A 57671-nucleotide genomic window follows, 5' to 3' on the forward strand; every position below is an offset into this window, starting at 1 on the left:
CTGTAAATGAAGCCAATCAGGCAGCCAATGATTCCACAGAGCGGCATGCCGTTGAAGATGAAAAATCGGGTGTAACCTGCGGTGACTTTGCTGCGGAGAAAGTTGTAGTAGGGATCCTGTTGCGCCATCAGGGGCGCCAGTACCAGAGCTCCCAGGACGTAGCCGATCAATAGGCCGACAATCGCCCCGACGATGCTGTGCCTCAGGGCACCTTTCAATTTGACCTGTCCAAAATGAAGTGCAAACAGGTAGGCCAGAGCTCCACCCAGCAGTGGACCGACGATTGGCAAGCGAACCCCGCTCTGAAATCGGAGCATCGGCCCGGTCTCCATCCAGGAATAACTGCCGAGTATTGCTTCAAGCAGGATTCCCAGAATGAGCCCGCAAAAGGCGGCAACCCATTGATTTACATTCTGATTCTGTTCGTTTTGTCTGCGTTTTGCCACGTTGTCTCGTCCATCGATAGAATCCAGGTCTTCTATTAATGTCGTCAATCTCAATGACGGAAGACAAAGTTTTCGCTTTTGGCGGACAATCAGTTAAACTGATAGAAACGGACAACTGATAGATCCCACAGGAGCAACACCACATGACCGATGAAACGACTCCCGCCGAGACCAGCACACCACGGACTCACTGGGGCCGCCTGAGTATTTTAGTACTTGGATTGATCCTGGTCGCCCTCGGCATTGCCTGGCAACTCCGGCTGTTGCCGTTCAGGAATTCACTGCCCCGACAGAATGCGATCATGGTCATTGCGCCTTACAAACACCAGGGAACCTGGGTCTTCGACGACAGTTCTGCCGGCCTCGTTCAGGAACCCTTTGTGGCGGGAGTACCTGAAATGATCGATGTGATCGTGAAAGATATCCCCGATGCCGATCAGGGATTTCGCCTGATCTTCTCCTCAAATCCCTTCCCCGAGTATCAGAAAAAGCTGGTCTGGCTGCGGGGGGACCGGGGTGGCAACTATTACCGTTTTGCCGATTCTGATATGGAAGGCTGGATCTGTCCCGCCATGTTCCAATATTACGAGAAAGCCCCCCCGGAACTTTATGTTAAAGCGGAACCGATGAACTGAGCCGAAAACCGAGCCTGCCTCGTCTTTTTGGTGTCACTCTCAAAACGTGAGAAGCTGTCGTTTGACGAAAGCCCGGAGCCATAACTATATTAGGTTGACTTGGCCCCCGTAGCTCAGTTGGATAGAGCAATGCTTTCCTAAAGCATAGGTCGCAGGTTCGAACCCTGCCGGGGGTATTCTCAAACGCCTTTATTTATAGCCTCAATCCTGCTGGATCTCTTCGGCTACTTCCTCTGGCTGGTCACTGATCACTGAATTGATCACTGAATCCGCATTAGTGATTGGATGTGGGTGTGTCCTGCGTTGTGCGTAGCCGTAATGTCAGCGAACTGATCAAACAAGCCGCAGCCAGACTTACGGCGAAGAGCACAGGAAACCAATACGGTATCATCAGTCTGAACTGTCCGTTCGATATCCTGCCTGCTCCAAAGCCCAGCGTTGTCCTTATAGCTCGGTCCGTCCGCTGTTGTGTGGCATGCCATCGGTCCCCCTGATCCCAAGGACCAAGGTAATCAATGCCCACTCCCCCAACCGGCTGAGAGTGCAACGTGAGAACAATTCGTCCCACTCCAGACCAAATACTGAAGGGCTTGATGATGGGCGCCCTGCAGACGAACTCTTCGCTGCACGTAAAGCTGCGCATCCATAACCCCCCCAGCAGGACGCTTGTGAAACCACAAATGACGATTATATCGACTCTCATCTTTGTTATTGCTTTTGTGGTCGCCATCTAGATTTTCACCTGACTCAATGCAGACCGAATTATTTTGGTATTTACTACTAAGCTGAAATTTCACATATAGATTAGACTGGAACCCTATCCAGGCATGGATTGTAACCGTTGCGGTTTTCTGTGTCTAAAACAAAGTGATTGTTCCCACGTTATAATTTAAGTAGAGAAGCTAGGCTATCTTGTTTATTGTATTTTCAGGGGTCTGATTTGGACTCGACTCCGCATCTGCAGCCCAGATCGCCTCTGCTGCTTTCTGTGCATTTCTGCCCACGTAATACTTCATTGTGGTATCAATATCGGAATGTCGCATCAGCAGCATGAGAACGTCTGGCATCACCTTCAGGGACCAACGTTGACCAAAAGCCCGGCGCAAATCATGAGCAGACGCATAGCGGGGTTTACGCTTCCCGGTCTCCTTATCAATGTTCCCTTTGTCACCTACGGCAACATTGGCTTTCTCTCCGATCTTGGCAATCTGCTTTGAGACGGTTGAAGAAAGCATTCGTTCGGTTCGTTTCTTCCGGGCCAGTGGATTGAATACAGGGCCTGTTCTCTCGTCCTCTGGTACTTCATCAAGTAGAGCAGCGAATTCAGGGACCATCGGCAATAGTCGGTCCCGGTTCCCCTTTTCCGATTCTTTGCGGATTCTGAGCACTGGACGCTTACCAGAGAAGTCTACGGACAATTTATCCTCACGGTCCCAGTGCAGATCCAGGGCCTCAGCCAGACGCAATCCAGAGCACCACAAGCCCCGAAGCAGGAACTTCCATGATTCGGCCTGTTTCTCACCGCAGACACTAGGAACGGCTGTTAGCATCCGCTCAAACTCTTCTTTGCAGAGAGGACGCCCGCGCATTGCCTTCTCTTCTCGGATACGCTTGAATTTTGGGAATCTCGGAACGGTCTTCAGCAACCCGATAGACTGCGCCCAGTTCAGAGCAGACCTGATGTAGATCAGATAGCCTTTGATTGTGACGTCTTCAAGTCCATCCTCCCGCATGTCCTTCACCATTTTGCTGATCGCGTTTGCGTCGATCTGAATCAGCAGATTCGGCTTGATGTACTCATCAACCTGACGAAACACAACCTTTGCTTTCTCGGCTGAAGTGTCCGCGAATCCGGGCAATACTTCTGTTTCATATCGTTCCTTGAAGTCCTGCCACTTGGCTTTTTGTGGGTTGTAGTATCCTCCTTCGTTGATCTCCTTTTCCAACCTCAGAGCAAAACGCTCCGCATCTCTCTTGATTGCCGTTCCTGTGCTCTTGCGACACTCCCGCAGGTTTACCGGATCAGTCCACCGGGCATAATAGTTATTGCTGTTGCTACGCTTGACGATGATTACTTTTACTGCCTTCATTGCTATGTCGCTCCCTTTTTCTACCTGCATCAGAAAACGGCCTCACCAGTGCCGCTCTGACGCGATTAGATTTAATATTGGTGTCAATGTTCAATAAATGCCGATATCGCATTACAGGCGATTCTGTGGCCTCCTGCGATGTATGGCATGAAATCCCATCCGGCATCCCTGCCAGACTGGGAGAATCGACTACTGCAGATCACCGGGGCAGATCGACCGCGCGATATAAGCCCGCTTGCGTTTCTCGCCATTGGTCGGATTATCAAGACGGTTATTCAGCTCGCCTACAATCTGTTTACACTGCTCACGGCCTCCATCAATCGTGATGAATGCCGGGGGTAGATCGAATTCTGATCTTGGCTTAAAGGGAGTGTTTAACGCTACGCTGAGGTTTGCGTATCTGCCGCCCACTCGAACCCGGATTAACCAGTGAGACACATAGCCATCTTTACTATTGGCGATTCGCTCACGGTTCAGGATCGCTGCCACCTCTGCCGCAGTCTTGGCTTTCCTGTAGGTCTGCGTATGGGGAGGAACTGACCGCCAGCAATTAGGCTCCCAGTCATCTGGCACATTTACGAGATACACTGGCCAGTTGTGGCGTTTGGCATCCAGTCGCAATACATCATCAGGAGAGGGATTGCCAAAAGGGGGAGGTGTCACCGGCTCCAGTGCTTCCCAGTCTGTTGACCGCTGCAGTAGAGCTTCCAGGGGGGAGTGAGTGTCACAAACGCAAGAGGGGTTAAGAGTGTCCATAATTGACACCTTTCCACACGCTGAGAGAGTACAGCGCGTAAAAAAGAGCGCAGGCACTCAAAAAGAGCTTCTAAGGTGGATAAGAGGCCACCCGCGCGCCTCACGGCTAACGCACTCTTTCCAAGTGCCTGCACTCCAGTCTTCTTATTGGATTTTAGAATGTAACTCTTATGTGCCTTTCGGCTTTTAGAAGGATGCAGTATCCCTGCTGTCCTCGCATCCGTCAAGCCATATCTCCGGCCAGTGTTCAGGCATTGGTTATGCTGGTTTCTGACTTTCACACCACTGCAGACACGTCGACTGCCGATATCTCCCCTGAAATCAAAGTAGTTTACTGGAAGATGTCGACACCCCCCATAGAATCCAGCATTCCCACCAGATCCAGCCTCTGACCTGTTCACCATTGCGCGATTACAGATCATTCCTTGCCTTGGCTGGCACTGCTTCAGATTCCGCTTATCGCGCGATGGTGCCCAGTCCATTAGCCCCTTCTCCTGTCTCTGGTGGCAATGCCTTTTTTCTTTGGCTGTGGATTAACTACCTTCAGTCCCTTCCTGGTCGCTGGAGTGAGTCCGAACTCCTTTTCCAGCTTCACCAGTTCAGAACAGAGGTTACGCTCAATCGCAACCTGTGGCGCTGTCTTCGGACCATGTTGACCTTCGACCGTTACGCCGTTTTCCTCGATCCAGTTGCAGACCTCCTGCCACCGATTGACCATGTAACAGTATCTGACCAACGGCAGCTTGTAGACGGGGGAGATTATTCCCATTTCGTCCAGCTGTTGAACGATCTCATCCCAGATCAACCGCACCGCTTCCGGCATGTCTGCAGGCGCGTCTGGTCTTCCCTCTGGTGTCTTCGCTTCGTCGTCTGTTGAACCATGTCTATCTGCCCTGAAAGTCCCGGCCAGGATATGATCCTCCACTGAGTCTGGTCTACGTCCCCTTACCATGATTATCTACTCCTTTGTTCTTCGTGGATTGCTTTAATTTTGACTAAAAAGATACGTGAAACGGTTGGTGGTTCTGAGTCTAAAAAGCCCTAGCGATTATTTAGCCCCCGTACCCCCGTACCCCCGCACGCCGGTAGTTGTCTCTCCCTATCTTCATTCCGTTCGATTCGCTCGCTGTCTTGCTGCTATGGCATGACTTGCACAGCGATTGATGATTGGACGAATCCCAGAACAACGGATCATCCGGCCCAGTCACTGGAATGATATGGTCTGTCGCCTCTGCTTCACGTCCACAACTCACACATTCGGGATACTCCCTCAGTCTCTGCCTGCTGTACTTGCCCCATCGGTAGCCATACCCCCTCTTGCTGGCTGACTGACGGTTATCAACCCGTTTGCTCTTACGTCTGGCTCCTATCAGTTTTGGTGCTCTTGGCATTGCATACCCCCCTAAGTGAAAATAACGCACGCGAAAAAAGCAGATGCGATGTGTGGTTCAGGTCTTCGCAGCCTCTAGCGATGAAAAGCCCCCACCCCTGTGACTCAGCTTGTAGACTCTGTCGCGTTCTCGTCGTCTGGTAGTTCGTTTGCGATGTATTCCATAGCCTGGTCCCATGCATCCAGCAGGATCGCTAACGCCTCGTTCCCGAACTGCCTATCCAGTTTCTCACCGGCATTCTTGATATGCCCCAGAGCACCGATGAAAGCAGGCTTAATTGCATCCAGATTGACCATCTGCTGCCGCCGCTCCTGCAGATCCATTTCAGCAAGATCAGCCTTCAAGCCCCTGTATCGCTCCAGATTGTCGCTGTCGCCACCGGCAAGCATAGGATCGGATGATTTGAACCACTTGTTGGCCTTCGCCCATTCCACCATTTCAGGTAGCGGGTATCTGCCCCTCTCACCGGGGCAACCCTCTGCGAGCCAATATGAAATAGTTCTCTCTGAGACACTAAAGAAACGAGCACAACCGGCTATAGTCGATTCATTAAAATCACTGTCAAAACCTGAAGATGAAGAAGCCATTTTTTACCCCTTGTTGATGAAAATTCTTGAGATATCGAAGCACCTCAGCTAGTAAAAGGCTGGAAAGGACCCGCCCGCCAGCCATGCCTTTTATCAGTCCAGATATTCCAAAAAATCCCCCAGATCCTCCGGCGCTGTGGCTGATTCTGCTAACGGCTGGGAGTCGTCGTTTCCGTCACCAGTGTCGACAACTCCACTAATATCGCTTGTTTTCTGGTCAGATGTCGGCAGTCGACGTGTAGACTTAGTGAATAACTGAAATACTCGGGATGGCATCCCCTGTTTATTCGTGTCGATGCTTGCCCACTCTCCAACGCTATTCTTAACCAGCTCATTCAATGCCGTTTCTGCATCCTCAGCAGTTCTGAATCCCCGCAAAGATCGCTGAACGTCTCTAGGCTTCACACTGCCGCCCTTTCGACGTACAAAGCGAATCAACCGTTTCTGCTGCTTCTGCTGTGGTGTCTCTTCAATGCCATCCTCAGAGCCGAACAGACGGTATACGCGCTTCGATTCATTCTTAAACCACTCTGCCAGCTCGATAGCGTTAAGCATGGTCTCAGCGCTGACCTGATCAGGAATCCGGCTTTCAGTGATATTCTGGACATAGTGGAAGATCAGAGAGAGCCTAAGCGGTATCTCTTCCAGCTTTGACCATTCAGCCGCAAGATCGCCATTCATGGTGAGAGCTTCGGCATTGTGCCACCTGTGGAACTTCTTATATTCCGTCTTGGCTTCATTGCTGAGATATATCGGGAGTGGATTGTATACGCCCGGCTCCGGTTCCTCTGGTTGTAGTTGGTCGAGCAGCTCGACAACGTGCATGAGCGCGTCTTTGATCTCATCCGGTATGCCTTTGCCCGGATACTGCTTCGCTGATCTATCGGGATAGAGCTTCAGGAACCGAGACATAAAACCGCTTTCACGATAGCTGCCGCACATGGTCCGCTTGTAGATTTCCGGCTGAATGGTCCCGCCAATGCAGATTGAGGAATTAGGGACAAACAAATCGTTTGGATCATGCTTCCTGGCAACCTGAATCAATCCAAGGTTATACCCTTCCAGGAGCACAGCCTCATCAGATCCTTTTGAGCCGTTGTACTTGTTAAGATTGCTCATCAGCTTTGATAGCTCATCATTGATCAGGGGAACGCCTTTCCGGTTATGTTTGAGCATGTGAGCTAATCGCTCAAAAGTAACATCCCCCGCAATCTTATCCACAATGCGCGGCTCGTCCGGTTTCTCTGGCTCATCTGGTGGCTGGCCTTCACCTCTGGCAACTTCTTTGAGATATTCTTTCATCCTGATTTCATAGATCGCCTTTCGTTTGTCGTACTCCTCCAGCTTTTCAACATTCCTGATATGTGCTTTGGCCTGCAGCTTGTAGAGTGGAGCAGTTGCCAGCTTGAGAGCGGGGGATTTCATACTACCGCTGTTTGCGATTACAACGCTCCAGAGAGTCGCAGGAACACGCCAATCCCGAGTAGGCATCAGCACCCGCGCCGCACCGATCAGGGAAGCCATGACGATTAACAACGGGCCTGCGATAAAGGAAAGATCACATTTGAGAGACTCGCTCCCGGCCATGACATAATTTCTCATGACTGCAGGAAAGCAGTGAACTGGGAACGGCTGACACTCGACCTGCGTTTCATCGTCTCCGGTTTCGTCTTCTTCGCTGTCGTCGGTCTCATCCTGTGCTGGTTCATCATCGACCGGCTGGAATGGTGCAGCCTGGTCAATCAGTTGCTGTAGCGTCTCTTTCGGGCTGATTCCTTTCTGGCTGTTATCGTTCATTTGATCTCTGATGTCGCGTCCGTTGGATTCTGTCACCGGCCCATCAGGAAAAGACAGACTGACCTCAGAGGCATACGGGAAAACAGACCGCGCGAACGCCTCCGCTCCGTCTCTGCCGGATATATCATTATCACCGAACACAATTACTTTCTTACCTTCAATCAGTTCCTTCAACATTTGATCGCCGCTCCTTTCGCGCCGCAGACGTTTGTGATCACTGTGAATCCTTCAGGCAGTTGTGAGTAGATCGCCAGTGCATCTGGTAGCCCTTCGGCCTTTATGACTGTCTCAGCAGATAGGAAAGACGCCCGATCACCAAAGAAAATTAGACCGTCTTTAGATCCTGCCAGAAGGTGAGTTTTCCTCTCTCCTGCCGTCTTGGTCGCTGGGAAGTGCTGACCGTCAACCCGATACAGAATCCATGCTGACGGCTCACCAGTGCCGTTGTAAGCAGGGAACGCCACACACTCGAACCGCTCCGATTCTGGCCTCCATGCTGGCCAACTGCAGAGCTTAGCCCCTGCCGCCTCGACCGCTTCAGGTGTCGCTGGTGGCTTGTGTGCTGCCAGCTCGCTGAACTTGTCCCAGTCCTGATCCAGGATCTGTATCTGATCAATCAAAGGCTTCTTTTTGGCTGGTGGCTTCTGTTTCTTCACTGGCTGGGAGTGGGAAACATTCAGGTATTCCCCGATCCTGTTTACCGCTTCGGAAAATGAACACTCAAGCCACCATTGAACGGCTGAGATAACATCTCCATTCCCTTTATTGAAACACTGGTTACAGATCAGAAAGCCCTTTGCGGAATCGAACCGGCAACGGTCCTTGCCTCCGCACTTGGGGCATTCACAATGCTTGCCAGTAAGTGATTGAGCAGGCACCCCAAAATAGAGCAGAATTTCTTCCGCTCTACCTTGGGCCTGACTCACCACCGTATCCTTATCGTAGTGAGTCGTTTTCTGGATCACTCAGCACCTCCATCGAATCCCTGATTCAACTCGGATTCGTAAGCCTCTGGATTCTCCATCCTGAGAGCTTCCTTGTACTGCCCGATATTCTCAGCCAGATAGGACGCCCAGACCTTATTCAGCAACGCCAGATCGTCTATGAACTCATCAACGCCGATCACACGCGGTTTGATTGCGTGTTGTGTCGTCATACAACGCCTGAACTGATGGAAGTCTTCGTGTTGATCGTAGTCCATTTGAACGTCTACGATTTCGAATGGTCGCACCGGATCACAGGAGAACTTGTTTTCATAGACGCGAACGCGAAGCACAACCGCTCCCCAGTCCGATTGATCGACGAGCATTGCTACAACGTCGATCTCGCGTACTACAACCTGTTTTAACTCTGTTGAATTGATGTCTTTATTCATGGTCGCACCTCCTTAAACCATCTCTGGGACTGCAGCAGTGATCAACTCACGCCATAAACGGGATCGAGTGGGGATACACTGTTCCTGCTCGATCTCTGGGACATAGGGGATTACCGCATGTTCCAGGGAAACGACCGTTTGAAACTGGGGATAAGAATAGAATTGACTCCCGGCCATAGTGGAATTGAGCGTAAAGAGAATGCCGGGAATGGTGAGACTGACGGACACTTCTGCAGGCTCTGTGCTCGTCAAGTAGATGGAGTGGAAAGTAAACCTGCTTTTCCGTAATGGGGTTGAGTTCTCTGAATTATTCAACATAATGTAATTGTTCTTTCGTGTGTCCAATGGATACAAAGTTGCAACCCCGGAGCCTGCCCGCTCTGGGGTTGTTTCGTTATGCAGTCTTGCTGCCCAGTGATTCGAGATACTCAATAAAATCAGAGCCTTTCACGAATTTCCTATTTCCGGCCTGATGCATCTTCAGACCGCCTTTACGGGCGCTCCTCAATGCCCAGTCTTTCAGCCCAGACGCCTTTTTAAAGGCCTCGAGTGAATACAGCTTGTCCGGTTCAATCTCACCGACTGGAACCGCTTTTGATGTCTGCTGGCTTGCTGCCCTCACCATGATTGAATCTCCTTACTTTTCGTTACTGAGGTTTACCGTTAATGGGCCTTTGTTGCCCCTGCGATACCCTCATTAAAACGAAAAAACCCCGCCTGAAAAGACGGGGTTAATTCGGAAACGGCTATAGATTTACGTTCTGTTTACAAACTATTTACATATGATCGGGATGCCACAACTCCTTCCATTTCCGGGCCATGTTCAACTTAGACAGCCACACTTTAGCAGCGGGGGTTCCTTCAAAGAACTTTCTGGCTAACTGGCTCTCTTTTCGGGGCTCCCAGTTGTCGCGTAGATGCATGCACAGATCCAGTACATCACCCTCTGGTGATTTTTTTCGACTATTTACATTTTTTACATTCGATTCGGATGAAGAATCTAGCTGACTACTCTCTTCTTTCGACCTTAATATTTCCGAATCCAACTTACCTTTTTCATCTGCCGCAGAGAGATACCCGAACTTCTGCAGCTCAAACACTTCTTTCAGCTTGATGATAGTTTTAACGTTCAAGCCATATTCCGAGAGAAGACCAACATGGAATCGAATGTAATTATATTTGAACTCGTCTGCAGCTTCCTCTCCATGCTCTGCTTTGTGTTCATCGTACAACTCACTCCTGTAAGCTTTATCAGAAAAGAATCCATGCCGCAGATTTGAAATCAATCTCAGCAGATGAATGAGCGCCTCTACTGCCGTATTGAATGTTTCCTTGTCAATCTCGACCTGATGCCGCTTGTACGATATCTGTTTGCCGTTTGCCCTCTTAATATCAACTACGACCTGTGACAACCCGGAGGAATCAAAGTTATCTAGTGCTGCTTTTTCCCATGAATGATCTGTACAATCTGATGCGAACTCATCAAGTCTCATTCTGGTGGAGGCACATTCAACCGGATTCCGCTCGTCTCTCATGATGTCATCAATAAGAATCGAACTTAGCTTAAGCCTTCTGATTGAATGGGTGAACCATTTCTCCAGCCCGTTGAAGTCGCTCGTGTACTTAACAGGCTGCTTGCTGCCTTCCGTCATGTCATCATCCCTTAAGTCCGGGCTGGCCATCTCTGGTATGACGGATGATCTTTCACACCAGAGACGACCAACGGGAGGGCTACTCCGCGCCCGGTCAAATCAAATATTCCAACTGATCACTAGATTGATCAACACTCAGGCATCCGTACGCCTTTCAAGTATTATACAGGGACTGTTCTCAGGATGCAGCAGAGGTTACAATACGTGCTGTTTCCTGTGATCGCCCTTCGGCTAAAATATGATTATCTGCGTTGTGTTGCTTTCCTAAAGCATAGGTCGCAGGTTCGAACCCTGCCGGGGGTATGTTTTCTCAGGGATGGCCGCTTAACCTTTCAGTCCGCTCTCAGAAGGATGCTTCCCATGTCCAGGCTGTTCAACCTGTTTGTTCTTGGTCTCACAACAGTGGGAATTCTGTGTTCCAGCGTCTCTCTGCGGGCCGAAGAGAAAGCGAAAAGCTATTACCTGATCGGTAACTCTCTGACCTGGGATACCGCTCCGGCATTACTCGACGGCGATGTGCAGTGGCACGTGGATTGTGGCAAGAGCCTGCCTTATATCCATGAACACCCGGAACAACCTTGCGTCAAAACTTCGACTCTATGGCCGGCCGCCCTTAAGGAGAAGCAGTACGATCTGATCTCCGTACAACCGCACTACGGTTCCACACTCGCTGAAGATGTGGATACGATTTCCCAATGGATTGAGATGCAGCCCAAGGCGACCTTCATCATTCATACCGGCTGGGCGCGCAGTGCGACCCGGGAGGATGAATACCAGAATCAGGAAATCTCGGGAAAACTGCAGCACAGCCCCGCATATATAAAGGCACTGCTGGCTGCGCTCCAGAAAAAATACCCGGAGCGGAAATTCAAACAGACTCATGCTATTGATCTGCTGGAGCAGGTCGATGTCGACATCAAATCCGGCAAGGCCCCCTTTGATCAGATTACAGACATCTACCGGGATGCGATTCACATGAAACTCGATTCGGGCCGCTATCTGATGCATAACGCAATGCGGCATGCGATGGAACAGCCTCGCTCTGAAAAGGGCTATGAAAAGCTGGATCCGAAGACGAAACAGTACCTCAATCAGGTGCTGGATACACTCAACTGAGCCGGTTTCAATCGATTTCCTCAGGCAGCTCTGCCAGCAGCTTCTGTTGTTCCGCGTCTGTGAGAAATGCAGAGGTAAATGAATTTCGTGCCAGCTGAATCAGTTCCTGTCGAGATAAGTCAAGTGCCTGCTGCACTGCAGTGAAGTTCTCATTGACATATCCACCGAAGTAGGGTGGATCGTCAGAATTGACAGTCACCCGCAGTCCTGCCTCCAGCATCCGCTTGATCGGGTGTTGAGACATATCTGGATAGACGCAGAGCCGCACATTCGAAAGTGGACAGACAGTGAGCGGAATCTGTTCTACTGCCAGTCGCTCGACCAGGGCGGGGTCTTCCATGCAGTGGACTCCATGATCAATGCGTTCCGCATGCAGCAGGTCCAGAGCTTCGGTGATGTACTCGGGCGGACCCTCTTCTCCCGCATGGCAGACAATGTGTAAGCCATTACGACGTGCTTCTTCGAAGACCTTGACGAATTTTGAGGGCGGGTGTCCTACTTCGGAGGAATCGAGTCCCACGCCGATGAACTGCTCGCGAAAGGGAAGCGCCTGCTGGAGTGTTTCCCAGGCAGAATCAGCCGACAGGTGTCGCAGAAAGCAGAGGATCAATCGGGAAGAGATGCCCAGCTCCCTTTCCCCCTGTTTCAGGGCGGAGGTAATACCGTTCAATACGGTTTCCATGGGAATGTCACGCGCCGTGTGCGACTGGGGATCAAAGAAGATTTCGGTATGGCGGACGTTTTGAGAGTCCGCTTTTTTCAGGTAGGCCAGTGTCAGGTCATGGAAGTCTTCCTCGGTGCAGACGACGCTGATCGAGGCATAGTACAGATCCAGGAAGGATTGCAGGTCCTGAAAGTCATAGGCGGCCCGCATTTCAGCGACGGTTGCAAACGGGAGCGAAACCTGGTTCTTGTCGGCCAGTTGAAACGCCAGTTCCGGTTCCAGCGTTCCTTCAATGTGCAGATGCAGTTCCGCCTTGGGTAGAGCCGCTATGAAGTCGTCCATGTCTTTTGCTCCCGGTCGAAGTCAGTTTCAACGGTTGAATTACAGGCAACATCGTAGCCCGTGGAAGAGGATTGTCAACAGCGTCCCCTCCGCTGAGACTTCGTTTTCAAGTCGACAGGTTGTAAGATAAAACCGTGTTTATGTGATACCTCAGCTGGTCGATGCGACAATGTGCGTGAGGCCGGTTATTTTCTAAGGGATTCAAAGATGTTGACGACAATGCAGAAGACGCTTTTGGTGATTCTGATTGGACTGTTTGGGGGAAATTACTCCGTCCTGATTGCCGCAGACTGGAAGGTCGGTCAGTCGCGGGTTGATATCACTCCTGCAAAAAACATCTGGCTGGCCGGTTATGCCTCCCGCAAGAAACCCGCACAAAGCACCCAGCATCCACTCTGGGCCAAAGCACTGGTGTTTGAAGACCCACAGGGACAACGGGCGGTGATTGTGACGACCGACCTGATTGGCCTGACCCGCGAGATCTCCGATGCGGTCTGCAAACGAGTCACCAACCAGACCGGAATCAGTCGTGCTCAAATTATGCTCAATTCTTCGCACACGCATTGCAGCCCGGTCGTCAAGGGATGTGCTGCACTCGCTTACGATTTTACTCCAGAGCAGCAGAAGGACGTCGATGACTACGCGGAGACACTGCAGGGAAAGCTGGTGAAAGTCATCGTAGAAGCCAGGCAATCGCTTGAGCCAGCTAATCTCAGCTTTGGAGAAGAGAAGGCCACCTTTGCGATTAACCGTCGTGGACGGATCAATCCGGATGGCCCCGTCGATCACAGTGTGCCTGTTTTGAAGGTGACAGACAGCGAAGGCAAACTGCGGGCAATTCTGTTTGGCTACGCCTGTCATAATACCACAATTGCCCTGTTTGAATTTTGTGGCGATTACGCCGGCTTTGCACAAATTGCGCTTGAGAAACAGTATCCGGGGACGTTGGCCTTGTTCATGCTTGGTTGTGGAGGCGATGCCAACCCGCATCCCCGGGGCACGATGGAACTGGCCGAACAGCACGGGACGGCACTGGCCCAGGCGGTCAGCCGAGCGGTAGAACAGAAGCTTGATCCCGTTCGTGGACCGCTGACTGTCCGGTTTCAACGTACCGATCTCCCCTTTGTAGCGCCTCCCTCAAAAGCAGAACTCGAATCACAAAAAGGGAAGGGAGATGTCTACACCCAGCGGCTGACGGATTACCTGCTGGGACAACTGAAAGAGCAGGGCAGCATTCCCAAGTCGTATCCTTTCTCAGCGCAGATCTTTGAGTTCGGAGGGGATCTGACTCTGATCGGTCTGGGAGGGGAAACGGTGATCGACTATGCCATTCGTCTGCACGAAGAAATCGCTGTGAAACATCTCTGGGTAGCCGGTTATTGTAACGAGGTCTTCGCTTATGTCCCCTCCGAACGAGTACTGAAAGAAGGGGGCTATGAGGGCGGTGGAGCGATGAAATATTTCGGCTGGCACGGACCTTTTCAGCCTGGTGTTGAAGATCGAATTATCAAACTCATTCAGACCATGCTTGCTCAATAAGACTGTCCCGCTCGTCTCACTGCTCTGATTTCACGGTCCGTATTTCGGTTCGTATTATTGGTTCCCATCAGAAATCTGTTCTCACATTCTGTTGTTCTTTTACGTAAGAATACCAGTGGGTTAGATCCTGATTTATCGTAAGAGAGAACAGGGGAAATTCACTGTCTAATGCGAGAAGGGTCGCTTCGTTCAGCTACTTAAGTTTGAAATTCCGCTTGAGTTGTTGCTTCAGGATAGAGTTCTCTAACTGATTATCAGGCAGCCACTTATCCGAGATCGTTAAAGTCCTTAAAGAAGCCGACAAGACGCTCCGTTTAAGATTGGTATTGTCTCGATCTGAGGCGTGGGAAATAATGGTATTGCTCGAAACATGATATTCGGTCTCTAACATTCCTGTGTGGCATGCCCTGAAACCAATCGAGTCACGTCCACACGAACATCCCTTTTAACAATTTGGTGTTGGCCATGGATGGTCCTGTAAATAACCTCATTTCGTTTTTCATAATGAATGAGGGAACTATCCCTGCGCAGTTTGTGTCTCTTGGATGATTAATTTTCGGTCTATGTGAAAGGCAGAAGCACTCGAAAAAGCCCTTATTCAAATCAAAATCAATTACCTCGAACTAATTGGCCTTCCACGAGAATTGCAAGAAAGCAAGTCGTGACGCCAGGAGGAGGAGTCCCATGGAAAATGGTCGATCATTTTTAACTCGGATTTCAGGTCAACTGAATTCAGATCTGTTTCGTCAGGAACATTGGCAGGGGACTTTCGATGAGTACCTTGATATTGTTCGCAAAGATCACAGAGTGACTCGCACCGCGTTTCAACGCGTGTACGACATGATCATGAGTTATGGGACTTATCCCGTCGAGGGTAAGAAGGGGCTCATCCGCTACCGCTTTTTCGATGATCCCGTTAATGACGGTCGCGATGGCATCTTCGGTCTGTCCAAGCCATTGATGGAACTGGTCAACGTCTTCAAGTCTGCTGCACTCAAGTATGGCAGCGAACGCCGGGTACTGTTGCTGCACGGACCGGTGGGGAGTTCAAAATCAACCATCGCCCGCCTGCTTAAACAGGGACTGGAACGTTATTCCCGCACAGAAGAAGGCGCACTTTACACCTTCGGCTGGAAAGAAGAAGACGGCACCATTCTCTGGGATCCCATGAATGGCGACCCTCTGCAACTGGTGCCGATGAAGTATCGCCAGGAACTCTGCAGTTACTTGAACGAGGGACGCGACATCGATGATGAAACCTCGTACTCGGTGGAGATCAGTGGCGAAGTCTGCCCGTTGAGTCGATTTATTTTTAATGAACGGCTGGAAAAAGCGGATGGCGACTGGACCAAGGTCATGGAACAGATCGTTGTCAAACGCATTATCTTTTCTGAACAGGACCGGATCGGCATTGGTACGTTCCAGCCTAAAGACGAAAAGAACCAGGACTCAACCGAACTGACCGGGGACATCAACTATCGCAAGATTGCCCAGTATGGAAGCGAGAGTGATCCCCGTGCATTCAACTTCGATGGCGAATTCAATGTCTCCAACCGGGGGCTGATTGAATTTATCGAAGTTCTCAAGCTGGATGTGGCATTCCTGTACGACCTGCTGGGAGCCTCTCAGGAACATAAGATCAAACCGAAAAAATTCGCACAGACGGATATCGACACGGTAATTATCGGGCATACCAACGAACCCGAATACCGTCGTCTGCAGTCTAACGAATTTATGGAAGCACTTCGCGACCGAACGGTGAAGATCGACGTCCCTTATGTCACCAAGCTGAGCGAAGAGGTCAAGATCTACGAGAAGGATTACAACTCCAAACGCGTGCGTGGGAAACATATTGCTCCACACACATTGGAAATCGGTGCGATGTGGGCTGTGCTCACGCGACTCGAAACGCCTAAGCATCATGGTCTGACTCTGATTCAGAAAATGCATCTCTATAACGGACGGTCTCTGCCGGGCTTCACGACCGAGAATGTCGAGCAGCTCCGCAAAGAAGCCAAGTCCGAAGGCCTGTTCGGGATCTCACCCCGCTATGTGCAGGATAAGATTTCGAATGCCCTGGTGGTCAATTCGCATAGCTCCAACCTGAACCCGTTCATGCTGCTTAACGAACTGGATGAGGGGCTCAAGCATCACTCTTTAATTGCCAACGATGAAATGCGCGATCACTATCGTCAGTTGATCACCGTGGTGAAAGAGGAGTATACCGATATCGTGAAGAACGAAGTACAACGTGCGATTGCCGCTGATGAAGAGGCACTCACCCGTCTGTGCGGCAATTATCTCGATAGCGTGAAAGCCTACACACAGAAGGAACGTGTGAAGAACAAGTTTACCGGCGAATACGAAGAGCCGGATGAACGCCTCATGCGGTCGATTGAAGAACGCATTGACATTCCCGATACACGTAAAGATGATTTCCGTCGTGAGATCATGAACTACATCGGAGCGCTGTCCCTGGATGGTAAGACCTTCGATTACAAGACGAACGAACGCCTGCAGAAGGCATTGGAGATGAAACTGTTCGAAGATCAGAAGGACACGATCAAGCTGACCAGCCTGGTTTCGAACGTGGTCGATGCAGATACACAGGAGAAGATCGATATCGTCAAGGCCCGCCTGATCCGCAATTACGGCTACGACGAAGAATCGGCTACTGATGTGCTGCAGTACGTTGCCAGTATCTTCGCTCGTGGCGATTCTAAAAAGAACAGTGACGCCGCTTAAGCGGCCAGGGAAACCTGAACCAGTGAAATGACTCTGATTACAGGATAAGAAGGAAGAGTTTAAAACGCTGCTAACTCTGATTCCCTGTTTTGAAAGGGGCTCGACAGCATGGTGCGCAGAATTGATCGGGACCAGCAACGGTTCGATAAAATCATCAAAGGGAAGGTCCGCCAGCAGCTCCGGAAGTATATCAATCACGGAGAGATGCTGGGACGTAAAGGCCGGGAAACGGTCAGTATTCCCGTGCCCAATATCGAGATTCCCCATTTTCAGCATGGTGAAAAAGGGAGTGGCGGCGTCGGGCAGGGCGAAGGCGAAGTCGGTCAGCCGATTGGTCGCGGGAAATCGGAAGGCGATGGTCAGGGGCAGGCCGGTAATGAACGGGGGCAGCATATCCGCGAGGTGGAAATGTCCCTCGAAGAACTGGCCGACATGCTCGGCGAAGCCCTGGAGTTGCCTCGGATTGAGCCGAAAGGCGACGATGCACTGACGTCTCAGAAAGACCGTTATACATCGATCCGGCCGACCGGTCCCGATTCACTACGGCATTTCAAGCGAACCTACAAACGCGCCTTGCGGCGAATGATCGCCTCCAATAATTATGATCCCCGCGATCCCACGATCGTGCCCACCCGGGATGACGAACGCTTTCGCAGCTGGAAGACCGTTAACGAACCACATACCAATGCTGCTGTGATTTATATGATGGACGTCTCCGGTTCCATGACCGATGTTCAGAAAGAGATTGTCCGTACCGAAGCGTTCTGGATCGACACCTGGCTCAAGCGTCAGTACGACGGAATCGAACGCCGTTATGTGGTGCATGATGCTGTCGCTCATGAAGTGGATGAAGATACGTTTTACCGCGTTCGTGAAAGTGGCGGGACGCGTATCTCATCCGCTTACCGGGCTGCAGATTACATCATCAAACGGGACTTTCCCCCGGCACTCTGGAACATTTACTGTTTTCAGTTTTCCGACGGTGACAACTGGGGCGAGGACAATACGGAGTGTATTGAAAGCCTGAAACAGAATCTGTTTCCTGTCTGTAATCTGTTCTGTTATGGACAGGTCAGAAGTCCCTATGGCTCTGGAGACTTCATCAAGGAACTCCGCAAGGTTGAAGAAGAGTTTGATAACCTGATTCTTTCAGAAATCGAAGATAAAGAAGGCATCTACGGCTCGATCAAGACATTTCTGGGAACAGGAAAATAATAACAGCGACAGGATTGCTTCTGCTAAGGGAGCAGTTACTGACGACTGACGGAGGCTCGTATGGTAGTCACAACGCATCGCCCTTTACCTAAAGAACTCAGTGATATCCAGCAGGAGATGGAGCAGCACGCGCTGGATTACGGGCTCGATTTCTTCAAAACGATCTTTGAAGTGCTCGACTACGAAGAGCTGAGTATGTTTGCCGCCTATGGTGGGTTTCCCATTCGCTATCCACACTGGCGGTTCGGCGCTCAGTATGATGAGCTGATGAAAGGCTACTCATACGGTTTGCAGAAGATCTATGAGATGGTGATCAACACAGATCCCTGTTACGCCTACCTGCTCAGTGCCAATGATATCACCGACCAGAAACTGGTGATTGCGCACGTGTATGGGCACTGTGATTTTTTCAAAAACAACGCTTGGTTTGCGCATACAAACCGCAAGATGCTCGACCAGATGGCCAATCATGCGACTCGCGTGAATCGTCACATTGATGAGCAGGGTTACGAAAAGGTCGAGACCTTCATTGATACCTGTCTGTCACTGGAGAGTCTGATCGATCCTTATGCCCCACACATTCGACGTACGCAGAAATCAGAATCGAAGGCTGATACTCAAAGACGCAAAGCAGAGGATGCCGAAAGCACGGGAGGCCGTTTTCCCGCCAAGAACTATATGGATCGCTATATCAATCCGGAAGATGCTCTGGAAGAAGAAGCGAGTCAAAAACGGCAGAAAGCGATGGAACTGTCTGATCAACTGAAGTTCCCGAAAGAACGCGTGCGGGATGTGCTGTTATTTCTGTTGCAGTATGCGCCGCTGGAAGACTGGCAGCGTGATGTTCTGACAATTATTCGTGATGAGGCCTACTACTTCGCCCCGCAGGGACAGACCAAGATTATGAATGAAGGCTGGGCCAGTTTCTGGCACTCGACCATTATGACCCGCCATGGACTGACCGACGAGGGGCTGATTAACTACGCGGATCATCATAGTGGGACGATGGCCACGAGCCCGAACCAACTCAATCCTTACAAGCTCGGGATTGAACTACTTAAAGATATAGAGGAACGCTGGAATAAAGGGCAGTTCGGTCCGGAGTATGATAACTGCACCGACATGTATGAAAGAGAACACTGGGATAAAGATCTCGGTCTTGGTCGGGAGAAAATCTTTGAAGTCCGGAGGATCCATAACGATATTACATTTATCGATACGTTTCTGACCCCCGAGTTCTGTTATAAAAATCGGATGTTTTCATTTGGCTTTAACGATTCGAATAAAACGTATGAGATTCAATCACGCGAATTTCAACAGATCAAACAGCAGTTGTTGAACAGCCTCAGCAATCATGGACGGCCTGTCATTTACGTGCAGGATGCAAACTATAAAAACCGGGGCGAACTGTACCTGGAACACGAATACCTGGGAATCGAACTCAAACTGGATTATGCCCAGGACACGCTGGCCAACCTGCATTCCATCTGGAAGCGGCCGGTAAACATCGAAACCGTCGTGGATGACCGCCCCACGATTCTGAACTATGACGGTAAGAAACATTCCACGAACTCGAAAGAAAAGCAATAAGATCCTCGTCAGGAGGATATTCTATGTCTGTATTAAACCAACTCAATCATGAACTGACTCAGCTGATAGGCTATCACTCTGCCCAGCCTCGAACCGTAACCATCTCAGCGACCGGCAAAATCGATGTCATGCTCGATTTTACTTCGGTCGACACCATGAGCTGCTCGGTTCTTGAGATCCGCGTCAATGTTCCCTCACTGTCACAGTCCACGTTTGACAAGCTCAAAGAGTGGGGGCAGAAACTCTGTCAGCGGATCACTTATCTGCTGGAAAACATCGGACCGCTGGAATACGACGAAAATGCCGGCCAGGTATTGATTCGCTCCACTCCACCTGATCAACAGAAGACAGGCACTAAGTATTATGAAATCATGTTGTCTTCTCACTCGAATGGGAATTTCAGCCTGAAACGCTTTGCCTCTCAGAAAGGGCAATCGGGACGAACTCAGGTCGAAATGCAGATCACGCACGAAGTGCTCCGCAAGCTTGTCGAGGACCTCGTGGATACCGTTCCCTGAGCTGATCAGGCGCCTGTTTACTCTGCTTTCCTGTCCTCAGCCTTAAGATGTAATGATCTTAAGGCTTTTTCTACGTGGAACTTGCGCCCCTGTTCTGAAAGACAGGATTAGTGCTTGACGATCCGCGTTTTATATGTAAAATCTTATTTCATGAGTAAAACACTAGAGCGTACAGAACAAAAACAGTCCTACCGCGTACCGGCCCTTGAGAAGGGACTGGAGGTGCTGGAACTGTTGTCCGGGATCTCTCAGCCACTATCGCTGACCGATATTGCAGACCGTCTGGGGCGAACGAAACAGGAGTTGTTTCGGGTCATGGCCTGTCTGAATGAGCAGGGGTACCTGATCCGTGATGCCAACCAGGGATACCGCATGAGTACCAAGCTGTTCGAACTGGGATCCAAGCACGCCAGTACGGAAGCCCTGATCGCGCGGGCCACTCCGCATATGGAAAATCTGACGCATGAACTGAACGAATCGTGTCATCTGAACCTGGTTGTTAGAAATAAAATGCTGGTGATCGCCCGTGTAAACTGCGATGCAGACGTCTCGCTGGCAGTTCGCGTTGGTGCGAGTTTCAAACTGCATGAAAGAAACAGCGGCCATGTTGCGCTGGCTTATCTGTCGGCAGATCAGCGCTGTAAATACTGGGAGCAAACCGATCTCACTGCTTCAGAAATAGAGGAGTGTGAAAGCGAATTCGCCGCCACCCGCCGCTCTGGTTTCCGGACGATGGAAAGTTCTCTGATTGTCGGCGTACGCGATACAGCTACGCCGATTCTCGGGGCCGATGGTAAGTTACTGGCGGTGTTGTGCGTATCACATATTCTTAAGGTGGGTGAATCAGAAGACTCGACACGAATTTCAACCGCGATGCTGGAGTGTGCTCAAGCGATTTCCAGTGAATTTGGACCGACTATGTTGCACCAGTCAACTGTCCCGGCAGGGGACCTGGCTTAATTTCCCTGCGTTTTCGAACGGAGTTTTCATGCTGGATTTACAAACACGGAATCAGGATTTTCCCAGTCTGCAGGGACGAACCTACCTGAATACAGCTGCAGAAGGAATTCCTCCCCTGCAGGTCAAAGCGGCCTTCGATCAGTATTTCGAGGACAAACTCCTGGGAATGGATGGACGCAAGCTCCATGAAGCGCAATGGGATGCTGCCAAGTCCCTGATTGCAGGCATGTATGGCTTGAGTTCGGACGAAGTCAGCATCTGCTCCTGTAGTTCAGAAGCATTCAATCTGGCCTACCAGGCGCTGCAGTTGAAGGAGGGGGATGAAGTCATCATCAGTGATCTGGACTTCCCCGCCAGCTACACTTTCGGGTTGCAGCAGAGCTGTCCCGCTACGGTCAAAATCTGGGAAGCCCGTGACTGGGAACTACGTCTGGAAGACTTGCAATCCCTGCTCTCCGATAAAACTCGCATGGTCAGTATTTCCCTGGTCAGCTTTTTCAACGGGTTCATGATACCGCTGAAAGAAGTGATTCAGACGATTCGTCAGCACTCCTCAGCGTTGATCGCGTTAGATGTAACCCAGGCATTGGGCCGCATCCCATTGGATCTGGAAGACATCGATCTGGTGATCAGCAGTACTCACAAGTGGATTCTGGCTTCTCATGGAGGTGGACTGGTCGGTGTGCCATCGAAGAAAGCCAGCGAATGGACCGTCCCTGCCGGGGGCTGGTTCAATCTGAAAGATGCTTTTGGGGATCAGCGTTTCGAAAAAGCGGAAAGTCTGCCCGGAGCGGCCAGTTTTACGGTGGGGATGCCCAACTATCCAGCCGTTTACGCGATCCGAGCAGCCTTACAGTACATCACAGAAACCGGGGTCGAAAAGATCGAGCAGGCGACGGCACCTCTGGTAGAAGCCTGTCTCGCCGGCCTGAAAGAGGCAAGTGTCGAGTTGATTTCGCCCCAACAGACAGAGGATCTGGCAGGAATCATCGCTTTCCGGCACCCGGAAGCGGAGCGGATTTATAAGCACCTGCACAGTAAAGAGATTCATCCCATGTACCACGCCGGTCGAATCCGCGTGGCCCTGCATGGATATAACACAATGGATGATGTGGAGACGTTCCTGAAGGAACTGCACCACGCGTCTTCCAAGAGTTTTGTCGGAAATTAGGCGATTTAGCCACATTTGAGTGGCAGAAAATCGACTGGAATTCGACGACATTCATGTATTTTTGCTGATTTTTAACCGAGATGGAATATAATGAAGGTAAGCATAAGCTCAATCATCAAAAAATCTTACCTTCACTCCAGACCACACCGTGTCCGAGTGAGAAGCTAGCGCTCCTCGACGTCAGACTGTGGTTCCTACCTGAAAACTGCCGGGAAAAACGATGAAGATGCCTGCGAGTTTACGAGATTGTTTCTTTTCTTTCGTAACACAGTGTTCTACCGGGCTGTTCGCTCTGGTCTGCCTGCTGACGCTCTCTCCCGTCAACGCAGCCGAACAGAAACCGAGTCAGGAACAGGTTCAGTTTTTCGAATCGAAAATCCGTCCTCTGCTGATCAAGCATTGCTATGACTGTCATGGAGAGGATGCCCAGGAATCAGATCTGCGTGTCGATACCTTTGACGGGATCGCCAAAGGGGGCAAAGCTGGTTCGCTGATCGTGCCCGGAAAGCCGGAACAGAGCCTGCTGATGACGGCTGTCAATTACCAGTCAAATGACCTGCAGATGCCCCCCGATGAGAAGCTGAGTAAGCAGGAAATCAAAGACCTGAGTGACTGGGTCAAAATGGGGGCACCTTATCCGAACGCAGACTTAAGTAAGCTCCGCGCTGCCAGCGACAAGGGTAAGTATGACCTGGAGAAGGAACGTGAATTCTGGTCTTTCCAGCCCGTACGTAAACCGGCACTCCCCGAAGTCAAAAATAAAGCATGGGTCAAAAATCCCATCGATCAGTTTGTATTACACAAGCTGGAAGAAGCAGGGTTGCAGCCTGCCTCACCTGCCGATAAACGGACACTCATTCGCCGGACGACCTTTGATCTGACTGGTCTGCCCCCGACGCAGGAAGAAGTCGAAAACTTCCTCAACGATACTTCACCAAATGCCTTCGAGAAAGTCGTCGATCGTCTGCTTGCTTCACCGCATTACGGTGAGCACTGGGGACGGCACTGGCTCGACGTCGCCCGCTATGCTGACTCCAATGGTCTCGATGAAAACATTGCTTACGGTACCGCCTGGAAATACCGGGATTATGTTGTCAATGCGTTCAATAAAGACAAACCTTACGACGTCTTCATTAAAGAACAACTGGCTGGCGACCTGATGGAGCCGGCAGAGAGTGTTGCACAGCGAAATGAACGACTGATTGCAACCGGCTTTCTTTCACTCGGCCCCAAGGTTCTGGCGGAGGTGGATGCCACCAAGATGGAGATGGATATCATCGACGAGCAGATCAACACGATCGGCGTTTCGATGATGGGCCTGACTCTGGGTTGTGCCCGCTGTCACGATCATAAGTTTGATCCCATCTCGGCTCACGATTATTATGGTCTGGCTGGTATTCTTAAAAGTACCAAGATCATGGAGCACTATAATAAAGTTGCTCGCTGGTACGAAAATCCGCTGGCCACTCCTGAGCAGAAACAGGAACAGGCCCGCTGGGATGAGAAAATCAAAGGCGAAGAAGCAAAAATTGCTGCACTGATCAAAGCGGAAAATGAACGGTTGCAGAAAGAGGGAGGAAAAGACTATCAACTTCCCAAGAAGCCGGAAGAAGCTTATACCAAAGCAGCACAGGCCGAGTTGAAAACACTTAGAGTCGAAGTTGCGAAACTTAAGAAGACGCGTCCCGAAATTCCCACGGCCCTCGGTGCCGCAGAACGGGAAACCACGGACGTACCGATTCACATTCGCGGCAGTCATCTGACACTGGGAGAAACCGTCCCCCGGCACGTACCTGTCGTATTGACTCCCGAACCCAAAACTCCATTCCCCAAAGAACAGAGTGGTCGTCTTAAGTTCGCTGAGTGGCTGGGCAAACCCGAACATCCATTAACCTCGCGCGTGATTGCGAACCGGGTCTGGCGCTGGCACTTTGGGAAGGGAATTGTTGCGACCACCGATAACTTCGGAAAACTGGGCGCCAAGCCTACCAATCAGAGTCTGTTGGACTGGATGGCGGCAACGTTAATGGAAGAGGGCTGGTCGCTCAAAGAGCTGCACCGCATAATTCTGTTGTCGAATACCTGGCAGATGAGCAGCGAATGGAATGCGAAAGCGGCAGCGATTGATCCCGATAACCAACTGATGTGGCATGCCGACATTCGCCGTCTGGAAGCAGAATCGATTCGCGATGCTATCCTGGCTGTCAGCGATGGACTGGACCTGACCATGGGCGGATCATTGATGAACGTTGACAACCGTGCGTTCGTCTTCAATCACGAATCCAAAGATGGCGTGACATACGATTTCAACCGTCGTTCACTCTATCTGCCTGTCATCCGTAATCACCTGTTTGGCATGTTCATGCTCTTTGACTATGCGGATGCCAGCGTGCTCAACGGGAACCGGGCGTCGACGACAGTGGCTCCCCAGGCACTATTCATGCTTAACAGTCATCTGATCGAAAATGCATCCCATCGGATGGCAGAACAGATTCAGCATGAAACCGCGTTGTCTCCGGAACAGAAGATCCAGAAACTGTTCCTCAAGACATATGGACGTCAACCAACGGAAATGGAAATCAATAAATCTCTGCACTTCCTGGACGATATTGAACAGGAACTGCAGGCGGAAACGAAATCTTCGGAACAACGGATCACGCGTGCCTGGCAGGTGCTCTGTCAGTCATTTCTGGCTTCCAGTGAGTTCATCTATCTGCGATAGAAACTGCTGCGAGCCACTACCTGTATCCATTATTCATATAAATTATCGAGACCTGCCATGAGTATCCTGCCTCAATCACTGTTCTCCCGTCGGGATCTGTTAAAGAAATCAGCAATTGGTTTCGGCAATCTGGCGCTGCTCTCCATGTTGAATGAAGAGTCAAAAGCGGCTGCCTCATCGAAAGATCCTCTCGCTCCCCGGCAACCACATTTTACGCCACGTGCCAAGCGGGTGATCTTCCTGTTCATGAAGGGCGGCCCTTCTCACATGGACACGTTCGATTACAAGCCCCAGTTGCAGAAGTACGATGGCAAGCCGCTGCCTTTCGATAAGCCCCGGGTACAGTTTGCACCGACCGGCAATCTGTTGAAGTCTCCCTGGAAATTCAAGCAGTATGGTGAGAGCGGAATTCATGTCAGTGAACTGTTTCCTCATGTCGCTGAATGTGTGGATGATTTATGTATCCTGAATTCTGTCTACGGCACTAATGCAGCCCACGGTGGCGCCCTGTTGAAACTGCATACGGGGAGTGACGCATTTGTGCGTCCGAGTATGGGCTCCTGGGTGACTTACGGTCTGGGCACGGAAAATCAGAATCTGCCCGGTTTCATTACCATCTGTCCGACTCTGGCTCATGGTGGCGTCAAAAACTGGAGCTCTGCGTTTCTGCCAGCCCCGTACCAGGGAACTCCGTTGGGGAACGCTGCGATCGCTGCGGAAAACGCTCAGATTGAATATATCAAGAACAACTTCCTCTCCCGTAAAGTACAGCGGAAGCAGGTCGAGTTCATGAATGAACTGAACCGGATGCACCAGGATGAAGCCGGTCCGAATCAGGTACTCGATGCCCGCATCGGCAGCTTTGAACTTGCCTTCCGCATGCAGGAAGAAGTTCCCGAAGTACAGGACATTTCGGATGAATCTGAAGCCACTCAGAAAATGTATGGCCTGGATCAGAAAGAGACCGCGGACTTCGGACGCCAGTGTCTGATGGCCCGTCGTTTTGCAGAACGTGGCGTACGTTTCATTCAGGTTTCTCACAGTGACCAGAAGGTCCAGTGGGATCAGCACAGCAACCTGTTTGAAGGGCATACCAAAAATGCGAAAGAGGTCGACCAGCCGATCGCCGCTCTCTTGAAAGACCTCAAACAGCGCGGTCTGCTCAAAGATACGCTCGTGGTCTGGGGCGGTGAATTCGGCCGGACTCCTACTGCTCAAGGTAAGAATGGTCGCGATCATAATCCCGAAGGGTTCACAATGTGGATGGCAGGGGGCGGCGTGAAGTCCGGCTTCCAGTACGGAGCGACCGATGAATTCGGCTATTACGCCACCAAAGATAAAATGCATATTCACGATTTCCATGCCACACTGCTGCACATTCTGGGCATGGACCATGAAAAGCTGACCTATCGATATGCCGGTCGCGATTTCCGCCTGACCGATGTAGCCGGTCACGTGGCTCATGGTGTACTGGCATAAGTGTCCAGTTCGTCTGATCATCACTGAATCGACATAACAGCCCTGCTCCATGTGAGTCAGGGCTGTTTTATTTCGCAATCGGGGCTATTTTCCCTGTCTCAGTGATCCCTGCCGATGGTCGCTGCGTTGAGTCTAAGATAAAACACCGCGCATGTGTTCCGGCTGCGATTGAAAAACGCAAACCCGGGGGACTATGATTCAGATACCGGATGCTTGCATGTCTGTCGTCTCTGTTCTATGGTGTCTACCCGCTAACATGATCAGAGTTCTTCTATCAGAATCTTATTAAGAAACAGCAGTTATGAGTTCCAAAGATAAAAAGAAGTGGCGTTCGACAACGATCCTGACAGTGCGTCATGGCGGCAAAGTGGCGATCGGCGGCGATGGACAGGTCACGCACGGCGATACCGTTATGAAGAGTGATACTCGCAAGATCCGCAAAATTCTGGATGGCCAGATTGTGTGTGGGTTCGCCGGGTCTACTGCAGATGCCTTTTCGCTGCTGGAACGGTTTGAAGTCAAAGCACGGGACTATCCCGGAAATATGCCCCGCGCAGCAACCGAACTTGCCCGTGACTGGCGGACCGACCGCGTCCTGCGGAAGCTCGAAGCGCTGATTATCGTGGTTAACACCGAACACAGTCTCCTGATTACCGGACAGGGGGATGTCGTTGTTCCCTCGGATGGAGTAATTGGCATCGGTTCGGGAGGGAACTACGCGACTGCGGCTGCCCGCGCCCTGGTGAGACATTCGGATCTGTCCGCCTCGGAAATCGTCAAGAACTCGTTGGGTATCGCATCAGAAATCGATATCTATACGAATAATAATATTATCGTGGAGGAGTTGGAGTGCACGAACTAACGCCCCGGCAGATTGTTGCCGAACTGGATAAACATATTGTCGGTCAGGATGATGCCAAACGCGCCGTAGCAATCGCACTGCGAAACCGCTGGCGCTGGCAGCAGTTGCCTGATGAGCTTCGCAAAGAAATTACCCCGAAGAACATCGTGATGATCGGACCAACGGGGGTCGGGAAGACGGAAATTACCCGGCGGCTGGCTCAACTCATTGATGCTCCCTTTATTAAAGTTGAAGCGACCAAATACACAGAGGTTGGTTATTACGGGCGCGATGTCGAAAGCATGATCCGTGACCTGGTAGACTCTGCCAAGAATCTGGTGCGCGAGAAAAAACGGGTTGAGCTGGTGGATAAAGCCAAGGCCCGTGTCGAAGAACGCCTGCTGGATCTCTTGATCCCCCGTCCGGAATGGGAGTCATCTTTCCGAGAGTCCACTGAAGAGGTCAAGGAAGAGGATTCTCAGGAACGCTACGAGCGCACCCGCGACAAGTTTCGCACAATGCTCCTCCAGGGCGCCCTGGAAGAAAAAGAAGTGGAAATCTCGGTGGAGCAGAAAAACTCTCCCGTGCAGGTCTTTTCCAATATGGGCATGGACCAGATGGATGTCGACCTGCAGGGCATGTTTGAACGCATCATGCCTCAGCAGAGCAAGCATCGTAAGATGATGGTCAAAGAGGCCCGCAAGGTTCTGCTGGAACAGGAAGTGGAAGGTTTGATGGACAAGGATGCGATTGCCGAGGAAGCGGTGGATCTCGCAGAGCGGCACGGCATTGTGTTCATCGACGAAATTGACAAGATCTGTACTTCCGAAGAAGGGGGGAACCGCAGCGGCGATGTCAGTCGCCAGGGTGTGCAGCGCGATTTGCTTCCCATCGTCGAAGGAACGACCGTGCAAACGCGCAGTGGTTCCGTAAAAACAGATTACATGCTGTTTATCGCCGCGGGGGCCTTTCACCGTACCAAGCCGTCAGATCTGATGCCCGAATTACAGGGGCGCTTTCCGATTCGCGTCGAGTTGCAGGAACTGACGCGGGAAGATTTTCTGCGGATTCTGACAGAACCGTCGAGTTCGATCACCATGCAGTATCAGGCACTTCTCAAAACAGAAGGCGTCGATGTAAAGTTCGAACAGGATGGGTTGGAAGAACTGGCGGATATCGCTTTCCAGGTCAACCAGACAACTCAGAACATCGGTGCCCGTCGCCTGCATACAATCCTGGAACGGTTGCTGGAAGAGGTCAGTTATGAAGCACCAGATTTGAAGACGAAGAAGATCATCATCGATGCCGCCTATGTGCAGCAGAAACTGCACACGATCGTGGAAGATGAAGATCTCAGTAAGTTTATTCTGTAAACAGGCGATATCCCTGAAATGAGACAGAGCCCCGATACATGTTTTGTATCGGGGCTCTGTTATTTAAATCTGTGATCCCGGAGGATCAGTCTGGATCAATTACTGAGATCAGAATTCACCAATGACATTTCCGTCACTGATCTTTCCGAGGTTTTCGTAGGTTGTGCCGTCAATATTTTCACTGATAAATCGGACCCCACCATCGGCCAGCAGGAAGTGAGCCCCACCAGTGTGCTGACTGCTGAAAGCCCACGCCAGCGTACCATTGATCAGCGAACCGGGGTGATTTTCCGTTTTCCAGACGCAGGAGGCTGTTTTTCCGTTGTCATAGTAACCGACCCAGATGCCGCCGTTGTAGGTATTCGCCCCTACGCGACCCCGCGCAGTTTCACCAATCAAAAGTGTATTGCTCGTGCCATCGGTAATATCACGGATTTTGGTATTGCTGTTGGACCAGAAAGAACCATTTCCGGCGGCGGCATTATGCGGGCTGGTGTTGATTGATCCGGTTCCCCGGCTGCCATAAATCCCTTTGTAGTTGGATGTCGCGTGTCCGCCGCGATCTGCGTTCAGATCACTGCCGACATCGGAAGGACAGCGAAACAGTGGGATTTTGGTTTTCGTCTGATCCGTGGGAGTCACACTCAGGTTGCCCGACGATACATTCAGTGCATCGTATAGATTCGCCTGGTCAAGGAATGGCAGCAACATGGTGCTCCAGCCCCAACCGGGCAGACAGCCACCTGTGCTGGTTGCTGAAGGCTGACAGGAGGCAGACAGAGATCGCTGAACCCAACCGGGAGGCAGGCTGCGATGTGTTTCATGGTAATTATGGAAGGCAAGCCCCAGCTGTTTGACATTGTTTTTACAGGTGCTGCGGCGTGCTGCTTCACGCGCCTGTTGAACGGCTGGCAGTAATAATGCGATCAGGATTGCAATGATGGCAATCACGACAAGAAGTTCGATCAGGGTAAAACCCATCCGGCGGACGGTACGGTTGCTGCGAGGCTGCATCTTGAGTCTCCAGTAGCTAGAATAATAAAATGATGAAAACAAATCGGAGTGCACACGGAGGTGTGCTTGGGGAAGGCTTGGCTCAGACGAGCTTTATCCAGGCTGGTGCATCAGTAATGTTCGATGCATGAACTGAAAGAGACGGTATAATTCGCCTGGTTTCAGTTAGTAAATAACACTTCCGTGTTTCTATACCACTGAGTCACACAATCCAACGCATAAGTTTTGTTAATTCTCAAAAAAATGAGTATTGCAGCCCCTATTCCGTTAGTAATAGATAAAAGGTCAAATTGCACTGTACATTATAGTCATTTGCAATCGTTGGAGGCTGAGAGGATGATAAACTCAAATGTATGATGACTGGGATTCCGAATACGATGCTGACGAATATGGTCCCGATGATGGGTACGAGGAAGAGTGGGAGTCAGAGACCATTGAGTGCAGCAATTGTGGCGCAGACGTCTATGAAGATGCCGTTGCATGTCCGATCTGTGGTGAGTATCTGACACGCAACACGCATCCGCTGAGCGATCGCCCTTCCTGGTGGGTGATGCTGGGAATTCTGGGCATCGTTGTAACCATTATCAGTGCGTTTTTCTGGTCTCGAATTTGAAGACAGGCAGGACATGCAATTTCAGAAATGGATTTTGGGCTCCCGTTCTCCTCGACGCAGAGAGCTGCTGATGCAACTGGTGCCTGAGGCGGCGATCGAAGTGGTCCCTCCGCTCAATCCTGAGGAGGCGGGGTTTGAAGGACTGCACGACCTGGCTTCGATTAAAGAACGGCTGGCTGAGATCTGCCTGGATAAGAATGAAGACGTGTTCGCACAGTCGTGCAACGGGGACCTGCGTCAGGTTCTATTGTTAACTTCGGATACCATTGTTATTGCAGAGCGACAACCGGGGCATTTTGTAGTTCTGGGCCAGCCCCCAACCGGTTCCGGCTGGGAGCAGGCAGTACGGGACTGGTTTGTAAACGATTTTGCAGGCAAGACCCATCGGGTGATTACCGGGCTTTGTAAACGTTCCTCTACAGGCATCCAGAGCGAATTTTGTGAGACGCTGGTTACGTTTCACGAGCGTGCGTATGTACTCAAGCATCTGGACTGGTACCTTTCAACGGGAGAATCCCGAGGTAAGGCAGGGGGCTACGCGGTTCAGGGGGCAGGCAGTATCTTTGTAAAGCGAATTGAAGGCAGCCTGACCAATGTAGTAGGATTGCCTCTGGAAAACCTGTTGCCGTTAGTCCGCTGAAACGCATTGGAAAGAAAACGTCAAATCTTATGTCTCTGATCAAGTGGAGTACTGTCGAATCTCCCGAAATCCGGATCGGTAATCGCACGCTGAGTTCCCGCTATTTTCTCTCGCCTCTGGCCGGATATACGCAGCACGCCTTTCGTGTCGCTTTACGCCGTCTCGGAGGCGTAGGACTCTGTACGACCGACCTCGTGCTGGCTTCGCATCTGCTCGCCGGCAGCCGGAAATCTAAGGCATTGCTCAAGACGTCCTCTGCTGATCGTCCTTTAACAGTACAGATCTTTGGTGGAGTGACTGAAGAACTCGTCAAAGCCGCCCGCTGGCTGGAAACAGCCGGCTATGAAGCCGTTGACCTGAATATGGGCTGTCCTATGGCGAAAATCAACGGCAGTGGCGGTGGGGCACGGATCATGTGCTCCCCGGAAAAAGCCTGTCAGATGGTGGCGGACGTCGTGGATGCGGTTTCGCTGCCAGTCACCGTTAAGATGCGGCTGGGCTGGGACCGGGAATCGATCACTGCGCCGTTACTGGCGAGGGAATTTGAGCAGGCGGGCGTCGCTGCGATTACCATTCATGGGCGGACCCGTAATCAGGGATTTGGCGGCAGTGTCGATCTGGAGGGCATCCGACAGACGGTGGAAGCAGTACAGGAAATTCCGGTAATCGGCAATGGAGATGTCTGTACGGTCGAAGATGCTTTCCGTATGCGTGAAGAAACGGGTTGTGAAGCCGTTTCAATTGGCCGGGGTGCGATGATGGATCCCTGGATCTTTCGCAAGATTGAGATGACACTCAAAGGAGATCAGCCTGTTGAAGAACCGGACCGCGAGGAACAGATCGCGTTTCTTGAGCATCATTTCAGCCTGATGATCGATCATTATGACAACTATGGCTGCCAGCTGATACGGAAGTTTGCCGCCTGGTATGGTGCCCGTCTCGGAATTCCGGAAGATCTGGAAGACCGTCTGCGTCGACTGGAATCTGCGGATGAGTTTCAGGAGATTGTCAATCAGATCCGTGAGCGTCACGGAGAACGCGAGTCCTCTGTTCCCACCGCCCTGGTCAAAACTCCCAACGGTCCCGTCGAGCGCTGGTAGGTATTGACACCAGAATTAATAAAACACAGCCCCTGAAAAATGAATTTCTCAGGGGCTGTGTTGTTAACGTGGGGTAGTTGGTTTACTGCCGGATATCGTGAGCACCGGCGTTGTTGATATCGTAACCGAGATCAAGCAGGAACCAGTCATCACCACGGGCCACGGCACCGTAGAGCTGGTCCAGTTCGCCATCGTCAAAGACAGTTGTATCATCCAGGCGAACGTTATTTACGCCCAGGGATGCGTTATCAACGCGAGTACTGATGCTGGCAACCCGGTCGCCAAACGGATCGGCAGAGATCCATTCCTGGTAGATCGCAAACAGTTGTGCCAGACCATTGTCATAGACTGTCGCTCCGCCAATCAGGATGTCACCATTCTGACCATAGTCGGTGTAGAGAGCTTCGTTATGCCCACGGATATAGTCGGAACCCAAGCCACCGATCAGGATGTCATATCCGTCAGGGCCACCTTCGATGGTATCGTTGCCTGCACCACCGACCAGAACATCGTTGCCCCAGCCGCCGACAAGGTAGTCATTCCCCAGACCGCCGAAGAACATTGATTCGCGGTTGTAGAAGGTGTCGTCGGCGATAATCTGGTCGTCTCCGCCCAGGCCCCAGACATAAACGCCACCCGTGGGAGCAAACTCACCCAGGTTGACGCCATTCAGGCGAACCTGAACGATATTGGTCTGGTAGGTCTGCGAGAGCAGAATGATATCATTTGCCTGAGTACCAGTGATGAACAGAGCTGACTTTCCAGGTCGGTTCGGATCGGGCAGCAGACCGGTGAAACCTTGCGGCACGACCGTGACCAGGTAGTCTTCGACTTCCCCGTCCGCTGCTGCACCCGTGGTCGATAATCCACCAGCCGAACTTAAGCGGAAGCGGGCTGCAACTTCACCGACAGTCACACCCAGAGGGACTGCAATGGAAACAGAATTAGCACCACCAACAACAGCCTGGCTGGAGAGAATCTGCTCACCTGGATCGTCCCAGTCGCCATCTCCATTGAAGTCGATCCAGGCATCCATAAAGCCTGTTCCGGATGAAATGATGGTGATTGTTGTGGATGTATCACCGGCGATAATCGGGTTGAGCAGGATGCCGTCATCAGTGTCCAGGCTCGCTGTCGCGGATTCCTGTCCATCGGCTTCAGCAGTGACGCCTGCACCGAGATAGAGGTTCGTGTAATTATTGATAGCATGCTTGGCACCATTTTCGGCATCGAGTACCGGGAATGAAGCGGGAGCATCACCGTAATCGACGCCGTTGCTGGCAACAATCAGAGCCGTGTCTGTAATCACACGTGCTGTTGAGGTACCGAATGGACCGGCAAATTTCAGGACTTTACCCAGGTCGGTGTCAACAACATACAGGTTGTCATCCGGTCCAAAGGTGAGACCGTAGGGCAACTGGATGGTGGCGTTGAAGGTGTAGTTATCAACGAATGCACCCGTGTTTGGATCAAATCGCAGAATGCTTTCGGTAGCACCATTGGCGACATAGAGGAGTCCGTCCGGACCAATTGTAATCCCGCGTGGATTTGCGAGCCCACCCGTTCCAGCAGCAATGAAGGGGCCGCCGGGAACCGGATCTCCATTAGAGTCAAACTTCAGAATTTCGTTGGTATTGTAACTGGCGACATACAGATTTCCGCTGCTGTCGAAGGCCATGCCATAGGGTTTGCCCATGCCACCTTCACTACGGGTAACGTATTCTTCGATGAATGCGCCCGTCAGGCCATCATAGCGTAAAATGCGATCACGCAGGAAGCCTGTATCCGCTACATAGAGGTCGGGGATACCAGGTGAGGAACCAGGACCGAAGGTAATGAAGCGGGGTTGAACCAGACCACCACCAAAAGCGAAGACGCCTGATCCGATGATCGAACCTGTCTGGCCATCATATCGCAGAATCTGTCCTGTATCTGAACTGGCGACATAAAGGTTTCCATCCGGTCCGAATACCAGACCGTTGGGAACGTCGATGCCACCCGAGCCGGGGATCACGAAGGAGCCCAGAGAGGCACCTGTCTGACCATCGAATCGCTCGACTGTGTGATCGGACCCGTCTGAGCCTTCAAAACCGTTACTGACGTAGAGATCGCCGTCGGGACCGAAGACCAGGTCACGCGGACTGTTCAGGTTGGTCGAGACGAAGTCACCCAGGTAGTTACCCGGTTGACCTTCTCCGGTATCAGCGTCAGCATAAGCCGCAGTGATTGTTTCACCAAAGACAACCTGCAGAATACCGTCACCGACAACCAGTGTGCCCGGTGAAGAGTTGATCGTACCTGTGAAGGTGCCGAAACCGACTTCCGTCAAAGTGATGGTTTCCTGGTCACCGCCGGTTGATGTCACAGTCACATCGACTGTACCTGCTCCCAGCAGATCGCCATCGGTGACAGTAATTGTGATCAGATCACCTGAGTCGTAGGTAGCGTCATCAAAGACGATCGTTCCGTAACGGGAAGCCGTCAGTTCGAGTCGATAGTCTTCGACTTCCCCATCAGGAGCATAACCGGTTACACCCAGTCCGGTCTGTGTACTGAAGCGGAAACGTGCGAATGTTTCGCCAATCACGAAATCGCCCACGCCCTGAGGGACACTGAAGGACAACTGGTGTGTGCCTGCAGTGAGAAACTCGTCTGTGAAGATCTGTTCGCTGGCTTCCCAGGCACCGTTGCCATTGAAGTCAATCCAGCCCTGGAGATAACCAGCACCGTTGACGGTTACTTCGACAGTGGCAATGTTATCGCTGATGGAAATACCGTCGGTGACATTGCCGTTGGGATCGAGGAAGATCACGCCATCGTCGTCTGCACCGTCACCGGAAGCATCCAGGCTGGGCAGTCCATCAGCTTCGAAATCGATTGATGCTCCCAGTACTAAGCCGCCTGCGAGGTCGTGGCGTGCACCATCGTCTGCTTCCAATGTGGGGTAGGGGGCAGGAGCATCGCCGTAATCAATTCCGTAGAACGCTCCTGTAGACAGGCCAAAGGCCAGAGTGTTGGGGCTGTCCTGAGTTCCCAGGAAGTCATTCAGTGGGCCCACGTTGAAATCGACATCAATGTCGTCGCCTGTGCCGAAGATATTATCGTTGCCCAGACCGATGATATTTCCCAAGTCACCGCCTTGGTCGATAATCTGCGAAGGTGGAGCAAAATTAAGTGTGTGCCACAGACCGAAGAAGTGACCCGCTTCGTGAGTCACAATATTACCGACCGCTACCCCAATCAGATCAACCATGCTGGAGCCAAAGTTGCGGACGATGTTGTTCAGCGAGTTCGGGTCCGCAGGGTTCGTGCTGCTGAGCAGATCGAGGAGCACGACAGCGGATTCGGTAGTATCAAAGTTACCAACATCGATTGACTCAGCGATACCGATGGTGCCGATTCCCAGTTCGCTGATCGTTCCCCCCACAATCACGCGGCTGAGATTCGGAGTGTTAGTTTCGTCCAGGCCCGGGTCATCCAGGCTGTTCAGGATCTGAATACCGTAATCACCGGGATTGCCGGTCGTAGCAAAATCACCGTTGTTGGCCAGACCCAGGTCAGCGAAGTTTTCTTCTACCGTTGCCAGAATCGCCCGGATGACTGCTTCTTCATCAGCGGCGGTCAGTCCCCAGTTACCCAGGAAGGAGCTCAAGGGAGACATAGTGGCAGTTCGCGAAGTCTGGAAACTGTCAAAGATGGAAGGATCGACGTCTGCCCCGTCAAAGTCGATGTACAGTGTCTGGATTGCACCGACCATCTGGGTTTCCAGTTCGGGACGGAAGACGCGTAACTGGAGGTCATATAGTCCGACATCTCCCGTTACTCCCACATAATAGGTTCCGGCAACTGGAGCAACAAAGGAAGCTGCGGCGTTACCATCACCGGGCAGTGGTGTGTTAGCAGGGTAAATGTCTGACAGATAGAATGACGACTGCTGAATCAAACCACCAGTGGGGTCATACAGGGAGACGGTCTGGCCTGCACCAGTCAGGTTGGCTCCCAGAATATCACCCGCTTCCAGTTCGACGGCATAGTAATCCACATCCTGAACGTTCAGACCAACGGTCAGGTCGTATGCCCCTTCGGCCCGCGCGTTGGTTCCAGCTCCATTTCCACTGGTTTCATCGAATGGATCATTCGGAGTACCGGTGTAGAAGCTGGAGACCATGATGTAGTAATCGCCATCCAGCGTAGCCGTGTATTCCAATTGACTGTCGAGGAAGGTTCCCCATCGTCATCGAAGGCAAGCTGGAATCCCGAACTGGAGTAGATTGCGACAATCGGGTCCAGGTTGAAGAACTGAGTGGAGTCACGAACGGAGACCGAGATTCGTTCCCCTGCCTGGACGCCACTGACCAGATAGAAGTCGAAGTCACCGGTGCCGGTTCCTGCACTACCGTGCGGCCCATTGCCCAGCTGGGCATTTTGAATTGTCACCTGTTCTCCGGAGACGATACCCAGATCATTCGCCAGCGTGATGGAACCATCATCTTCGGCAAAGGGGAACAGGAAAGTGCTTACGGTTGCGTTGGAAAGGTAGCCGGTGACGTCGGCATCAAACTCGTCATCCATGCCTGTTCCCAGTCCAGAAATCAGCTGGGCTGAACCAATATCATCATTGATCCCTGTCGTGCCGATACTCTCGCCTTCATTGACGGAAAATTGAGAGGGATTGCTGGGGGAGTCCACCTGGCCCAGGTCATTCTCATGTTTCTGCTTATCTTCTTCAGAAACGGTGGCCTGAGATCGCTGTTGCGACTGCGTCTGGTTGGTCAAACCCCGGTTGGGTGAGTTGCTGATTCCAGTACCGTAGTCATCAGGATTGAAATCGGCGGGCGAATCATAGACGTTAGGATCGATGAGTGAATTAACAGCCGACAGGAGTGTTCTGTCTTCCAGATTTTCTACGGTCGAATAGGAGTTGACTGTTGCGTTCAGTCGTAGATTCTTCAAACGTCGAGCACGACCTCTACGTAAACGTTGAAGAAATGAACCAATTCGACCAGGCTGGTGACGACGTTTAGTTCTCATAAACATCATTTGCATCTTTCCATATCATGCCAAAACAGGTCAGCTGTTTTCAGCGAGTCGCTTATCTTGAAGAGGTTGCTTAACTCTTTGTTGCAAAACGAATTAAGTGTTTCCGTTATTCCTGATGGCTGAGCCTGGGCCCGCTTCCCATCACATGTTTTTCCAGATCAACACCGACGATTAAGTGTTAAAATGGGCAAAGTTACCACCGATTGTGCAGCAGCAAAACTACGTATGTCAAGTAAAAGATAAAAAAGATCGACCGAAAAGCAGCCGTTGATTCAGGTTTTGACGAACGTACCGCGCAGAACCATTATCTTCTGGACGTCTGAACTTACGAATTCTCACCGTTAACAAGGTAGATTCCTCTTAAAAAAACAGGTTCCTCGAATCACGTAAGGGAACATTAGTTAATTCCCCCGAATTCCGGATCCAGATAACTTCCGAAAAATTCATCCGTGGCTTCTGAGTCCCCGTAATCCAGCAGTCTGCGTTCGCCTGTTTCCAGAACTGTTTCCATGAGGGGGCCATCAGAGTTGTGTTCATGTCCCAGCAGGTGGCTGAGTTCGTGTAACAGAACGGTCAGGAGGTCGATCTGACCACTGGCTGCACTCAGGATGCCTGCTGAGAAGATTCTGGGGTCTTCGGTGGCATCGAACTCGCTATTCGAGAAGGGCGAGCTGTCGACGAACCAGCCCCAGCCTGCGGCGTTAACATCCAGGTAGATTGTATTAGTGGAAGAGTCAGCTTTGGCCAGCTGATTTCCCGGCAGTTCGACTATCTCCAGTTTAACGTCATTGAGCTGCTCAATGGTAATCTCATCAGAACTGGCGGCGACCTGTTGTTTCGCCGCTTCCAGGACCGGCGCTGCCTCTTCACTGGTCAACGGTTGTGTGCTGTCGTTTTCTGAATTGACGATTGCGGTGACCAGGTTGTTTTGTTGCCAGACTTCACTGAAGTTGGTCGGATAGACAAAGGAACTGCTGCCCCCTTTTACTTTATTGTAATTGGCAGCCAGCAGGGTGAGGTCTTTGAAATCGACTTTACCGGAACGGTCAAAGTCGGAGGCCCAGGTGGCGTCCGCTCCTTGAGCACCGGTGGTTTTGTTGTAGACAGAAACGAATAAAAGCAGGTCTCCAAAATCAATCTTGCCACTGTCATTCAGGTCGTAGAGCGCTGGGACCAGAGCCAGATTCACCGCTGCACCTTCCGTCACCATTGCGGCTCCGACTGCAGAGTTAATGACACTGTTCGAAATCTCAAAGTCCACATTGCCCACAGGCTGCATGTACTGCCCGTCAGCGTTGAGGTCGATCGGCTTGACTGACAGGTTCACACGCGCCAGCAGTACAAGCGTTTCTGCTCCGAAAGCAGACAATTCGCTGGAAGCCCCCAGGCCGGTGATAGTCCCGTTTTCGTTGTCGATGGCCCCGGTCTGGTTTTGAGTAAATCCGGCGCCATATACGATTGATTCTACTGTCAGATAAGTCGCATCAAAGCTGAAGTCTACGGCAGCTGATGCAACACCATTTTGAGTAGAATTGGTAATGCTGACCCAGATCTCGACGATGACTGGACTGAACTCGTCCAGAAAATCCACGTTCGCTGGCAGGGAGCCGACTTGCCCTGCGCTACCAGTATTGGTGGCTTTCCATTTCACGGTCAAATCTGCAGAAGCGAGAACCGATTCTGCCTCATAGGCTCCGATATCAACGCGGCTGATGGTATCGTTATTACCATCGGCAACACGGGCAGAACCACGCTGATCAAGAGTCAGTTCAGGAGTAAAGACACTGGGATCAAAGGTAGGATTACCAGCATCGATGGCGACACTGGTTGTCGTCAACGCATGAGTCAGAGTAGAACCACCGTTATCGGCGAGGGGAAGCAGTTCGGGGTCCTGGCCGGTGATAAAATTCGATCCCTGATTGGTATATCCGGACGTTGACTCCACCAGGCTGTAAGACCCGTTCACGTAACCACTGATGTCATCGCCTGAACTGGAAGCAGAGTTGTCGGCAACGATTGTGTTGTTCAGCGTAATCACATCGAATGAGGAATAGAGGCCGCCTCCATCCTGGTTTGCAGTATTATTCGCAATGGTGCTGTTGCTGATAATGGCACTATCGAAATCAACCGGATTGGAGAAGTAGATGCCCCCACCGCTGCTGCTGGCTGTATTCCCGGACAGGGTGGTGTTGACCAGCAATGTCGTCAGGGCTCCTGATGAGATTGCTCCCCCGTCACCAAACTGTGCCGTGTTGTCATAAAACGTACTGCTGCGAATGGTCAGCGATCCGTCTGACTGTCTGATGGCAGCCCCGGAACCAGAGCTGCGGTTCAGGTAAAAGGTGGAATCGGTAATTGTGGTTGTGAGATCGAAGAGGTAGAGCCCCGCACCATCGGTGGCTGCTCCAGTGGTGTTGTCGGTGATGAGCGATCCGTTGATCGTCAGAGTACCACCGTTCTGATAGAGGCCGCCTCCCCCACCGCTTGCGCTGACGTTCGTCGATAGCGTGCTGGTATTCAGCGTAACATCGGAATTGATGGCGTAAATACCGCCTCCAAATCCCTCGGCGGTATTCTGGTTTATCGTACTGCCATTTAAAATTACGGTACCAGACTGGCTGACAATCGCCCCTCCGGACGAATAGAGGGAGCTGTTGGTCTGGAACAGAGTGTCGTAGACTTCCAGATGTCCCGTATTGTAGATGGCACCGCCCAGTCCGGATGTACTCTGGTTGTTCGTGATTTCGCTGTTGGTGATCACCAGGTTTTCGGCGTTAAAGATCGACGCTCCATTATCGCCGAGATTCCCCTTGGTCAGTTTGAGGTTTTCCAGTCTCACTATAAGGTCGCTTACCTGTCCGTCGTCGATCAGGAAGTGCCGATCATTCTGATATGCGTCGATCGTCAGTAGCGGAGCCCCTTCTGCAGAAGTAGGAGCGATGATTGTGAGAGAGTCTGTGATCTCAAGGTCTTGAGAAATAATCAGTGTTTTCGCAGTGCCATTGAACAGAGCAGGGTCGAACATGATGATGTCTGCGCCATTCCCCGCGGGGGCTGCACCGATGCTCGTGTCTGAATTGGCTGCCTGAATCGCTCTGCGTAAAGTCACCCGGTTATTCGGAGAAGTGTCGGTCAGATTGGTGACCAGAATCACTCCTTCGGGGGCAATCGAAAACTGTACGGTAGCGACATTCGAGTAGGCGCCCAGGTTGTCTGCGACTCGATAGGTAAAGGAGTCGAGCCCCATGTAACCAGAACCGTCTGCCGTGTACTGAATTTCGTAATCATCTTCGCCAACCTGCACCAGCGTAACAGTACCATGTGTGGGCTGAGAGATGATTTCCGCGGATTGTTCATCGATGCTGCCATCACTGTCTGTATCGTTCGTGAAGATATCGAACGACGCAGGAGTATCTCCCTGCAGGGCGACAAAATCGTTGTTGGCAACGGGAGGTTCGGTCACTACGACCGTCACGACCTGGTAGTCAATCGCACTGGTCTGAAATCCGACTGCGACAGTTAACTGGTAGATGCCTGGTGCCAGTCCGGCGTTGGGGCTGATCGTCAGGATTCCCTGGTTGTTCAGGTCAATGGTATTAATCAGTCCCGCAGGGGCCGTAACCGGAATGTACAGACCATAATCAGAGAGGAGATCCTGATTCATGTAGACCGGAACCCCGTTGTGGTCGGCCAATGCGTCGACGTCGATGGCCTGCAACTGGTACTGAATGGATTCTCCGGCCCTGACTTGCAGAGTGGGAATGTCTGCCAGGTAGGGGTTGGCATCTGAAGCATCAAAAATAATGTTGCCGGTGACCTGGTCCTGATAGGGAGGGTCGATCGTATCCGGTGTCACATTGACCTGGAATTGTCGCTGCTGCTGATTTCCATCCTGATCGGTGACTGTCACCGTGATCGTGGAGGAACCGCTATAACCTTCGGCAGCATTTAAGAAGAGCGTGGCATTTTCAAAGTCGGAAATGAACTCCACGCTGTCCATGGTGATATTGAAAAGCGGGTCATCCGTGTTGACCACTTTCACATCGTTGATGGCATTGCGAACATCGTCGCCTTCGGTCAGGAAACCGAAAATTGTATGTTGATAGTCGAGTCTGCGAAGCGGGCGATCCGTGATGAAGAACTGGGAGTTATTGGTGTCGTCCTGTGCTTTGGCCATCGAGAGCAGGCCGGATTGCACGTGCTGTAATTCGGGATGAAACTGATCGTCGAATGAACCATAGGTAGAACCGCCAGCGCCGGTTCCCGTGGGATCTCCCCCCTGAATGATGGCATCATTGATGATCCGGTGGAAGCTGACACCATCGTAGAAGCCTTCCTGGGCGAGCTGAATGATCCGGTCGGTAGCACGGGAAGCTCGCCCCTCGAACAGTTCAAAAATCATCTCCCCATAGCCTGCGACATTGATGCGCAAACTGCGATTTCCAGTCAGTAAGCGTGCGGAGACATTCGGATTGCTGCTCTCTATCGTGTACGTCAATGGTCCGCCGTCGGGATCAAATCCATCCAGGGCGACATGTAGACCGGTATTGGCAAACAGATTTTGAGTGGGAATATCTTTGAGATAAGGACCTTCCGAATTCGTGATCGCGATTCCAGTTGCCGTTGCCAGATCCTGCAGACTGTTAATGGAACTGCCTTCGATTAACGTTCCGTTGTTCAGTCTCCAGATGGGTCGCAGGTCTTGTACATCGCTGATACCTACATCTGTGGCACTGCCATTCAGATTGCGTTCGTTGTCTGTAATGTCGACGAAATTAATATAAGTCGCGCCATCACCCAGCAACGCTTTTTGTGCTGTCGTGTCGGCATCCCAGACTGCACCATACAGAGTGACATTCGCTGCAGCTAAAGCCTGTCCAAACGCGATCAGGTCCTGACCACTGAGCAGGGTCCGATCTTCCAGCTTCTCAGTTGCTGCCAGTGGAGCCGTTGTTTTTTTGAGCCGACGATGGTGCTGGTGTCGGCGTGGTCTCCACAGATTATCAATCAATTTTGAGATCATGTATTCGGTATCTTTAGTGTATGAGTCAGTCAGGAGTGTCTTAAGAATTCAGTCCTCTGGCGGATGGCGACTGCAGGGGATCAGAACCTGCATGTTCAGGTCTTGATTTTAAAGCAGGGGCACTACCTAAAAAAACAGGTAAATTGGAATGTTTTCATTCTTTAGGGCAATTGTACCGAATGGGTGGTCTGTTTCTATATGACGTAGTCAAAAAACAATCTGCACTGAATATGACGATTGGTTGACTTCGATCTAACATTTACCTGCTGAACATGATGCGAAATGTTGATTTAAGTCAACGGACCGTAACAACTTATCGTGGTGAAACCATTTTAAAGACCGGGTTGGGTTTTTCACTTTTTTGTTTGGTTGTAGATCCGTTCATTGGATAAAATGAGGCTGAAAGTGGACAGATTTATTGGATGTTGAAGAGAGTAAGTGTCTATTCCATAGAGATTTACATCTCTCTGTGGTTAATAGGAATCATGAGGCTGGCCCTCAGGCTCCCTGAGTTTTCCCTTTGACATTCAGCGTTATCTTTCACGTCCAGAAGCGTCTTTCAATTGAGTAACCTTCGCCTTGACTTGTGTTTCAGAGACCAACAGGCGGCTGACTGATACTCAGATTTATGTTTCAAACGTTCCGGGAGGCAACTTGAGCATCTCATCGCACAGCTATCATTGGATGAAAACCGGATTTCGCCCTGCTAAATCCCGGCTTTCCCGCTGGCGCGCCCAGGCTAATCAGATTATCAAGCGTGGGGAGGCGTTGAAGACAGTCACTGATGATGAGCTCGAACGGTATTCTCTGGAATTGCGCTGGCGCGCCAAATCGGGTGAGCCACTCAAGAGAATCATGCCCGAGGCGTATGCCCTGGTACGGGAATCGGCCTGGCGAACCCTGAAAATGGCCCATTTCCCTGTACAGCTAATGGGGGGAATCGCGCTCTTCGAAGGGGGCATCGCCGAGATGCAGACCGGGGAAGGAAAAACGCTGACAGCCGTGCTCCCCGCTTATTTGCGAGCGCTAATGGGCAAAGGCTGTCATGTGGTGACCGTCAACGATTACCTGGCGAAACGTGACTCAGAGCTGATGGGCCCCGTTTTCAATAAACTCGGATTGTCCGTCGGTTGTATCACCTCTGATATGGAAGACGAAGATCGACGCATTGCCTATGGTCTCGATGTCACCTACGGCACCGCCAATGAAATGGGCTTTGACTTTCTCAGGGATCGCATTCGCATTGGAGCCAGTGCCCCGGGGCAGTTAGAGCAGGCCATTTCCAATCACAAATCATCGGGTAAGGAACCACTGGTTCAGCGGGGAAATTACTTCGCCCTGATTGACGAAGCAGACAGTGTGTTGATCGATGAAGCACGGACACCGCTGATTATCGGTCTGATTCAGCCCAATGATGCGGCTTCCGTAAACCTCTTCCGCTGGAGCAACCGGGCCACGCATCAACTGGAATCTGAAGTCGATTACGTCTACGAACCTAAAAAACGGTCTGCTTATCTGACTGACCAGGGGTGTCGCAAAGTATTGCTGATGCCCAAGCCTTCGCTGCTGGATTCGATCGACACCGAACGCATCTACAAACAGGTCGAACAGTCGCTGATCGCCCGCTTCGGCTTTCTGAAAGATCGCGATTACGTAGTCGTGAATGATGAAGTGGTCATCGTCGATGAATCCACGGGCCGTATGATGGAAGGCCGTAAATGGCAGGACGGGTTGCATCAGTCTATCGAAGCCCAGGAACATGTCCCCATTACCGCAGCCACAGGTCAGGCAGCACGCATTACCGTGCAGAGTTTCTTCCAGAACTACGCCCACCTGGCTGGGATGACCGGAACCGCGGCGCTGGCAGAACGGGAGATTCGAAAAACCTACAAAGTCTCAGTGACATCGATCCCCACCCATCGTCCCTGTCTGCGGAAAGGCAGTCCTCCCCGCGTCTTCAAAACACTGCAGGCCAAGCGGATGGCGGTGGTCGAAGAAATCGAACGCCTGCGTCAGAAACGTTGTTCCATTCTGGTTGGAACCCCATCGGTGGAAGCCTCCGAAGAACTGGGAGATCTGCTGGCGATGAAGGCGATCCCGCATCAGATTCTGAATGCCAAGTATCACGAACAGGAAGCTGAAATCGTCAAAAAAGCGGGCGAACCTGCCCGCGTGACAATCGCCACCAACATGGCCGGGCGGGGGACCGACATCCTGCTCAAAGACATCGTTCGCGAAAATGGCGGTCTGCATGTGATCGCTACGGAAATGCATACCTCAGCCCGTATTGACCGTCAGTTAATCGGTCGTGCTGCCCGTCAGGGGGACCCCGGACACTATCAGTTTTTCCTCTCACTCGAGGATGAACTGCTCCGCTGTCTGGAATTGAACCAGTTGAATCAGATCATCCGCTCTGCGAAAGCTGATGAGCGAGGCGAACTGTCACCCGGCTGGATTTCGTTTTTCAAGAAGACTCAGGACTTCCTCGAAAAACTGCATCGCAAGCAGCGGCGTGACATGCTCAAGCAGGAAAAATTCCGTATCGAGATGTTTCATAAAATGGGCCTCGATCCCTACCTGGAATGGACCGAGTAAGCTCAGCCTTTACGATTGTCTCTTCACGAACCGGTTCTGTGCATTCTCCCAGATAATTTTGGTTTCAATTTCCTGCCCCAGCTGTGATTCCCTGAGTTTATTCAGGCTCGATTCCAGGTAGAAAAACGGATAATAAGAACCAAACAGGATCTGCTGATACGGAACCTGTTTCATCAGCTTCTCGATCCCGCCTACTTCTTCCAGCATCGCGATCTCAATCGTCAGGTTCGGGTTTTCCGTCAAGCGGGTCAGCTTCGCTCCTCGTAGTGACTTCATCCCATTCAATACGGTAACCTGCAACTGGTCATGCTGTTTCATCAGGCCCGGCAAGGCTTCAAAATTCACATCGGGCACGCGCACCAGCGGATGATGCGTCCGTTCGTCTTCCATCCGCATGGCAATCTGGATGAACAGTCCACGCTCGGCTGCCTGGGCAAACAGCTTCTTCACGGCAGGATCACTGAGTTCGTATTCGTGATAATTCGGATGCAGCCGAATGCCGGGCATCTTCCACTTTTCATGACAGGCAATGACATCCGCTTCCCAGCCTGGAAGTCGCGGGTTAATGCTGCCGACGGGAACCAGGATGCCTTCCCCTTTAGTCTGACACTCTGTAACCAGCCTTTGATTCACCGACATCAGATCTTTGTGGAGCAGTCCATCGAAACTGCCGGCCAGGGCCTGTTGAATCTGATTCTGTTTGAGCTTTCTGACCAGGGAAGCAGTATCATCATTGGGCAGACGCCGGAACGGCCACTGTGAGAGATAAACGTTGACGTCATAAATCATACTTTGATCCCCTTTTCATTCAAAATGGGGGTCAACAGTCGCTTGAGGTTACCACCCAGAATCAGTCGTTTAGACACTTCGGGAATATCGGCTCCCTGAACCTTTGCCAGTTGAGATGAAAAACTGCGGCCGCCAATATCGCTGCCATACAGCACACGTTCTGCTCCTAAAGTGCGGACTGCCATCTCCGTCATCCCGGCCGTCGGATCGGAGCCACCAATTCCCGCATAGAGATTCGGGCTGTTCTGAATCGCCCGCAGACCCAGTTCCCAGTCGCCTCCGGTGTGGCCGGCGATGATGGGGATCTCGGGATGTCTGGCTGCCATCATCGCCAGGTCGCTGGGCGTCGATTCGCCTGTCAGGTTCCCCCCGGTTTTAAACCAGGTATGCTGATAGATCAGGGCCTTGAGTTCCCCCGCGCGTTTAATAATCGGATCGATGGCGGGATCATTACAGCGGGCAGCGACCCACAACTTAACACCGATCATGGGACCATTTTTCACGCAGCGGTCCAGTTCTTCCAGACTTTCATCCACATACTTGGCGTTCAGATAGACGAAGCCAAACGCCCGATCGTGCCAGTGGCTGATGGCCTGCATGACCTGATCATTCTGCTCGCGGAACTGTTTGGGCGTCGGATCGATCAGAAAGGGCCAGCCCATAAAAAAGACCAGGCGTTCTACGCCCATCCGGTCTGCATAGACCATCAACTGGGCGATGCGTTCATCGACCGTTTTTCCATCCACCCCGGAGAGGTGGCAGTGCAGGTCCCAGATCATTGTGTTACTTTCATTTTTCAGTTTCGGTGGGAGCAGCCAGTTTCAATGCGACTTGGGGTGGGTGGGCATAGCTGTTCCAGAGTTGGTCAGTGTTTGAGAGCGCCTGACCATCGTGTACCAGAAATCGGTAGCGACTGATATTAGGCGTCCCGGGTTCTATTTTCCAGTCGCCGAGCACACTGGGGGTAAAAACCATGTAAGGCATAGAGGGATGAATGCGAACCGGCTCCGGGAAGCGAAAGTTCTGTGGGTGACTTAAAATTGTAAAGCCACTGAAGGATTCATCGGCTGTTTTCCGTCCGGAAATATCACACCAGCGGGAGCGGTCGTGATTGCCGTTTTCGCGTGTCTTTCCATTCGAGGTCAGGAAGCGGCAGTTCTCTTTCGTCCAGCCCCGACCACCACGGATCGCCATGCCGCCGTAATGGTATTCGGGTAGGAGCAGCGGGCTGTCCGACGCACAGCGTGCATTGGAGGTGATGTCGTACATCCAGTATTCCGGATCCGCTTCAAGTTGATTCCAGACCCGAATGGTCCAGAGCTCTTTCAAAGCGACTTTTTCAGCAGGTCCTGTCAGATCGACAAATTCCTGTTCGACCTGTAATTCACCAAACACCGGACCGGACTGTTTTGACAGCAGTTTATGAAACCGTACCCGGCCCTTATTACTCTTGATCTCCCAAAAATTGGTAGGGCGTCCCTCAAAAATACATTTGGTATACGCCAGAAACTGTCCGCTCTGGTGAGCATGGTCGGGAGGGAATTCATCCGAGACGACTTTGCCGCCCGGTGTCACGATCGGGTGAATATGAGCACTCCGGCCATAGAGTGGATGCAGGTCTTTCGGCGCGGGAACATGCTTGTAGTTGTAGGACAGTACCTCATGCTGACCAATCATGATCTGGTAGGCCTTGCCGGTATCTTTGATCGTCACTTCGCGGGCCGCAGGTGCTGCTCCCGTTTTCAGTTCCAGCGTTTTCGTCTCACCAGCTGCCAACGTGCCGGGATAAATCAACCAGAGTCGGTTCGGCTGCCCGTCCCGGGTTTCGATCTGGACCGGAATCTTCTCCTGTGAAGCGGGATCAATCAGATGCAGAGGCTGAGTAACCGCTTGGGAATCAGGCAGGTCCACGCTTACAGGTTGATCTCGCAGTGGAGTCTTCCCGGCTCTGATGCTGATCGTGCCGAGTGAAGCGTTCTCTGCAGAAACTGTTTCAATGTGACAGACCACGAGACTGAAGGTCAGAATCAGAAAACTTGCGAGGCGTAGGGCATGGTTCATATGTGCGACTCAATTACTAAAGTGTCATTCCGGGAACGGACTTTATTTATGCTAACTTTGGTGAATCACCAGATGCAAGGCAACTTCAACGCTCTGTATCAGTGTTTCAGGGGCTGCGTTTTATTGACCTGGTGCAGCAGTTTACCCTGTTCGTCATAAAACAGAAACTGGAGCAGAGCTTTCGAATCTTCCTTCTCCGGCGTCACTTTGACATACAGAAAACCGCCCGAAGCCGGATTCGAAGTGTATGGCTGCTTGACCAGGCCTTCCGGGTCGGTCCCCTTTTTGTTTCCCGGGGCGACTCCCAGTCGCGAGTTGGCATCAACCAGAGCACCGGTGGAAAATTCTTCCACTCCGGTGGGATGAATCGAATGGTACTGCCAGTGACGGTCGCCGCACACGATGTAAAATCCGTTCTGGTCCAGCTTCTGCTCTTTAATCCACTGAAAGAACGAATCGCGTTCGTGGCGGAATCCATTGATGTTGGTGTGGTTATCAATTTTTCCTTTCCCGTCGGGGCCGATCATTGGCGTAGGAGAAATCAGCACCTTGAACGTCGCGTCTGAATTCTGCAAAGTCTCCTGCAGCCAGGCACGCTGTTTCTTCCCCCAGATCGTTTTCTCCGGACCATCTTTGTCGCGGTTGTTGCTGCGATAGTCTCGGTTTTCAGTGAACCAGACCTGCAGCAGCTTGCCCATACGATAGGTACGGTAAGTGATCGGATCACTCTCATCCGGATCCACGACTGGTACCTGTTCGCGAAAAGTCTCCAGTCCGAGTTCGACTCCCGGCTCACGCTTCTTCTTTGATAAGTCACAGTCGTTGTGCCGAAAATCGTGGTCGTCCTTTTCCCAATAGGTCGGCACGTTTGCAAACAGGTCGACATAACGAGGCTGCACAAACTGTTCGTGCCATTTCTTTCTCAGCTCGGCAGGGGTCCTGGCGGGATTGTCGTAGGGGTGATCGTAGTAGACGTTATCCCCGGTACCCACGAAAAAGTCCGGTTTGAGCTTGAGGATGCTGGCCAGTGCCGGAAACCCCAGATCGCGATCTTTTCCCTTGTAAGCGGGACGCCCGGCGAGCCCTTTATAGAAGGCGCGATAATTCATTCCCGTCACGACTACGAAGGACATTTCAGCTACTGTCTCGGGTGCGGGAAGCGTCTCAAATGTATTGACGGGTCCCGTTTCGGTTTTGTTTTCTGTTTCGCCGAACTGCAGGCGATAGTAATAACGGGTTCCCGGTTGGAGGCCTGTCACCTTTGTTTTCAGGATAAAGTCAGATTCGGGTTTGGCCGTCAGCCAGTCCGTATAACGCGATTTGGCGAAACTCTTGTCCGTCGAGATTTCAAAACGCCCCACACCCGCTCTGCCGGGAACATCGCCCGTCTTGTCCAGTTCAGGAGCCGTCAGTCGAGACTGGAGTATAACGGAACCGGTATCGACCTCTCCTGCCATCTCTCCCTGTTTACGATCCAGCTGCTGTCCGTATGCGGAACTGCTTTGGTGATCATTCACCAGAAATACGAGCAGGCCAAGTAGGAACAGGCGTGGCGACATTACAGTGAGGCTGGCAGACATGGTGAGTTCTCCACTGATTCCAGGGTTACATTCCTATGCTGAGTTCAGCGTTGATAGTAACCGAAGTCGGGAGAGCCATTCAACTCTGCGTTGTTCAGGGGATCATCCAGGGAACAGGCAGATAATAGACAGGCGGCTGACAGGGGCAATTGGGAGCGATCGCAGGAGCCGGCTGTGCTGGCGTGGGAGTAGCTGGCTTCGCGGGAGCAGCCGGTTGCTGTGGTGCGGCTGGCTTGGCCTCTGGTTGAGGAGCGGGAGCACTGACTTCCTGCTGCAAAGCGGCTTCTTCCAGCGAGCGTCCCTGCAGGACGAGCACGGCCTGTGAGGTGACCTGTCCGGTCTTTACTGCTTTCACTCGAGCACGCAATCGTCGAGATTCATTTCCCGCCAGCTGGTCAATTTTGAAAGTCAACAGACGTCCCTGGTCGTGAGTGAGCCCTTCAGGAAGATCCAGGTTCAGTCTCACATCCGCCTGGGACTGCTGTCCCTGATTCGTTACCACAAAGTCCATCGCGAATACTTCACCAGCGGTGACCGCTTCGGGACCATTGACCTGTAGAGCCAGTTCGGGGGCGGTAATTTCCGTGGCCGAAGTTACATTCGAAGCCAGGCGGATCGCAGAACTGGTCTGTACCTGACCTTCCTGATTCGGAAAGACTTTCACCTGCAGTTCCCGTTCTTCGCCGGCATCCAGTTGTGGCAGTTTCCAGGTGACCAGATTCTGATTGACCTCAGCCGACGGTAAAAGATCTACCAGACTCGCAGTCGGAGAAATCGTCTCTTCTACCTGCACATCATAAACGGGTGAGCTGCCTCCATTCTTAACCAGAATGGAATAAGTAAACAGTTTTTGAGAAGACCCTTCCTGGGGAGCCTGCTTACGGATTTCAATTTGGAGCTCTTCCTGTTGACGTGGTGCCGTCACGCGTGTGAGGTGATCCTGTCGGCTCCGTTCCTGTGGTTGCTCGCGTCCGACCTGCACATGTTCTCCTCCCGGAAAGCGTTCGTGGTACAAGGTGGGACGAATGGCGGGCTCGGACTGTTGATCCGCCCGGACGAGATCGATGCGCTGCCAACTTCGATCAAACAGCAGCCGGTCATCTGGTTCGAGTTGTTGTGGATTCGATATCGCCGTTGGGTTCGCTTCTACCAGAAATGGTTCGTCAATCGCAGGATCGAGCATCTCGCGTTCGATGATCTGAATTCGTTGAACATTCATCGCCAGTTCAGGCGCAGCCGCTGGAGGCTCGGGAGGGATGTTGAAATCGGGCAGCGTAAATTCCGGCATTCTTTCCCGGGGTGCTGCGTGTTCTACCAGAGTGTTTGGCAATTCTCCAAAAGAGACCAGCAGCGGTTCACTCTCCATCAACTCCACAGACAAAGCGGCGTCCGGTTCGACTTCAAGACGTGTATCAATGGGCTCCGAGTCAAAGTCCTGGTATGTGACCGTCGGTTCCAGAATAAAGGGAATTTCCGCTTCAGGAACTGCGGCCACCGGTTCTTTAGAAGGCGCGGGCATCGATAGAAAGAGCAGGGTGGTCAGAGTCAGTGCCACGACGCCCAGAGCAGAGGCCACTGACCATTCCGGGTTACTGTCATATAATGACTTGGCTTTCTGCAGCCAGAGGGGAGCAAAATCTTCGAATTTCAGGGAGAGGTCGTATTCGTCGGCATCGTCGTCGATTTCCTGTGAATACCAGTCCGCTTCCTGGGCAGTCTCATCGCTGAGATCACTGTATTCCCCACTGTCGACCGCTTCCGTTTCCGCTTCAGACGTGAGTTCCTCACTCTGATTCCATTTCGAATTACGGTTTTCCGGCTGGGGCATCACAATCTCAGGTCCGTTGAATTTGCACGTTGCCAACCCTGGCAACAGGCTCCCATAAGATGCATAGTAAGATAGACAGTGCGTGAAAGTTAGCAAAAAGAACCCTCTATGGGAAGTGCGTTTCCTGATTCGGCCCTTCAGAGCGACTGTCTGTGAAAATAGATAAGTCAAGCCGGGCTCGTTGTTCAAACGTGAGCCTTGGAGATTCGCTCCTCCGCATGAATTCTGACTGGCCAGCGGTCCGAGTTCTGGTATGCTGTAAAGAACGGCGTACAGACATCCAGTTTCACCAGCCTCGAGGTACCCCCATGCAATCCATGAATCGTCGTCACTTCCTGAAATCGGCTTCTGCAGGCTTAGTCGCTGCTCAGACTGGTCTGAGCTGGGCTGCTGCGGAGAAAACACAGGAATTACTGCCTCAGAAGGTTGTCGATACCCACACCCACTTCTACGATACCAGCCGGCCTGAAGGCGTTCCCTGGCCCCCGAAAAATTCATCGCTCTACCGGACCGTCCTTCCTAAAGACTTCGTGGCTCTGAAGAAGTACCAGCCGGTCAATGCGACGGTCGTTGTGGAGGCCAGTAAACTGGTCGAAGACAACCAGTGGATCCTCGATGTCGCGAAAGACAACCCGGTGATTATCGGCTTCGTCGGTCGTCTGACTCCCGGCGATCCCCAGTTTCGTCAGCAACTGAAACGGTTCGCTAAAAACCCGATCTACAAAGGCATCCGCGTGAATCATAACCTGGTCGAACCAGGACTCTCACAGCCGCGATTTATCGACGATCTGAAATTCATGGCCGACAAGGGCCTGCAGGTCGATCTCAACGGCGGACCAGTAACTCTGGATGCAGCCCGCAAGGTTGCCCAACAGGTTCCCGACCTGCGTATCGTTGTTGATCACATCGGCAACGTCGTGATCAAAGGGGACGAAATCGATCCGGAATGGCGGCGTTACATGGAAGCATTGGCTGATCAGAAGCAGGTCTTCATCAAGGTCTCTGCCCTGGTGGAAGGCGCCTCGCGTCATCGTCCGAATAATGTCCCCGCAGATGTGAACTATTACCGCCCGACGCTGGATGTCATCTGGAACCAGATTGGTATCGACCGCATGATCTTCGGCAGTAACTGGCCTGTCTCCGAAAGAGCCGCCGACTACGTGACGCTACAGAAAATTCTGGTCGATTATCTGCAGGACAAAGGGCAGGCAGCCCTCGATAAAGTCTTCTGGCAGAACTCCAAAGTCGCCTATCGCTGGGATAAATATCCGGGGGAATGAAGTTAACTCAGGCGGATTTGCTGCTCTTGAAAACTTCAGACTAGCGCGATCATGCGCATCGCTTATCTGCTGTCACAAACATGGAGGCATGTCTTCCAAATATCGTGCTTTTCGTGGTAGTAAAAAATTATCGCTCGTGCACTCAATTTTCAGCTGAACAGACTGAGCTTGAACCCCCCTCTCCGAATCGTATTGTTGTGCAATTGTGCTTCGCGCGCGAGGCGGATGATGCGTGCACTGGAATCTGTTGAACCGGTTCGTCAGCAGCACCTGAATCGGCGTCGATTTTTCCAGTTTTTCACTGGAACAACAGGCATACCTTCCCATTGTCTCCCTGATTTTCAAATCATTTCGCAGCATGTTCGGAGCACAATCAACTCATCTGGCTGCAGGCTCAGCACGGTTCCAGACCCATTGAAAAGCTGCTGCCCTTGACCCATGCGCGCCCTTGTAGAAAATCTGAAATCGTGAAGACCGAATCCCCCAACAGATCGCTCCTCTGGAATGCGAACTTCTCTGCGCTCTCTGGCAGGAGAGGCTGCAAACTCCTCAATTTTTTCAGGGAAGCAGTGGATCTTAACAGATTTTACCGTTGAAGACCCAGGTGAAAAAGCACAGGTTTCAGTAAGTACGGATTTGGAATGTATGCTTGTGTGCACTTGGTGATTCTTCTTAGAGACAACAGTTCGCTCCAGTCAACTCGTGTTAGAAGATGCCAAATTTTCTGAAAGTAAAATAGCGATATAAGTTGTATTGACGTGAATCGATGTAACTAAAATATTTACATACTGTGATAATGTATATTTTATCTTAGTTTGATCAGGTAAAAATTCTGTTTGTGTAATGTACATTATGTTATTAGTCTTGTGTGCAGTATTCTTGTCTTGATCTTTACGTATGTTGATGTTTAGTCTATAAGCTCTCCACGATCCTCTCGGATTCCTCTCTGCCCTGCCGGGCGCATATCACTTCTCAAATACCACCACCATACGGGCCTTTCAAAGTCGCTATCGATTTAGAAATATGGAATGGATTCCAGTGTCATCATCTCAAAACAGACTACATGTCTTTCTGCCAGACTCAGAACATAAGTCATACCCTGTTGAACTCAGTGTTGTGATCCCAACTTTTAACAGGGCAGATCGCCTTACGGAATTACTGAATTGCTGGCTGAAAGTAGATGCTGCGACCACTGTCAAATACGAACTGATTTTTTGCGATGATGGATCAGAAGATGAAACAGTAAAGATTCTCAAGTCTTATCAGAACCAGCTGCCGATGCAGATTCTGGCTAATTCGCATGCCGGCCCGGCAGAAGCCAGAAACAGCGGGATTGAGGCAGCCAGGGGGCGACGACTGCTCTTCCTCGGCGATGACATCTATCCGGGAACTGACCTGTTAAATCTGCATGTCAGGCTGGGGGAAGAATTGGGAGATCATGTTGCCATCCAGGGGCGAGTTGACTGGCATCCCGAACAGAAGCAGAATCATCTGCTGACCCATATTACGGAGATCGGGCACGAACAGTTTTGTTTTGATCAGATGCCGGAAAACAGTTTCGTCGACTACTCCCACTTCTATACCTGTAATGTCAGCGTTTCGAGCAGCCTGCTGTCGCTGGAATCAATCAAGTTCGATACGCGGTTTTACAAAGTCAATTTTGAAGATATTGAGCTGGCTTATCGACTGTCGTCACACGGCATGCAGGTATTCTATGCACCCTCAGCACACGCATTGCATTTTCATGAATATGACGTTGAAGGTTTTTCACGTCGGCAGGAAACTGCGGGAGAAATGGCTTATGTCTTCGGTGTGCTGCATACAGAGTGGGACCGTTGGCTGGGACTTTATTGCTACATCGATCAATATCACAATTATCTACAGGTTCATGGGATTCAAACGCAGCCGCAGCGACAGTTGCCACTGGTCTACCAATGTTGTCACCATCTGGAAGCAAAGCTGAAATCACATCCCGACGATGACAGGTTGAGAAAAATCCTGTCTCTGGTTTATCTCCAGCTTTTCAAGTTCAAATTCATCGCCGGGTATCTGACCCAGTTGGAAGCCTACGACAAATGCAGTGTTGAACATTTTCTCTATGAACTCTGTTTCGGTCATGACTATTACGATGGACTCGAACGTCTGGTTCTGGATCAGTTGAGAGATGAAAACGAACTGATGAACGGAACTCTGCTTGTCCAATATTATCGTCGTCTGCTTCATTTCAAATTAAATCAAGATGATATCAGGCTGGCCAACGAGCTGATCAGTGAGACCCTGCCAGCTGAGTTACGCAACTGGATGGTACGTCCCGGCTTGAAGAAACTGGCGAAGAAGAAAACCAGGGCGTATTTAAGCCAGAAACTGAGGTTTTCAGAAGTCTGGCAACATGCACCCGATGGAAATCAGAGTAGCCAGGAGCCAAACCCTCCAGAGCACGAACAGGTGCAGGTAACAGAAACGCCACTGGCCATGCTTCCCGTGGTAAACAGTCTTCCGCGTGTGGCGATCTTGTCACCACTCTCGATCTCGTCAGACTTGATTCAGGACTACCAGCGAGAATTAGGAGCTTCTGTCCTGTTTCTTCAGAAAACAGACAATGGTTTTCAATATCAACTGGAAGGTGCCACAGGAGTCACTACTGATTTAGACTCTGTCCATTTTGATTATATCCTGCAGGTTCAAAATGAGTCAGAGCTGCCTTTGATCTTTCACATCAAGAATGTTTTGATCTCACTGGCATGCTCACGGGATGATTATGCTCTCATTTCTTATTCCTATGAGCAGGGGCCAACGGTTGGTGTGCAAAATCTCGCGGCGCAGTTATTTCTGAAACGAAGTCTCTTTTTCTCCCCGGAGTCTCTGACAACCGACAGGGGATGTTTCCTGCGACTGTTGCCTGCTCCCGAGGGAGTACAGGAAAACTCCCTCGAAGATCTGTTTGCAGCTGATTCAGAACATCTGCAGGCGATCAATCCCAATCTGAAATTTAACTTTGGTCAACCCGCGCCAAAAATCCCGAGCGTGCTAAATCTGGAGCATCTGCGCGCACCGAATGATAAACCTGTGGTTTTTGTGTTTCCTATCATCATGGCAGTCGGTGGGGCAGAACGTAATATTATTGCAGTCATGCAGGAACTCCAGGCGAAATATCATTTCGTCGTGATTACGTTCGATCCACACACATCACGTGGCGGAAGTCTGCATCATCAGGTTCAGCAGTTTACAGACGATATTTATGACTTCGCAGAAATAGCCCGGGTGGATGATTACCTGGATCTGTTACAGGCATTTAAGCGTCAATTTGATCCGAAACTCATCCTCGTTACGAATGAATCTAACTGGTTTGTTTCCAACAGTCAGAAGATTCGCCAGATTTTTCAGGATGTGCCGATTGTCGATCACCAGGTCTACGATCAGCAGGCGGGGTGGATTCAACACTATACGGACCCGGGGATTCAGAGCTTCGATCGCTTTGTTGCCATCAATCGTAAAATTGAATCAGTGATGCAGACTGAGAAAGGAATTTCACAGGAGCGGATCAGGCATATTTATCATGCGGTCGATACTGCCCGCATTCGGGAGTTTAAGCGTTCGAAGTTCGATGCTGCTACGGTTTGCCGGAAGTATGGCCTGCCTGCAGGCGTCGATAAGTATATTCACATCGCACGGCAGACCTATCAGAAACGACCTCTCGCTTTTCTGGAAATGGTCAGGTCGCTTCAGGACGCAGGGCGGTCCGAATGTTTTATCATGGTGGGAGATGGCGATCTGAGAGGTGATGTCGACGCATATATCAGCACGCATCAACTGAAAAATGTGGCTCACATTCCCTTTGTGAATAATCCCCTGGAATTAATTGCCGTCTCGCGGGGCATGATCTTCACTTCCGCTTTTGAAGGCCTGCCGGTCGCAATGCTGGAAGCGCTTACCCTGGGAGTGCCGGTCTTTTCAACTGATGTAGGAGATATCAAAGTCGTGCTGGATGAATATCAGGCTGGATTCACTTTCCCCGTCGAGTTTAGTGTGCGGGAAGCAGTCTGGTATTTTCATCAGTTCCTGGCACAAAGGGACAGGTACGCAGCCAGTCTCAGTCAGGTCAAAGATCAGATTATCGATCGGTTCAGCGCAGAGACCGTCTCCTCACAATACGACGATCTCTTCCAGGATTGTATCCAGCTGAAACGAGCGGCTTGACATTAAGGATTCAAACCGCACGCGGAACTACCTGGATTTCAGCCCAGCCGTGTTGACGGAGATCACCTCATACTGATGCGCCTGCCCCGGCTCAGCGGCTTTGTCCACGAACTGAAACTTCAGCAGCGGCAGCACGGGGGTATCACCGTAGCTCATGTTCTGAAACAGCGGGCGCCCGAAGCGATTGGTTGGTTTTTCGGGAACCTGGCCGATGGTCTTTCCATCGCGTTGGACCAGAAACTGTTGCAGACCGCTTTCAAAATCCGTACCCGCGTTCCAGGTGATAGTGCCGGTCTTTGAGTCGACTTTGACGTTGGTCGGTGCCGGCGGGGGTGTCTGATCTCCGACAGCACCGGTTTTCACAAAGTCGAGCCAGGCCAGTGCGACGGTTTTGTTGGGCAACCAGACCGCTGTTGCTTTATCACCGGAATACTGATCAAAGGGAACCGGCGTCTCTTGGCTGTTCAATGGTGCCAGCCAGCCTTGTTCTACATTCACTTTTTTCAACGGCGATCTCACCTGGTCCGGGAGCCGCAGCTTGAGGCAGGCGTCGAAGAAGGGAATCGCCAGGTAACGTGAGTCCCCGGTTTCGTGTCCCGTCTGGGGATCCGGGGCAAAGCCGATGGGAGCCCCTTTGGCACGATAGGCTTTGAACATCGCCAGACTACCATCCCAGGCGCGACGGAACCGTTCGTGTCCTTTCTCTTTGAAACCCGGATTGGCCATCATTGGAATCTGCATCGCTGCTGCGGGAATCGTGGGAGCCTCAATCTCACCCTTCGTCCAGTAACCAAAGGCGGTACCAGACTGGAACCAGATCGCGACAATCCGTTCGGGGTACTGCATCTGCATCAGGCTCGACCAGAACCCGCCTCCCGAATGGCCCCAGAGACACCAGGGAGCCGTC

41 protein-coding genes and 1 tRNA gene (2 of these 42 only partly in view) are annotated in these 57671 nt (G+C 51.5%); 20 read left to right on the forward strand and 22 right to left on the reverse strand.

What is annotated here, in order from left to right; all coding sequences use genetic code 11:
- A protein-coding gene (locus F1728_RS23025) for a hypothetical protein (protein WP_155366035.1) crosses the window boundary here: on the reverse strand, positions 1-446 show its 5' portion. 22 nt of this gene lie to the left of the window's left edge; 446 of the gene's 468 nt are visible here — the first part of the coding sequence; it begins with the start codon at positions 444-446; its stop codon lies beyond the left edge, outside the window.
- Positions 447-589: 143 nt separating this feature from the next.
- Here F1728_RS23025 and F1728_RS23030 point away from each other — a divergent pair, with 143 nt between their 5' ends.
- Together F1728_RS23030 and F1728_RS23035 are read left to right on the forward strand one after the other, a co-directional pair.
- Positions 590-1081, forward strand: coding sequence for a DUF6717 family protein (locus tag F1728_RS23030; RefSeq protein WP_228030306.1), 492 nt, complete (start codon positions 590-592; stop codon positions 1079-1081).
- A gap of 102 nt (positions 1082-1183) precedes the next feature.
- Positions 1184-1257: transfer RNA gene (locus F1728_RS23035), tRNA-Arg, on the forward strand.
- A gap of 726 nt (positions 1258-1983) precedes the next feature.
- Here the strand turns inward: F1728_RS23035 and F1728_RS23040 are convergent.
- From F1728_RS23040 to F1728_RS23085, 10 genes are all read right to left on the reverse strand, one after another.
- Positions 1984-3201 (reverse strand): tyrosine-type recombinase/integrase, encoded by a 1218-nt coding sequence (locus F1728_RS23040; protein WP_155366036.1) that lies wholly within the window; start codon positions 3199-3201, stop codon positions 1984-1986.
- Between the two features lie 159 nt (positions 3202-3360).
- Complete coding sequence (locus F1728_RS23045; RefSeq protein WP_194242484.1) at positions 3361-3927, reverse strand: hypothetical protein; 567 nt, start codon at positions 3925-3927, stop codon at positions 3361-3363.
- Positions 3928-4408: 481 nt separating this feature from the next.
- Positions 4409-4879: a phage terminase small subunit P27 family gene (locus F1728_RS23050; protein WP_155366037.1), complete on the reverse strand. Its 471-nt coding sequence runs from the start codon at positions 4877-4879 to the stop codon at positions 4409-4411.
- A gap of 100 nt (positions 4880-4979) precedes the next feature.
- Positions 4980-5318: an HNH endonuclease gene (locus F1728_RS23055; protein WP_155366038.1), complete on the reverse strand. Its 339-nt coding sequence runs from the start codon at positions 5316-5318 to the stop codon at positions 4980-4982.
- A gap of 104 nt (positions 5319-5422) precedes the next feature.
- Complete coding sequence (locus F1728_RS23060) at positions 5423-5905, reverse strand: hypothetical protein (protein WP_155366039.1); 483 nt, start codon at positions 5903-5905, stop codon at positions 5423-5425.
- Between the two features lie 93 nt (positions 5906-5998).
- Positions 5999-7879 (reverse strand): YfjI family protein, encoded by a 1881-nt coding sequence (locus F1728_RS23065; protein WP_155366040.1) that lies wholly within the window; start codon positions 7877-7879, stop codon positions 5999-6001.
- Entirely contained in the window at positions 7873-8667 is a 795-nt protein-coding gene (locus tag F1728_RS23070) for a primase-helicase zinc-binding domain-containing protein (protein ID WP_155366041.1), read from the reverse strand. The genes F1728_RS23065 and F1728_RS23070 overlap by 7 nt, the downstream gene beginning before the upstream one ends.
- The gene (locus tag F1728_RS23075; protein ID WP_155366042.1) at positions 8664-9077 is read right to left on the reverse strand and encodes a hypothetical protein; all 414 of its coding nucleotides are present in this window, start codon (positions 9075-9077) and stop codon (positions 8664-8666) included. Before F1728_RS23075 ends, F1728_RS23070 begins: the two co-directional genes overlap by 4 nt.
- A gap of 394 nt (positions 9078-9471) precedes the next feature.
- Positions 9472-9702, reverse strand: a complete 231-nt coding sequence (locus F1728_RS23080; RefSeq protein ID WP_155366043.1) for a hypothetical protein — start codon at positions 9700-9702, stop codon at positions 9472-9474.
- A 151-nt stretch (positions 9703-9853) separates the two neighbouring features.
- Positions 9854-10729, reverse strand: coding sequence for a hypothetical protein (locus F1728_RS23085; RefSeq protein ID WP_155366044.1), 876 nt, complete (start codon positions 10727-10729; stop codon positions 9854-9856).
- A gap of 360 nt (positions 10730-11089) precedes the next feature.
- Here F1728_RS23085 and F1728_RS23090 point away from each other — a divergent pair, with 360 nt between their 5' ends.
- The gene (locus tag F1728_RS23090) at positions 11090-11845 is read left to right on the forward strand and encodes a hypothetical protein (protein ID WP_155366045.1); all 756 of its coding nucleotides are present in this window, start codon (positions 11090-11092) and stop codon (positions 11843-11845) included.
- A gap of 7 nt (positions 11846-11852) precedes the next feature.
- Here F1728_RS23090 and F1728_RS23095 read toward each other — a convergent pair whose 3' ends face one another.
- Positions 11853-12851: an adenosine deaminase gene (locus F1728_RS23095; protein ID WP_155366046.1), complete on the reverse strand. Its 999-nt coding sequence runs from the start codon at positions 12849-12851 to the stop codon at positions 11853-11855.
- 207 nt (positions 12852-13058) lie between these two features.
- On the opposite strand from F1728_RS23095, the gene F1728_RS23100 reads away from it, so the two are divergent.
- The 11 genes from F1728_RS23100 (at position 13059) to hslU (ending at position 29004) form a co-directional block, all read left to right on the forward strand.
- Positions 13059-14390, forward strand: coding sequence for a neutral/alkaline non-lysosomal ceramidase N-terminal domain-containing protein (locus tag F1728_RS23100; protein WP_155366047.1), 1332 nt, complete (start codon positions 13059-13061; stop codon positions 14388-14390).
- Between the two features lie 684 nt (positions 14391-15074).
- On the forward strand, positions 15075-17135 hold the full coding sequence (locus tag F1728_RS23105; protein WP_155366048.1) for a PrkA family serine protein kinase: 2061 nt from the start codon (positions 15075-15077) through the stop codon (positions 17133-17135).
- A 108-nt stretch (positions 17136-17243) separates the two neighbouring features.
- Positions 17244-18350, forward strand: a complete 1107-nt coding sequence (locus F1728_RS23110) for a DUF444 family protein (protein ID WP_145042492.1) — start codon at positions 17244-17246, stop codon at positions 18348-18350.
- A gap of 60 nt (positions 18351-18410) precedes the next feature.
- The gene (locus F1728_RS23115) at positions 18411-19940 is read left to right on the forward strand and encodes a SpoVR family protein (RefSeq protein ID WP_155366049.1); all 1530 of its coding nucleotides are present in this window, start codon (positions 18411-18413) and stop codon (positions 19938-19940) included.
- 23 nt (positions 19941-19963) lie between these two features.
- Positions 19964-20458 (forward strand): hypothetical protein, encoded by a 495-nt coding sequence (locus F1728_RS23120; RefSeq protein ID WP_145042490.1) that lies wholly within the window; start codon positions 19964-19966, stop codon positions 20456-20458.
- A gap of 150 nt (positions 20459-20608) precedes the next feature.
- On the forward strand, positions 20609-21418 hold the full coding sequence (locus F1728_RS23125; RefSeq protein ID WP_155366050.1) for an IclR family transcriptional regulator: 810 nt from the start codon (positions 20609-20611) through the stop codon (positions 21416-21418).
- Positions 21419-21446: 28 nt separating this feature from the next.
- Entirely contained in the window at positions 21447-22589 is a 1143-nt protein-coding gene (locus tag F1728_RS23130) for an aminotransferase class V-fold PLP-dependent enzyme (protein WP_155366051.1), read from the forward strand.
- 226 nt (positions 22590-22815) lie between these two features.
- Positions 22816-25311 carry a PSD1 and planctomycete cytochrome C domain-containing protein gene (locus F1728_RS23135; RefSeq protein ID WP_228030307.1) on the forward strand — a complete coding sequence of 832 codons (2496 nt, stop codon included), beginning with the start codon at positions 22816-22818 and terminating at the stop codon, positions 25309-25311.
- A gap of 57 nt (positions 25312-25368) precedes the next feature.
- On the forward strand, positions 25369-26790 hold the full coding sequence (locus F1728_RS23140; RefSeq protein ID WP_145042486.1) for a DUF1501 domain-containing protein: 1422 nt from the start codon (positions 25369-25371) through the stop codon (positions 26788-26790).
- Between the two features lie 301 nt (positions 26791-27091).
- Positions 27092-27652, forward strand: a complete 561-nt coding sequence (gene hslV, locus F1728_RS23145; RefSeq protein WP_155366053.1) for an ATP-dependent protease subunit HslV — start codon at positions 27092-27094, stop codon at positions 27650-27652.
- On the forward strand, positions 27640-29004 hold the full coding sequence (hslU, locus tag F1728_RS23150; RefSeq protein ID WP_145042484.1) for an ATP-dependent protease ATPase subunit HslU: 1365 nt from the start codon (positions 27640-27642) through the stop codon (positions 29002-29004). Before hslV ends, hslU begins: the two co-directional genes overlap by 13 nt.
- Before the next feature lie 108 nt (positions 29005-29112).
- On the opposite strand, the gene F1728_RS23155 is transcribed toward hslU, so the two are convergent.
- Positions 29113-30018, reverse strand: coding sequence for a DUF1559 domain-containing protein (locus tag F1728_RS23155; protein ID WP_155366054.1), 906 nt, complete (start codon positions 30016-30018; stop codon positions 29113-29115).
- A gap of 349 nt (positions 30019-30367) precedes the next feature.
- Between F1728_RS23155 and F1728_RS23160 the strand changes: the two genes are divergently transcribed.
- From F1728_RS23160 to F1728_RS23170, 3 genes are read left to right on the forward strand one after another with little or no spacing between them, the layout of a single operon-like run.
- Positions 30368-30631 (forward strand): zinc ribbon domain-containing protein, encoded by a 264-nt coding sequence (locus tag F1728_RS23160; protein ID WP_155366055.1) that lies wholly within the window; start codon positions 30368-30370, stop codon positions 30629-30631.
- 13 nt (positions 30632-30644) lie between these two features.
- Positions 30645-31271 (forward strand): Maf family protein, encoded by a 627-nt coding sequence (locus tag F1728_RS23165; RefSeq protein WP_155366056.1) that lies wholly within the window; start codon positions 30645-30647, stop codon positions 31269-31271.
- Between the two features lie 29 nt (positions 31272-31300).
- Positions 31301-32371, forward strand: coding sequence for a tRNA dihydrouridine synthase (locus tag F1728_RS23170; protein WP_155366057.1), 1071 nt, complete (start codon positions 31301-31303; stop codon positions 32369-32371).
- A gap of 82 nt (positions 32372-32453) precedes the next feature.
- Here F1728_RS23170 and F1728_RS23175 read toward each other — a convergent pair whose 3' ends face one another.
- From F1728_RS23175 to F1728_RS23180, 3 genes are all read right to left on the reverse strand, one after another.
- A complete protein-coding gene (locus F1728_RS23175; protein WP_315853537.1) occupies positions 32454-36539 on the reverse strand; it encodes a GEVED domain-containing protein in 4086 nt (1361 codons plus the stop codon).
- Positions 36437-37411: a hypothetical protein gene (locus F1728_RS31820; RefSeq protein WP_228030308.1), complete on the reverse strand. Its 975-nt coding sequence runs from the start codon at positions 37409-37411 to the stop codon at positions 36437-36439. Before F1728_RS31820 ends, F1728_RS23175 begins: the two co-directional genes overlap by 103 nt.
- Before the next feature lie 397 nt (positions 37412-37808).
- Complete coding sequence (locus F1728_RS23180) at positions 37809-42434, reverse strand: peptidylprolyl isomerase (RefSeq protein WP_155366059.1); 4626 nt, start codon at positions 42432-42434, stop codon at positions 37809-37811.
- Between the two features lie 654 nt (positions 42435-43088).
- On the opposite strand from F1728_RS23180, the gene F1728_RS23185 reads away from it, so the two are divergent.
- A complete protein-coding gene (locus F1728_RS23185; protein ID WP_155366060.1) occupies positions 43089-45029 on the forward strand; it encodes a preprotein translocase subunit SecA in 1941 nt (646 codons plus the stop codon).
- Positions 45030-45038: 9 nt separating this feature from the next.
- Here the strand turns inward: F1728_RS23185 and F1728_RS23190 are convergent, their stop codons facing one another.
- The 5 genes from F1728_RS23190 to F1728_RS23210 all read right to left on the reverse strand — a co-directional run bounded on the left by F1728_RS23190 (position 45039) and on the right by F1728_RS23210 (position 51287).
- Complete coding sequence (locus tag F1728_RS23190; protein ID WP_155366061.1) at positions 45039-45818, reverse strand: amidohydrolase family protein; 780 nt, start codon at positions 45816-45818, stop codon at positions 45039-45041.
- Positions 45815-46597 (reverse strand): amidohydrolase family protein, encoded by a 783-nt coding sequence (locus F1728_RS23195; protein WP_155366062.1) that lies wholly within the window; start codon positions 46595-46597, stop codon positions 45815-45817. The genes F1728_RS23190 and F1728_RS23195 overlap by 4 nt, the downstream gene beginning before the upstream one ends.
- 10 nt (positions 46598-46607) lie before the next feature.
- Positions 46608-47879 (reverse strand): DUF6807 domain-containing protein, encoded by a 1272-nt coding sequence (locus F1728_RS23200; RefSeq protein WP_155366063.1) that lies wholly within the window; start codon positions 47877-47879, stop codon positions 46608-46610.
- Between the two features lie 98 nt (positions 47880-47977).
- Complete coding sequence (locus tag F1728_RS23205; protein WP_228030309.1) at positions 47978-49459, reverse strand: alkaline phosphatase D family protein; 1482 nt, start codon at positions 49457-49459, stop codon at positions 47978-47980.
- Between the two features lie 94 nt (positions 49460-49553).
- Positions 49554-51287 carry a COG1361 family protein gene (locus F1728_RS23210; RefSeq protein ID WP_155366064.1) on the reverse strand — a complete coding sequence of 578 codons (1734 nt, stop codon included), beginning with the start codon at positions 51285-51287 and terminating at the stop codon, positions 49554-49556.
- Positions 51288-51595: 308 nt separating this feature from the next.
- Here F1728_RS23210 and F1728_RS23215 point away from each other — a divergent pair, with 308 nt between their 5' ends.
- Both F1728_RS23215 and F1728_RS23220 read left to right on the forward strand, forming a co-directional pair.
- Positions 51596-52567: an amidohydrolase family protein gene (locus tag F1728_RS23215; RefSeq protein ID WP_155366065.1), complete on the forward strand. Its 972-nt coding sequence runs from the start codon at positions 51596-51598 to the stop codon at positions 52565-52567.
- A 1023-nt stretch (positions 52568-53590) separates the two neighbouring features.
- Positions 53591-56764, forward strand: a complete 3174-nt coding sequence (locus F1728_RS23220; protein ID WP_155366066.1) for a glycosyltransferase — start codon at positions 53591-53593, stop codon at positions 56762-56764.
- A gap of 27 nt (positions 56765-56791) precedes the next feature.
- Here the strand turns inward: F1728_RS23220 and F1728_RS23225 are convergent, their stop codons facing one another.
- Positions 56792-57671 carry the 3' portion of an alpha/beta hydrolase gene (locus F1728_RS23225; RefSeq protein WP_155366067.1) on the reverse strand. It continues 479 nt past the right edge of the window, so the window shows 880 of its 1359 coding nt (coding positions 480-1359); its start codon lies beyond the right edge, outside the window — the gene reads right to left on this strand; it ends in the stop codon at positions 56792-56794.

It is taken from the genome of Gimesia benthica (assembly GCF_009720525.1).
GTDB lineage: Bacteria > Planctomycetota > Planctomycetia > Planctomycetales > Planctomycetaceae > Gimesia > Gimesia benthica.

Coding starts and splice junctions, on each gene's coding strand:
- F1728_RS31820 (WP_228030308.1), bottom strand. CDS start 37,411: ATGATGTTTATGAGAACTAAACGTCGTCACCAGCCTGGTCGAATTGGT.
- F1728_RS23030 (WP_228030306.1), top strand. CDS start 590: ATGACCGATGAAACGACTCCCGCCGAGACCAGCACACCACGGACTCAC.
- F1728_RS23100 (WP_155366047.1), top strand. CDS start 13,059: ATGTTGACGACAATGCAGAAGACGCTTTTGGTGATTCTGATTGGACTG.
- F1728_RS23210 (WP_155366064.1), bottom strand. CDS start 51,287: ATGCCCCAGCCGGAAAACCGTAATTCGAAATGGAATCAGAGTGAGGAA.
- F1728_RS23135 (WP_228030307.1), top strand. CDS start 22,816: ATGCCTGCGAGTTTACGAGATTGTTTCTTTTCTTTCGTAACACAGTGT.
- F1728_RS23155 (WP_155366054.1), bottom strand. CDS start 30,018: ATGCAGCCTCGCAGCAACCGTACCGTCCGCCGGATGGGTTTTACCCTG.
- F1728_RS23180 (WP_155366059.1), bottom strand. CDS start 42,434: ATGATCTCAAAATTGATTGATAATCTGTGGAGACCACGCCGACACCAG.
- F1728_RS23190 (WP_155366061.1), bottom strand. CDS start 45,818: ATGATTTATGACGTCAACGTTTATCTCTCACAGTGGCCGTTCCGGCGT.
- F1728_RS23160 (WP_155366055.1), top strand. CDS start 30,368: ATGTATGATGACTGGGATTCCGAATACGATGCTGACGAATATGGTCCC.
- F1728_RS23090 (WP_155366045.1), top strand. CDS start 11,090: ATGTCCAGGCTGTTCAACCTGTTTGTTCTTGGTCTCACAACAGTGGGA.
- F1728_RS23040 (WP_155366036.1), bottom strand. CDS start 3,201: ATGCAGGTAGAAAAAGGGAGCGACATAGCAATGAAGGCAGTAAAAGTA.
- F1728_RS23075 (WP_155366042.1), bottom strand. CDS start 9,077: ATGAATAAAGACATCAATTCAACAGAGTTAAAACAGGTTGTAGTACGC.
- F1728_RS23115 (WP_155366049.1), top strand. CDS start 18,411: ATGGTAGTCACAACGCATCGCCCTTTACCTAAAGAACTCAGTGATATC.
- F1728_RS23200 (WP_155366063.1), bottom strand. CDS start 47,879: ATGAACCATGCCCTACGCCTCGCAAGTTTTCTGATTCTGACCTTCAGT.
- F1728_RS23215 (WP_155366065.1), top strand. CDS start 51,596: ATGCAATCCATGAATCGTCGTCACTTCCTGAAATCGGCTTCTGCAGGC.
- F1728_RS23065 (WP_155366040.1), bottom strand. CDS start 7,879: ATGTTGAAGGAACTGATTGAAGGTAAGAAAGTAATTGTGTTCGGTGAT.
- F1728_RS23130 (WP_155366051.1), top strand. CDS start 21,447: ATGCTGGATTTACAAACACGGAATCAGGATTTTCCCAGTCTGCAGGGA.
- F1728_RS23175 (WP_315853537.1), bottom strand. CDS start 36,539: ATGGTCTCCAGCTTCTACACCGGTACTCCGAATGATCCATTCGATGAA.
- F1728_RS23060 (WP_155366039.1), bottom strand. CDS start 5,905: ATGGCTTCTTCATCTTCAGGTTTTGACAGTGATTTTAATGAATCGACT.
- hslV (WP_155366053.1), top strand. CDS start 27,092: ATGAGTTCCAAAGATAAAAAGAAGTGGCGTTCGACAACGATCCTGACA.
- F1728_RS23140 (WP_145042486.1), top strand. CDS start 25,369: ATGAGTATCCTGCCTCAATCACTGTTCTCCCGTCGGGATCTGTTAAAG.
- F1728_RS23195 (WP_155366062.1), bottom strand. CDS start 46,597: ATGATCTGGGACCTGCACTGCCACCTCTCCGGGGTGGATGGAAAAACG.
- F1728_RS23050 (WP_155366037.1), bottom strand. CDS start 4,879: ATGGTAAGGGGACGTAGACCAGACTCAGTGGAGGATCATATCCTGGCC.
- F1728_RS23170 (WP_155366057.1), top strand. CDS start 31,301: ATGTCTCTGATCAAGTGGAGTACTGTCGAATCTCCCGAAATCCGGATC.
- F1728_RS23055 (WP_155366038.1), bottom strand. CDS start 5,318: ATGCCAAGAGCACCAAAACTGATAGGAGCCAGACGTAAGAGCAAACGG.
- F1728_RS23110 (WP_145042492.1), top strand. CDS start 17,244: ATGGTGCGCAGAATTGATCGGGACCAGCAACGGTTCGATAAAATCATC.
- F1728_RS23085 (WP_155366044.1), bottom strand. CDS start 10,729: ATGACGGAAGGCAGCAAGCAGCCTGTTAAGTACACGAGCGACTTCAAC.
- F1728_RS23205 (WP_228030309.1), bottom strand. CDS start 49,459: ATGTCTGCCAGCCTCACTGTAATGTCGCCACGCCTGTTCCTACTTGGC.
- F1728_RS23045 (WP_194242484.1), bottom strand. CDS start 3,927: ATGGACACTCTTAACCCCTCTTGCGTTTGTGACACTCACTCCCCCCTG.
- F1728_RS23120 (WP_145042490.1), top strand. CDS start 19,964: ATGTCTGTATTAAACCAACTCAATCATGAACTGACTCAGCTGATAGGC.
- F1728_RS23095 (WP_155366046.1), bottom strand. CDS start 12,851: ATGGACGACTTCATAGCGGCTCTACCCAAGGCGGAACTGCATCTGCAC.
- F1728_RS23125 (WP_155366050.1), top strand. CDS start 20,609: ATGAGTAAAACACTAGAGCGTACAGAACAAAAACAGTCCTACCGCGTA.
- F1728_RS23105 (WP_155366048.1), top strand. CDS start 15,075: ATGGAAAATGGTCGATCATTTTTAACTCGGATTTCAGGTCAACTGAAT.
- F1728_RS23220 (WP_155366066.1), top strand. CDS start 53,591: ATGGAATGGATTCCAGTGTCATCATCTCAAAACAGACTACATGTCTTT.
- F1728_RS23080 (WP_155366043.1), bottom strand. CDS start 9,702: ATGGTGAGGGCAGCAAGCCAGCAGACATCAAAAGCGGTTCCAGTCGGT.
- F1728_RS23165 (WP_155366056.1), top strand. CDS start 30,645: ATGCAATTTCAGAAATGGATTTTGGGCTCCCGTTCTCCTCGACGCAGA.